Origin of the sequence: Methanosarcina sp. DH2, from assembly GCF_020804225.1 — an archaeon.
GTDB lineage: Archaea > Halobacteriota > Methanosarcinia > Methanosarcinales > Methanosarcinaceae > Methanosarcina.
In genome coordinates, this window is the sequence record NZ_WJBI01000002.1 from 450,013 (window position 1) to 507,683 (window position 57,671).

50 protein-coding genes and 1 pseudogene (1 of these 51 running past the window's edge) are annotated in these 57,671 nt (G+C 44.5%); 14 read left to right on the top strand and 37 right to left on the bottom strand.

Going from position 1 to position 57,671, the window contains the following annotated elements:
• The 3 genes and pseudogenes from FXV91_RS05885 to mtbA all read right to left on the bottom strand — a co-directional run.
• Nucleotides 1–632 (bottom strand): annotated as a pseudogene (locus FXV91_RS05885) (monomethylamine:corrinoid methyltransferase) (it extends 746 nt beyond the left edge of the window).
• A gap of 19 nt (nt 633–651) precedes the next feature.
• The gene (locus FXV91_RS05890) at nt 652–1,308 is read right to left on the bottom strand and encodes a methyltransferase cognate corrinoid protein (RefSeq protein ID WP_229389373.1); all 657 of its coding nucleotides are present in this window, start codon (nt 1,306–1,308) and stop codon (nt 652–654) included.
• A gap of 942 nt (nt 1,309–2,250) precedes the next feature.
• On the bottom strand, nt 2,251–3,270 hold the full coding sequence (gene mtbA, locus FXV91_RS05895) for a methylcobamide:CoM methyltransferase MtbA (RefSeq protein ID WP_229389375.1): 1,020 nt from the start codon (nt 3,268–3,270) through the stop codon (nt 2,251–2,253).
• Between the two features lie 679 nt (nt 3,271–3,949).
• Between mtbA and FXV91_RS05900 the strand changes: the two genes are divergently transcribed.
• Nucleotides 3,950–5,572 (top strand): methylamine methyltransferase corrinoid protein reductive activase, encoded by a 1,623-nt coding sequence (locus FXV91_RS05900; protein WP_229389378.1) that lies wholly within the window; start codon nt 3,950–3,952, stop codon nt 5,570–5,572.
• Nucleotides 5,573–5,938: 366 nt separating this feature from the next.
• Here FXV91_RS05900 and pylD read toward each other — a convergent pair whose 3' ends face one another.
• From pylD to FXV91_RS05925, 5 genes are all read right to left on the bottom strand, one after another.
• Nucleotides 5,939–6,718, bottom strand: a complete 780-nt coding sequence (gene pylD, locus FXV91_RS05905) for a 3-methylornithyl-N6-L-lysine dehydrogenase PylD (protein ID WP_229389381.1) — start codon at nt 6,716–6,718, stop codon at nt 5,939–5,941.
• A 57-nt stretch (nt 6,719–6,775) separates the two neighbouring features.
• Nucleotides 6,776–7,891 (bottom strand): 3-methylornithine--L-lysine ligase PylC, encoded by a 1,116-nt coding sequence (gene pylC, locus FXV91_RS05910; RefSeq protein WP_229389383.1) that lies wholly within the window; start codon nt 7,889–7,891, stop codon nt 6,776–6,778.
• On the bottom strand, nt 7,869–8,921 hold the full coding sequence (gene pylB / locus FXV91_RS05915; RefSeq protein ID WP_229389385.1) for a methylornithine synthase PylB: 1,053 nt from the start codon (nt 8,919–8,921) through the stop codon (nt 7,869–7,871). The genes pylC and pylB overlap by 23 nt, the downstream gene beginning before the upstream one ends.
• Nucleotides 8,922–9,209: 288 nt before the next feature.
• Complete coding sequence (gene pylS / locus FXV91_RS05920) at nt 9,210–10,604, bottom strand: pyrrolysine--tRNA(Pyl) ligase (RefSeq protein WP_229389387.1); 1,395 nt, start codon at nt 10,602–10,604, stop codon at nt 9,210–9,212.
• Nucleotides 10,605–11,186: 582 nt separating this feature from the next.
• Nucleotides 11,187–11,903: a hypothetical protein gene (locus tag FXV91_RS05925; RefSeq protein ID WP_229389389.1), complete on the bottom strand. Its 717-nt coding sequence runs from the start codon at nt 11,901–11,903 to the stop codon at nt 11,187–11,189.
• A gap of 155 nt (nt 11,904–12,058) precedes the next feature.
• On the opposite strand from FXV91_RS05925, the gene FXV91_RS05930 reads away from it, so the two are divergent.
• Nucleotides 12,059–12,520, top strand: coding sequence for a DUF134 domain-containing protein (locus FXV91_RS05930; protein ID WP_229389391.1), 462 nt, complete (start codon nt 12,059–12,061; stop codon nt 12,518–12,520).
• 149 nt (nt 12,521–12,669) lie between these two features.
• On the opposite strand, the gene FXV91_RS19710 is transcribed toward FXV91_RS05930, so the two are convergent.
• Nucleotides 12,670–12,792, bottom strand: a complete 123-nt coding sequence (locus tag FXV91_RS19710; protein ID WP_255679941.1) for a hypothetical protein — start codon at nt 12,790–12,792, stop codon at nt 12,670–12,672.
• A gap of 110 nt (nt 12,793–12,902) precedes the next feature.
• On the opposite strand from FXV91_RS19710, the gene FXV91_RS05935 reads away from it, so the two are divergent.
• From FXV91_RS05935 to FXV91_RS05945, 3 genes are all read left to right on the top strand, one after another.
• The gene (locus tag FXV91_RS05935; RefSeq protein ID WP_229389393.1) at nt 12,903–13,397 is read left to right on the top strand and encodes a DUF134 domain-containing protein; all 495 of its coding nucleotides are present in this window, start codon (nt 12,903–12,905) and stop codon (nt 13,395–13,397) included.
• Nucleotides 13,398–13,558: 161 nt separating this feature from the next.
• Nucleotides 13,559–13,969: a DUF5320 domain-containing protein gene (locus tag FXV91_RS05940; protein ID WP_229389395.1), complete on the top strand. Its 411-nt coding sequence runs from the start codon at nt 13,559–13,561 to the stop codon at nt 13,967–13,969.
• Nucleotides 13,970–14,257: 288 nt separating this feature from the next.
• Nucleotides 14,258–15,238, top strand: a complete 981-nt coding sequence (locus FXV91_RS05945; protein WP_229389397.1) for a radical SAM protein — start codon at nt 14,258–14,260, stop codon at nt 15,236–15,238.
• Nucleotides 15,239–15,500: 262 nt separating this feature from the next.
• On the opposite strand, the gene FXV91_RS05950 is transcribed toward FXV91_RS05945, so the two are convergent.
• Nucleotides 15,501–16,160 (bottom strand): TfuA-related McrA-glycine thioamidation protein, encoded by a 660-nt coding sequence (locus tag FXV91_RS05950; protein WP_229389399.1) that lies wholly within the window; start codon nt 16,158–16,160, stop codon nt 15,501–15,503.
• The gene (locus FXV91_RS05955) at nt 16,157–17,431 is read right to left on the bottom strand and encodes a YcaO-related McrA-glycine thioamidation protein (protein WP_229389401.1); all 1,275 of its coding nucleotides are present in this window, start codon (nt 17,429–17,431) and stop codon (nt 16,157–16,159) included. The genes FXV91_RS05950 and FXV91_RS05955 overlap by 4 nt, the downstream gene beginning before the upstream one ends.
• A 199-nt stretch (nt 17,432–17,630) precedes the next feature.
• Here FXV91_RS05955 and FXV91_RS05960 point away from each other — a divergent pair, with 199 nt between their 5' ends.
• Entirely contained in the window at nt 17,631–17,858 is a 228-nt protein-coding gene (locus tag FXV91_RS05960; protein WP_229389403.1) for a DUF2892 domain-containing protein, read from the top strand.
• A gap of 317 nt (nt 17,859–18,175) precedes the next feature.
• The gene (locus tag FXV91_RS05965) at nt 18,176–18,412 is read left to right on the top strand and encodes a hypothetical protein (RefSeq protein WP_229389405.1); all 237 of its coding nucleotides are present in this window, start codon (nt 18,176–18,178) and stop codon (nt 18,410–18,412) included.
• 407 nt (nt 18,413–18,819) lie between these two features.
• On the opposite strand, the gene FXV91_RS05970 is transcribed toward FXV91_RS05965, so the two are convergent.
• From FXV91_RS05970 to FXV91_RS05995, 6 genes are all read right to left on the bottom strand, one after another.
• Nucleotides 18,820–18,984, bottom strand: a complete 165-nt coding sequence (locus tag FXV91_RS05970; protein ID WP_229389407.1) for a hypothetical protein — start codon at nt 18,982–18,984, stop codon at nt 18,820–18,822.
• A 26-nt stretch (nt 18,985–19,010) separates the two neighbouring features.
• Nucleotides 19,011–19,178 (bottom strand): hypothetical protein, encoded by a 168-nt coding sequence (locus FXV91_RS05975; RefSeq protein ID WP_229389409.1) that lies wholly within the window; start codon nt 19,176–19,178, stop codon nt 19,011–19,013.
• Nucleotides 19,179–19,359: 181 nt separating this feature from the next.
• Nucleotides 19,360–20,280 carry a pirin family protein gene (locus FXV91_RS05980; RefSeq protein WP_229389411.1) on the bottom strand — a complete coding sequence of 307 codons (921 nt, stop codon included), beginning with the start codon at nt 20,278–20,280 and terminating at the stop codon, nt 19,360–19,362.
• Nucleotides 20,281–20,334: 54 nt separating this feature from the next.
• The gene (locus FXV91_RS05985; RefSeq protein WP_229389413.1) at nt 20,335–20,922 is read right to left on the bottom strand and encodes an isochorismatase family protein; all 588 of its coding nucleotides are present in this window, start codon (nt 20,920–20,922) and stop codon (nt 20,335–20,337) included.
• Nucleotides 20,906–21,214, bottom strand: a complete 309-nt coding sequence (locus FXV91_RS05990; protein WP_229389415.1) for a hypothetical protein — start codon at nt 21,212–21,214, stop codon at nt 20,906–20,908. The genes FXV91_RS05985 and FXV91_RS05990 overlap by 17 nt, the downstream gene beginning before the upstream one ends.
• 749 nt (nt 21,215–21,963) lie before the next feature.
• The gene (locus FXV91_RS05995) at nt 21,964–22,512 is read right to left on the bottom strand and encodes a hypothetical protein (RefSeq protein WP_229389418.1); all 549 of its coding nucleotides are present in this window, start codon (nt 22,510–22,512) and stop codon (nt 21,964–21,966) included.
• A 512-nt stretch (nt 22,513–23,024) separates the two neighbouring features.
• Here FXV91_RS05995 and FXV91_RS06000 point away from each other — a divergent pair.
• Both FXV91_RS06000 and FXV91_RS06005 read left to right on the top strand, forming a co-directional pair.
• Nucleotides 23,025–25,331, top strand: coding sequence for a heavy metal translocating P-type ATPase (locus FXV91_RS06000; protein ID WP_229389420.1), 2,307 nt, complete (start codon nt 23,025–23,027; stop codon nt 25,329–25,331).
• 309 nt (nt 25,332–25,640) lie between these two features.
• Nucleotides 25,641–26,186, top strand: coding sequence for a cytochrome c (locus tag FXV91_RS06005; protein ID WP_229389422.1), 546 nt, complete (start codon nt 25,641–25,643; stop codon nt 26,184–26,186).
• A gap of 150 nt (nt 26,187–26,336) precedes the next feature.
• On the opposite strand, the gene FXV91_RS06010 is transcribed toward FXV91_RS06005, so the two are convergent.
• From FXV91_RS06010 to FXV91_RS06050, 9 genes are all read right to left on the bottom strand, one after another.
• Complete coding sequence (locus FXV91_RS06010) at nt 26,337–26,555, bottom strand: PLDc N-terminal domain-containing protein (protein ID WP_229389424.1); 219 nt, start codon at nt 26,553–26,555, stop codon at nt 26,337–26,339.
• A 291-nt stretch (nt 26,556–26,846) separates the two neighbouring features.
• Nucleotides 26,847–27,299, bottom strand: a complete 453-nt coding sequence (locus tag FXV91_RS06015; RefSeq protein ID WP_229389426.1) for a hypothetical protein — start codon at nt 27,297–27,299, stop codon at nt 26,847–26,849.
• Nucleotides 27,300–27,404: 105 nt separating this feature from the next.
• On the bottom strand, nt 27,405–28,730 hold the full coding sequence (locus FXV91_RS06020; protein WP_229389769.1) for an MFS transporter: 1,326 nt from the start codon (nt 28,728–28,730) through the stop codon (nt 27,405–27,407).
• 876 nt (nt 28,731–29,606) lie between these two features.
• Nucleotides 29,607–31,085, bottom strand: coding sequence for a phenylalanine--tRNA ligase subunit alpha (locus tag FXV91_RS06025; RefSeq protein WP_229389428.1), 1,479 nt, complete (start codon nt 31,083–31,085; stop codon nt 29,607–29,609).
• A 120-nt stretch (nt 31,086–31,205) separates the two neighbouring features.
• Nucleotides 31,206–32,519, bottom strand: coding sequence for a tryptophan--tRNA ligase (locus FXV91_RS06030; RefSeq protein ID WP_229389430.1), 1,314 nt, complete (start codon nt 32,517–32,519; stop codon nt 31,206–31,208).
• Between the two features lie 288 nt (nt 32,520–32,807).
• Complete coding sequence (locus tag FXV91_RS06035; RefSeq protein ID WP_229389432.1) at nt 32,808–34,022, bottom strand: radical SAM protein; 1,215 nt, start codon at nt 34,020–34,022, stop codon at nt 32,808–32,810.
• 372 nt (nt 34,023–34,394) lie between these two features.
• Nucleotides 34,395–35,006: a translation initiation factor IF-2 subunit beta gene (locus FXV91_RS06040; protein ID WP_229389434.1), complete on the bottom strand. Its 612-nt coding sequence runs from the start codon at nt 35,004–35,006 to the stop codon at nt 34,395–34,397.
• 35 nt (nt 35,007–35,041) lie between these two features.
• The gene (locus tag FXV91_RS06045) at nt 35,042–35,563 is read right to left on the bottom strand and encodes a 50S ribosomal protein L16 (RefSeq protein ID WP_229389436.1); all 522 of its coding nucleotides are present in this window, start codon (nt 35,561–35,563) and stop codon (nt 35,042–35,044) included.
• Nucleotides 35,564–36,174: 611 nt separating this feature from the next.
• Nucleotides 36,175–37,296, bottom strand: coding sequence for a DUF1786 domain-containing protein (locus FXV91_RS06050; RefSeq protein ID WP_229389438.1), 1,122 nt, complete (start codon nt 37,294–37,296; stop codon nt 36,175–36,177).
• Between the two features lie 236 nt (nt 37,297–37,532).
• Here FXV91_RS06050 and FXV91_RS06055 point away from each other — a divergent pair, with 236 nt between their 5' ends.
• From FXV91_RS06055 to FXV91_RS06065, 3 genes are all read left to right on the top strand, one after another.
• On the top strand, nt 37,533–38,072 hold the full coding sequence (locus FXV91_RS06055; protein ID WP_229389440.1) for a molybdenum cofactor biosynthesis protein B: 540 nt from the start codon (nt 37,533–37,535) through the stop codon (nt 38,070–38,072).
• 569 nt (nt 38,073–38,641) lie between these two features.
• Complete coding sequence (locus FXV91_RS06060) at nt 38,642–41,845, top strand: DEAD/DEAH box helicase (protein WP_229389442.1); 3,204 nt, start codon at nt 38,642–38,644, stop codon at nt 41,843–41,845.
• A gap of 1 nt (nt 41,846) precedes the next feature.
• Entirely contained in the window at nt 41,847–42,782 is a 936-nt protein-coding gene (locus FXV91_RS06065; RefSeq protein ID WP_229389771.1) for an SWIM zinc finger family protein, read from the top strand.
• A gap of 240 nt (nt 42,783–43,022) precedes the next feature.
• Here FXV91_RS06065 and FXV91_RS06070 read toward each other — a convergent pair whose 3' ends face one another.
• From FXV91_RS06070 to FXV91_RS06085, 4 genes are all read right to left on the bottom strand, one after another.
• Nucleotides 43,023–43,286: a FeoA family protein gene (locus FXV91_RS06070; RefSeq protein WP_229389444.1), complete on the bottom strand. Its 264-nt coding sequence runs from the start codon at nt 43,284–43,286 to the stop codon at nt 43,023–43,025.
• Nucleotides 43,283–43,447, bottom strand: coding sequence for a hypothetical protein (locus FXV91_RS06075; RefSeq protein ID WP_229389446.1), 165 nt, complete (start codon nt 43,445–43,447; stop codon nt 43,283–43,285). The genes FXV91_RS06070 and FXV91_RS06075 overlap by 4 nt, the downstream gene beginning before the upstream one ends.
• Complete coding sequence (gene feoB, locus FXV91_RS06080; protein ID WP_229389448.1) at nt 43,444–45,573, bottom strand: ferrous iron transport protein B; 2,130 nt, start codon at nt 45,571–45,573, stop codon at nt 43,444–43,446. The genes FXV91_RS06075 and feoB overlap by 4 nt, the downstream gene beginning before the upstream one ends.
• A gap of 279 nt (nt 45,574–45,852) precedes the next feature.
• The gene (locus FXV91_RS06085) at nt 45,853–46,650 is read right to left on the bottom strand and encodes a winged helix-turn-helix domain-containing protein (RefSeq protein ID WP_229389450.1); all 798 of its coding nucleotides are present in this window, start codon (nt 46,648–46,650) and stop codon (nt 45,853–45,855) included.
• 387 nt (nt 46,651–47,037) lie between these two features.
• On the opposite strand from FXV91_RS06085, the gene FXV91_RS06090 reads away from it, so the two are divergent.
• Together FXV91_RS06090 and alaS are read left to right on the top strand one after the other, a co-directional pair.
• Nucleotides 47,038–47,298 carry a YhbY family RNA-binding protein gene (locus FXV91_RS06090; RefSeq protein WP_229389452.1) on the top strand — a complete coding sequence of 87 codons (261 nt, stop codon included), beginning with the start codon at nt 47,038–47,040 and terminating at the stop codon, nt 47,296–47,298.
• Nucleotides 47,299–48,027: 729 nt separating this feature from the next.
• Nucleotides 48,028–50,805 carry an alanine--tRNA ligase gene (gene alaS / locus FXV91_RS06095; RefSeq protein WP_229389454.1) on the top strand — a complete coding sequence of 926 codons (2,778 nt, stop codon included), beginning with the start codon at nt 48,028–48,030 and terminating at the stop codon, nt 50,803–50,805.
• A 246-nt stretch (nt 50,806–51,051) separates the two neighbouring features.
• Here the strand turns inward: alaS and FXV91_RS06100 are convergent, their stop codons facing one another.
• The 7 genes from FXV91_RS06100 to FXV91_RS06130 form a co-directional block, all read right to left on the bottom strand.
• On the bottom strand, nt 51,052–52,173 hold the full coding sequence (locus tag FXV91_RS06100; RefSeq protein WP_229389456.1) for a class I SAM-dependent methyltransferase: 1,122 nt from the start codon (nt 52,171–52,173) through the stop codon (nt 51,052–51,054).
• Nucleotides 52,174–52,450: 277 nt separating this feature from the next.
• Nucleotides 52,451–52,768, bottom strand: coding sequence for a hypothetical protein (locus tag FXV91_RS06105; RefSeq protein WP_229389458.1), 318 nt, complete (start codon nt 52,766–52,768; stop codon nt 52,451–52,453).
• A 274-nt stretch (nt 52,769–53,042) separates the two neighbouring features.
• The gene (locus FXV91_RS06110) at nt 53,043–53,192 is read right to left on the bottom strand and encodes a hypothetical protein (RefSeq protein ID WP_229389460.1); all 150 of its coding nucleotides are present in this window, start codon (nt 53,190–53,192) and stop codon (nt 53,043–53,045) included.
• A gap of 406 nt (nt 53,193–53,598) precedes the next feature.
• Nucleotides 53,599–53,904, bottom strand: a complete 306-nt coding sequence (locus FXV91_RS06115; RefSeq protein ID WP_229389462.1) for a DUF190 domain-containing protein — start codon at nt 53,902–53,904, stop codon at nt 53,599–53,601.
• A gap of 216 nt (nt 53,905–54,120) precedes the next feature.
• On the bottom strand, nt 54,121–55,248 hold the full coding sequence (locus tag FXV91_RS06120) for an isocitrate/isopropylmalate dehydrogenase family protein (RefSeq protein ID WP_229389464.1): 1,128 nt from the start codon (nt 55,246–55,248) through the stop codon (nt 54,121–54,123).
• A gap of 95 nt (nt 55,249–55,343) precedes the next feature.
• Nucleotides 55,344–55,832 (bottom strand): 3-isopropylmalate dehydratase small subunit, encoded by a 489-nt coding sequence (locus tag FXV91_RS06125; protein ID WP_229389466.1) that lies wholly within the window; start codon nt 55,830–55,832, stop codon nt 55,344–55,346.
• 211 nt (nt 55,833–56,043) lie between these two features.
• On the bottom strand, nt 56,044–57,387 hold the full coding sequence (locus tag FXV91_RS06130) for an ATP-binding protein (protein WP_229389468.1): 1,344 nt from the start codon (nt 57,385–57,387) through the stop codon (nt 56,044–56,046).
• Nucleotides 57,388–57,671: the final 284 nt, after the last annotated feature.

Here is a 57,671-nt window from a genome sequence, read left to right on the forward strand (position 1 = left end):
GAGCGGACAGGGAAGTCTCCGGGCCCTATATGCCCATTCCAGGGCGACCTGCCATTGCGCATGCCTGCTTTATAAGACGGGTTTCTGTCTTTGCTGCAAGGACTTCGTAAGGGCTTTTTGGAATTGGTGGTTTCCCGCGGACTGAAGTCATYACACCGTCTACTATTGTGTCTACTTCCTTTTCAAGGGCATAGCTCATGTGGACAGGCATGAAGACGTYTTCTGAAATAGGAGAACCTGTAGGGCCGCCCTGGACAATGGGTTTTTTCTTGTCGCCGACACTTCTCTTCTTTACATTTACTGCGTCCCTGCCGGTACCGAGGGTAAACTCTTTCTGGACATTGTTAATTGCGTCCCAGATTTCGTCTTCGGTGTACTTTACGATCCTGTGAGTGTCAGTACAGTAGATACCGGMTCTCAAGCAGCATCTCAAATCCTGCCTGGAAGAGCTTTTCCATCATGTCCTTGTCTGTAGGGACAAACTCTCCTTTGAAGTCAAGCCCGTACTTCTGCTTGAGCTCCATTGCCTTCATTGGGATCCTCATAAGGTCCCAGTCGTCCTGGGTGCACTTTTCTCCTACTTTTGCCCTGTCGTAGAAGTCATAGCAGTCAAATGATTTTCTAAACGTCATATACTTTTGCCTCCCAGGRTTATTTCATTACATCAAGTGCAACTTTTGCGGCTTCTGCAGCGTTTTCTGCGGTTGCATCCGCACCGATCTCATCGATCCACTTCTTGGATACCGGGGCTCCTCCGAACATGCAYTTTACGCTGTCCCTGAGGTTTTCTTCCCTGAGCCTGTCCATRAGGTCTTTCTGGCCRAGCATGGAGGTTGTCATAAGGGCTGAGCCAACAAGGATGATCTTTTGCCCTTTGCGTTTTGCAGCTTCATCTACAACGGTCTCGTTGAGGACGTCAGTTCCGAGATCAAGGATCTCAAATCCGTTTGCTCCGAGCATGGTTGAGACAAGACGGTGTCCGATGTCATGGATATCTCCTTCTGCAACAAAGGTGATTGCAAGCCCGGTTCCTTCGTCTCCTGCCACTTTGGTTCTCTCAAGTTCGGGAGTAAGGACCTTCATTGCAGCTTCCATGGTTTTTGCAGACATCATGATCTGAGGCAGAAAAACCTCGGCAGCTTCGAACTTGTCACCGATAATCTTCATCCCGGGGGAAAGTCCCTTTGTGATGATGTCAATAGGGGGAATTCCTGCATCCAGGGCTTCCTGGGCTAACTGTGCGCAACCTGCGACGTTTTGAGTCACGATCGCGTTTGTTAACTTTTCAAAAATCTCTTGGTTTGCCATTTTTTTTAAACCTCCATTTCCGTTGAAACTGGCTGTTCTGCCAGTATTAGTTGGGCAGTACAATGCTTACGGAGTTCCGATAGACAATGGATTTTGCAAAGGGTTATTGCTCAAGTATGCCCAAGCTCCGCTAGGTAAAAAAAGCGTTTGCATGGGGTTCTCACTATATTACAAGCCCTGCGCCTTATATTCAGCCATTAGGCGTAGGGAATGCCTTCGCAGTATTATCCTGATTGCCTATTACGGAAATTATTCACTATCATTTGCCATTTCTTACCCGATTTTTCAGGTTCTTTGTGAATAATTTCTTTTCTCCTGATTGCTACCTGGGAAGTTTGCTGGAGACTGCAAATTTGTTTATTTCCCAGTCGAATTAGCACTCATATCCCAAATTTCCCAACAGTATGCCTGCTGGAACTGCCTGGAATTGTCCTGAACATTCAGATACGAATTCCTAAAATAAAGATGGAAATTCTAGTATATAAACGAACACTATATTTCTTTATTATATATTATAATAGAAAATTTTAAGTGAGATTTTTTTCAGGCTATGCCTTTTGAAATTCAGGTTATTTCTCACTTTTTTTCTCCTGATTGTCTCAGCTCAAGGCAGTTGAACAAAAAGTATAAATATAATCTATCGGAAGTTTTTTGACTTGAGCTTAATATATGGAATCTCCGGCTTCGAAATGTGTTTACTAAATTTTCTCTTCTAATAGAAATCTTTAAATATTAGATATGCTGCTGCTCCTGCAGAACAAACCGGTTCTTCTGAAAAACCAGAGGCTAGCAGAATCGATATAATCAGAAGCCCTCTCTCAAGCTGGGCTGCGGTGAGATGTAAAGAAAACGATAAAAAAGAAACCGGCTTGGGTGCCGGCATTTTAATTTCTTATTATTATTCTGTTATTTTTTAGTCCGGTAATTTCGTCCGTACCTTGTTTAATATTTATAGTTTTTAGCACAGTCAACCATTTTCTGGAGATTGGCACTAGGTGTCATGCTCACAATTCCGCATCCGGGTGAAAGCAGTCCTACACCAGCGTCAAGTACTTTCTTTGAGGCTTCTGCAACATCCTCGGGGGTCCCATTCCAGAGTACAGCTACCGGATCAACATTTCCGATAATGATTGCGTTTTCCACATTACCTGTTGCGGTCTTGATATCCACTCTCTGGTCTACACTGATGCCGTTTACGCCGGTCTTGTCCATAATTGCAAGACCGTTGGTTGTGTTTCCACAGATGTGGAGGATCGTGCCGACATCGAGTTCCTTCATAGCATCAATGATCTTTTTCTGGTAGGGTAGAGCATACTTCTCGTAGAATTCTCCACCAATTAGCTCGTAGCTTGCTGTCGGGTCAATAATGGCTATCGTATCTGCCCCGTTTTCAACCATTGCTTTTGCATATGCTACGTTGAAATCCGAGCAGAAATCCAGAAGTGCAGGGACAATTTCCTCACCTGTGAAAAGGTTTCCAAACCAGGCATCTCCGTTGATATGCTGGGCAAGAGAGAAGGGACCGATCATAGACCCTATAACAGGGAGTTCTTTTCCATATTTGTCGGAAAGGATCTTGATAGCTTCAAGGATTAAGCCCACTCTGCCTTCATTCAAGCTGTATTCCTTAATCTTGTCCAGGTCTTCCAGGTTCTTTACGCTGTGTTTTATCACAGAAGGCTGCTGCTTCAGGTCGCCAGCCTTTATTCCGCAGCCAAAAAGTTCTGCTTCGGCTGTGATGTCGAAGGGAACTCTAACTGCTTCAAAGCCAATTACTGTGTGTCCTGCTTCTGCAAGTGTTGCCATTTTTTCTGCGTCTGCATGGGCGTCAGGCCAGTAGGCTCCGGAGGCTTCCATCTGTTCAATAGTTGCGGTCTGTGTGAAACATACAGCAGGCATTCTGTCTACTGGCTGTTTTCTCAGTGCACGGTATAATCGTTCTTTTGGTGTATATTCTGTCATCTATAATCCCTCTCTAAGTTCTATAGACAGCCCTAATTTCAAAAATCCATACTATAAATAAATATGTATTATTATTTCTTAATTAAAGATTTTATTATAAAAAACTATCAATTAATCTGGTGGAAACGGCTGAATCTCCTCTCAAAACAAGTAAATTTGTTTTATTCCTCATGCCCTGGGGAAACTTTAATGTATATAGAGGCTCGGGGATTTAATTAAGGTTAACTTCTCTAGAGTATAGTCCGGTTCAAAATTTCTTCCCCAATCTCAGACCGAGAGATGAACCACAGAAAACCTGAAAAATAAGGAAAAGCTACAATATCTTTTTAGTTAGTCTTCCTGAGCGCAGCGAAAAGGACAGCGTACTCCCGAGACGCAATCGGACGAGGCGCAATTTGGAAAGTAAAAGCTTTAATTTTATAAGTTAGTCTGCTTGAGCGAGCGAAGCGAGTGAAACGGACCTCGTGCTCCCGATGCGAAACTCGGGCAGCGAAACTCGGGCAGCGAAACTTGGAATGAGCAACTCGGGAGGAATAGTCTATATATTGTATAAGTTATAAATTATTATTCTCTTCCCTGCATCGAATTAGAAGAATCTACTCTTCATATCCCATTCTTTTCCGGGGCAGTCCATGGTGCCGGGACGCCTCGACAATGATACTCCCGGAGGATCTAAAAAATGTACGGAATAGCACTTGATCTGGGTACCAGCGGTTTTAGAGCCCAGCTTATTGACCTTGAAACAAACGAGACCTTGAAGACAGTTATAACCATGGGTCACCCCCTTCCAGGAGGGAACGTCATGGACCACCTGGATTTCGCAATCACTACAGGTGAGGACGTGGCTCACGGAGTAATTATCGAAACTATCAGGAGGATGTTCCTGAAATTCGATGCGGATCTTTCGAAAGTAGAAAGACTTGCTGTCTGCGGAAATCCTATCCAGCTTTCTCTTTTCCAGAATATCGAGATAAGAGACCTGGCATATGCCGGAGAAAACAAGCAGAAAATGCTCGGAGTCCAGAACGTAAAAAGAGATGCCCGTGTATTCCCAGCTTCAGAACTTTTCGGGGATAAAGATCTTCCGAACTGTGAAGTAATCGTGCCTCCCGCAATCAAACACGAGATAGGGGCTGACGCCCTTGCAATGATGCTCGAGACTGATTTTCTTATTCAGACAGAACCTGCACTCGTGACCGATTACGGGACAAATGCAGAAATGGCTCTCAAAGTAGGAGATAGGATTATAACGGCAAGCGCTGCCGCAGGTCCTGCAATTGAAGGGCAGGGCATAAGTTCAGGGATGCTTGCAAGCCCGGGGGCAATCTGTGATGTAAAACCTGAAGGCGAATACTGGAAAATTATAGTGCTCGATAAGGAAATGGAAAAACAGGATGCCTATCTCATCAACCCTGTAACAGGCGAAATGAAAGAATCCTATGGGTACGAAGCTGCAGGTATCACAGGGACAGGAGTTATCTCGGTTTTTGCACTTGCTCTGAAAAGCGGGCTCATTGAAAAGCCTCCAAAACTCCCCAATGGAAAACTGATTCTGGGCACTGGAATTGAAATTAATGAAAAAGATGTCGAAGAAGCCGGAAAAGCCATCGGAGCGATTCGGGCTGCTCACATGACCCTTATAGTAGAATCCGGGATTAAATACGAAGACCTTGAGTATGCCTATATGTCAGGAGCTTCCGGAGCCTATGTAGACGCTGAAGCTGCCCGCAGGCTCGGAGCCGCTCCTGGTTATGCAAAAAAAATAGTCCAGTTTGGAAACACTTCTCTTGCCCTTGCACGGGAACTTGTGCTGAACAGGTCGAGGCTGGATGATGTTATCGAGGTTGCAAAAAGAATTACCGCCGACCACCTCATGATGGCAACAAGCGATACTTTCAATAATTTCTACTTATGTGAACTCTCCTACTGGACCATGGGCATGCCCCTCGAAATGTATGACCAGATGCTTGAACTCTACGGTCTACCAAAACTCCCCAAAATACTTGAACATGTCGACATAGAAAAACGGGTCAGTAAGGATATCGAACAGGTAGGAGTCGGCGGGCTTGCCATCCTCAAAGAAATAGGTATAATCCTCGAAGTTCCTGTAGAGAAGTGTGTATACTGCCAGACCTGCGTAAATGAATGCCCTGAAGACGCCCTTGAAATCGTCGAAACCGACGGCATAAGGATCGCAAAATACGACAGCCAGAAATGCCTTGGCACGAGCTGCCGGCGCTGTGTCAGTGTTTGCCCCGAAAATGCCATCGACATTACAAAACTCAAAATAAAGGAAAAATAAGGCTCGTGGGATTTATTCTCCCACTATTTTTTTACTTGCTCTTCACTCAGCCCACCAGATCAATGCGCAATTCTGCGCTATAATTTAGAGCCTATCCGAAAAGTCAGTAATGCATGTTGAAAAGTCACAATAGGTCTATAATGTCAGAGTATCCGTTCCGGTTTTGCATATTGCATATTGTAAAAGTTATAGCAGGTAACCACTTTTCGGATAGGCTCTTAGTCCTCTTGAGCGTAGCGAAAAGGACGCGTACTCCCGAGGCGCAATTCGGGCGAGACGCAATTCAGGCAATACGTAATTCGGGAACTCAAATCAAAGCAGAATAAGATTCGTGAGGAAAGGTCTCCTCACTTTTTCTTTACTTTTTTACAGGACAGAATACAGCATGGATGCAGTCCCTATCCCGAGAGGTTCCATTACAAGTTCAACTCCATACTTCTTTTGAAGCTCCCTGGAAATTGCGCAGGGAATCCCAGGGGTAGAGATCACACAGTTTTCGGAAAGTACCGCTTCGGGAATTGTGTCCTCACAGGGTGTCGCCTCGAAAATAATGGAGAATTTTTTGGGATTGTCGGGGTCGAAAGGAATAATTCCAAGGCTGGAAACGCTTTTTTCGAGAAGATCTCTGTCTGCATCGTATCCGTAAACCCTGAAACCCTTGTGTACAAAATGTGCCGCTCCCGGGAATCCTACTTTTCCCAGTCCCACGGCAAGCACGTCCTTTGAATCGGCTTTCAGGTGCCTGGAGGCTATTTCAGCATATATTATACCTGTACAGGGCTGATTGTTGGCTATTTTTCCGTTTTTGAGGTTGTGTGCAAGGAAGGTATTGTCATCTGCCATAAGGATAATTTGCGCTCCATTCCTTACTGCTTCGTAATAACCACTTACGTCAGGCATATCCGTAACGAAGCTATCAAACCCGAAATACTCGGTAATTGCGTGCAAAGAAGCCGAAAAGTTCCCTATGATCCCGTTTCCCGAGGTCACAGGTACGATGCCTATCTTTTCACAGCATGGGGTTGTGCCGTAGAAGTCTTTACAGACTCCTTTTATATCAAGGCCTGTAACTCTCCGCACAGCAGAATCGGCTTCCTGAAGCTGTCTGTTAATATTTTCAAGGTCTTCTGGGGTTAAAAGTGCCATTTTTATCTTCCTTTTCTGTTTTTGAACACATTTTTATTCTAAAAAATTCTTACTGCTTTACAAAGTAGCTCCGAAACGTTCTTTCAGGATTGAAAGCCCTTTACTCTTTTTAGACTCGGCTTCTTCCCTATCCTTGCCCCAGAAAACCAGAGTAAATACAGGGTCCTCTCCTTTACACAGGAAAATCTCAATGCCGAGCTCCTCATAATACTTACCGTAATCACTCCCCATGGAAAGCACCTGTTCTCCCACAGGGATAAGAGCTCCGTTTTCCGCAAGCATGAGGTGTTCATAAATGCAGCATCTGTCTTCAGGAAGGGTTTTGATCTCTTCAATACCCTCTCCGAAGGCACAGAACAAAAGCTCTATGAGGTTAACCCCTGAAGAATGATAGACTACAGTTGGGGTCTGGCTCGGGAAACGGGCATCGATTTCTATTACTTTCAACCCCATGGGACCGGAGATTGCTTCCACATCCATAATTCCTTTTAAGGAAAGGTTTGCTGCAAGGGAATAGGATATCTCCCTGAAGGAGAAGTCGAGAGGGAGAGGGGTTACCATATGGCAGTCATAGGTTTCGTCAATGTGTACAAGAGTTTCCTTTACCACAGCAAAATGGCTTCCGTCTCCTATCACTTCAAGGGAAACCACTTCCCCTTCCACATATTCTTCGATAAGCATGCCAGGCTCAAGACCCCCAAGTTCCTTTTCGTCATAAATTATCCTGGTTCCCACACTGCTGCTTTCACAGGAGGGTTTTACAAAATAAGGTGGCTCAGATGGTTTATCCTGCGGGGTGGGGATTCTTATGGTCGCAAAGTATTCTTTTGATTTCTTCTTATCTCTGCTGATCCAATAAGCTTCAAAATCGAAGAGCACGGGGCAGGAAAATTTTTCCTTTATGGCACTCAGAAATTCAATGCACTCAAGATTTTCATTTACCGGGAGTACGGCATCAACCTTTTTTGAGATCTCCAGAAGTTTTTCCGGCTCTTTTATTACATCAAAACAGTGGAACTCGTCAACATAGTTTCTGATAAGTGCCTGTGGATTTTTGTCTATCGCAACTACTTTCATTCCGGCTTTCTTAGAGAGATACGCAGCTTCGAAGCCCTGGAGTTTCCCGCCTATAAGGCATATTGTTTTCAGGCTAGCACCCCAGGATTTTCTCAAACTCAGCCTGTGGTGCGGGTTCCATTCCCATGACCTTCAGCTTTTTGATAACGCTTGCAATATCTCTGTCCCGCTCTTCCATGCCGCGGTCGTAATTGGCAACTCCCTCTAATCGGGAATCGGGGGGCAGGATAGAGGTAACAATGTTTGCTCCGGCATTTAAGCGGTATACCATGCCATCGATACCTTCCAGGTCAAGGGAAGCCGGGATCAGGCATTTCGGGAACATAAGCCTGAGAATTGAAATAATCTTCAGTTCCGAAAGTTTTGAATTTTCCCTGAAACCCTCAAGTGGGGTCCCTTCTTGAGGCAGGAAGGTCATAACCCTGACCATATCAGGGTTATTTGATTTCATTCCCCTGATAGAAATAACAGTCGATTCTATATCGTTCCCGACGCCGGTAAGAATTCCGTCTTCTACACAGTATCCATGTTCCTTTGCAAAGAGGCGAGCATTAAACCGTTCTTCGAAGGACTGTCCGACTCTGAGATTTTTGTAAAGCTCAGGATCATAGGTTTCCTGGTAGAGGGCGAAAAAGTTTGCCCCTTTCTTCTTTGCTTTGAGAAGAGTGCTGTTGTCCATCACTCCCGGAGAAATCATAATTGGAAGCCCGAGTTCTTCCTTTACTGTACGGACAAGATCAACAAAGCGGTCCGGCTCTTCATAATAATACGGGTCTTCTCCCATTGTCAGGTCAATCATGTGAAAGCCTGCTCCTTTTAAGGCTTTACACATCTCTTTGATCTCTTCCCCGGTCAGGCGGTAGCGGTTGATTTCATTTTTACAGTTATAGTAACAAAAAGCACACTGGTTTTTACAGTAAGTGGAGAAATAGATAAAGCAGTTAAGAAACACCCTGTTGCCGAAATAATGGTCTCTGACCTTTCGAGCTAGATGGTATAGCTTTTCGAGCTCTTCTTCGGATTCAAGGGAAAGAAGAGCCCTCAGGTCATCATCAGACAATTCAAGGCCTTCAATGATTTTCTCTCCGAACCTGTCAAGTTCTTCGGTTGCCATTTTTTGGATCAAAATTTCACCCTCTCATGCTTGCAGCTTTTTCCTTTCTAACTTTTTACAGCTTTTTTACAGCTTTTCTCTCATATTTTTTCCATATTTTTCCAGTCCAGACCCTTCAGGACCAGTTTGCCATTTTCAAGCCCTGCTTTGCCATTTCAAGTCGTGTTGCCGGTCTTCTGCCATTTTAAGTTTTTATTGCTGTCTGTTGCCGTTTATTGATATTCTTCCATTATTGTCATCTGATATCTCTGCCCGGTACACTCCAGGCAGTTCACTGTATATCTTAAGGGAATTCCCGATTCAGAGATTAGTGGAAATCCCGTTGTAGTATGATTCGGATCTTGAAGCACGCTTAATGTTCTTGAAATCGTGCATAACCTTCAGCAGGCGTTCTAGCCCGAAACCTGCGCCTATCCAGGGCTTATTAATTCCCCAGTCCCGGTCCATGGGTACGGGCCCAACAACTGCTGAGGAAAGTTCCAGGTCACTGTGCATGACATCAAGAGTATCCCCGTAGACCATGCAGGAGTCCCCTACAATCTCGAAGTCGATCCCAAGGTAGTCCAGAAAATCTTTAATAATGGCTTCAAGGTTTTCCCGCGTGCAGCCTGATCCCATCTGGCAGAAGTTCAGCATGGTAAACTCTTCCAGGTGCTCTTTGCCATCAGATTCTTTCCGGTAACAGGGCCCAATCTCGAAGATTTTTATCGGGTCAGGTAGGGATCTATCAAGCTTTCGCAGGTAATTGTAAAGATTTGGGGCAAGCATGGGCCTTAAGCAGAAGTTTTTATCAACCCTGAAGATCTGCTTTGAAAGTTCCTTATCGTTGTCAATGCCCATCTTTTCGATATATTCAAGAGGAATTAGAATCGGGGACTTGATTTCCAGAAAACCCCTTTCCACAAAGAACTTTGTAATCTTGCGTTCAAGTTTCCCCAGGTAATTTTCCCTTTCTTCGGCATATATCTGCCGCAGGTCTTTTCTTCTCCGGGAGAGCAATTCGGACTCAAGTTCCCTGAAAGGTGTTCCGGAGTCCAGGGTAATCTCATCCGTCGGGCTTAACAGGCCTTCAAGTCTGTCGATCTGGCTCTTTGTAAGCGCAGGGATACTCACAGGAATACTCGCAGGAACGGGAGCAGTTGAAGATACAGTTGAGTCTGTCATTCCCTTTGCTGATGCGGAGGTTGCCGGAGCAGAGCCTGTTGTTGATGCGAAAGCCTGCGCTGACTCGGAAACATTTGATGATTCAGAAACCTGTGCTGATGTAGATACAGATCTGTCTATTGCTGCAGGTGCAGGTTGAGGTTCCGAAGGCAGAGCCTGTGCCGTTGCCATGTTTTCAAGCGATTTTGGGGCTCTTGCAACGGATTTTGGCATGGCCTTCCTGACTCTAGGAGCAGAAACTACCTTGACTTTCACGCTGGTCTGATCTTCGCTTGTCTTTGTGAGGAAGTTATTAATTTCATCATCCGAAACCCTGCAGTGCTTACAAGTCTTCCTGTATTTGTGGTGCCTGAGCGCCCTTGCGGTCCTGCTGCTCCTGGAATTATTTACAACAAGCCTGTCTCCGCATGCCATTTCGATATATATCTTCCTTCTTGAGACTTCATGGTGCTTGATTTTGTGAATTATTCCGGTCCTGGACATCCAGAGTCCGGTTGCAGATATCAGAGTGTCTAGTGGTTTTTTATCCATAGTGTTACCCCTCGGTGAACTAAAACCCGGATAATTTCCAAGAACAGTATTCAGAACCCCGGCTTACAGAACATAAGCGTGGAGCCAGCAATTGCTGACAGCTACCCGGAAAAGAGATTGAGATGATCCCAGGCAATAGAATAGTTTATAGACTCTGGAAAGTGTTTCCTGATTCTATAAAAAATCTCAGTGGAATGTTATGCAAGTGCCATTCCGGGATTCAGAAACGTGGCGGAAACCCCGGGAATCTAACCCGGCTGAACGGATTTAGAGTCCATTCGATCTACATGATCAGGTTTCCTCCTCGACAAAATAGAATAAAAATTTGATTTGTTGTTTTTTTCTCTATAGCAATCTTAATTGATAAGATAAAATAATATTCTTTAATATATATGTTTATTGGTGAAAAACTGCCTAAATCTGGGTTTTAATTTATATTTTTTGGGAAACAGCTTTCTGTAAGTAGATCCTGATAAAAGACTGAAAAGAGAAAAAGCCAATATAAAAACCGGATGAAAGAGAAGGATAAAAGTCTCAGGATAAAAAGAAAAATGGATAAAGAAATAAATCAAGTTTGCCTGTTCAGGACCGTTCATACATCCCGAGTGTGCTCAGAGACAGGGAAGTTGCGTTTATGTCTTCTTCTTTGTTTCCCCAGGCTCCACTTTTCCGGGCTTTTCCAAGGAGCCAATCGATTGAGTTCCCAATTTCCTTTTTGAAACCTGCAAGGAGAAGAGCCTGAATTGCCAGATTGCTTGTGGAAATATATTCCCAGCTTCCGTCCTGTCCTTTTTTTGAAAGAATCCATTCAGCCCTTTCCCGGATAAAAACCTCAAAATTCCTGCTTTCTGTCAGATTTTCCTGTTTTTTGAGGGCCGAGATAATGAGGGAAGTAGTACCAACCTGCTGCCAGGCAGGACCGTAGTTTTCGTATAGCCAGTTACATCCCTCTATATCGGCAACCTCCATATCAGCGAGAGCCGCAAGACTATAGGCAGTATCATAGACATCTTCGTTCCATGAGCCTTCTTTTTTCATGGAAAGCAGCCACTTTTCCGGTGCCCTGAATATAATTCCTTCAGCCGAAAGGGCTGAACAGGCTCTTGCCGTGTCTCTTACTGAGGAGTTCCAGCAGTCACCTTCTTTTTTACGGATTAGGCGGGTAATATAGGGGTTCGGGAGTCCCCATAAAGCATGAGCCGATACTGTACTTGCAAGTTCCTTTACGGACTGAATTTGCTGGGCAGAGAGCCATTCGAAGCCTTTTTTCACGATATCCAATTCCAAGATGCTTAACATTTAACGGTGCTTTTCAGGCTTCATGTATTAATACCTGACCTCACGAGTTTTTTATCCTGTCCCTGATCTACCTGTTCGGGAGAGATGGCCATAGTTACTTATATGTATACGTTTTTGCATAATGATGCATAATGGTGCGCCCAAGGAAAAGAAAAATGGTGAATTTTGAACATCATTTAAGGCATTTCAAGCCTGAAAATTTCGAAGAGGGTTCATTTGAGGAAATAGTCCTTACAGTTGACGAACTTGAAGCCATGAGGCTCAGTTTTCTGGAAAATTTATCCCAGATTGAGGCTGCAGTCTGTATGGATGTTCACCAATCTACTTTTCAGAGGACGCTTAAACGGGCACTTGAAAAAGTAACCGAAGCCTTTGTGTATGGAAAATCAGTGAAAATTGAAGGAGGAGATTACAGGATGCCAGGAGGAGATGGAAGTGGCCCGGGTGTGGGCAAAAGCCGGAAAGGAAGAGGGCAGTGCAGGAGCAGGGGAGGAACTGGCGGTCCGGAAGGGACATGCATATGCCCTGAATGCGGATACGAGGTGCCTCATAAGTCGGGAGTACCCTGCATTGAGGTGAAATGTGAAAAGTGCGGGGCTTCAATGGTCAGGAAGTGACCGCCAACACGGATAATTTCCAATAATAGTGTTCATACCCCCGGCTTACAGAACATAAGTGTAGGGCCAGCAATTTTTGACAGCTACCCGAAAAAGAGCTGGATAATCCCGAGCAATATAGGGTTCGGAAGCCCCCAGAAAGCGTGAGCCTATACTGTACTTGCAAGTTCCTTTACCGACTCAATTTTCTGGGCAGAGAGCCATTCGAAGCCATTTTTCACGATATCGAGTTCCGGCTTGTTTGACATTTCGCTGTGCTTTTCCGACCCCATCTCTTAAAACTTGACTGACACGTCTCCTTTCTTTCCCTATAAAGGCTACTTTAGGGCCAGAGCCTGCATTAGTGCGAAACTATATATATTTTGCATTATTATGCATAATTATGCGCCCTAGAAAAAGAAGGATGGTGAATTTCGAACATTCGGCAAGGCAGTTCAGGCCTTTCAGTCCTGAAGATGAAATTCCCGAAGAGGTCCTGCTGACAATTGATGAACTCGAGGCCATGAGGCTCAGCTTTCTGGAAAACCTTTCCCAGGGCGAGGCTGCAGTCCGTATGGAGGTCCACCAGTCCACCTTTCAGAGGGCTCTGAAAAAAGCACTTGAAAAATTAACCGAAGCGCTTGTCTATGGAAAAGCAATAAGGATTGAAGGAGGGGATTACAGGATGCCAAGAGGAGACGGAAAAGGTCCTGCAGGCCAGGATCCGGTTGGCGGCGGAAGAAGCCGCGGACAGGGCAGAGGCCGGGGCGGACGGTCCGGCGGACCTGAAGGAAACTGCGTATGTCCTGCCTGCGGGCATGAAACTCCTCATACTCCGGGAGTCACCTGCAGCCAGGTAAAGTGCGAGAAATGTGGAATCCTTATGGTCAGGAAATGAGTTAAAGAGTGGCTCGAAAAGAGAGTGGGAGGAAGGCATAACCAGTGCTCCTTTGATACTCCATTTCAATTTGTCTTATCAGGGTTGTTTAAAGATTTTTACCTGATCATTACGACTTAACAAAAAAATTCATGGTAAATTAAAAGATACAATGAAAGGAGTTGGAAACAATTTCACATGGAGACAGAACAGGCCCGATGGGCCAGGGACCAAAGACAGAACGGACTATGGGTTACTGCTCGGGCAGTTACAGCCCGGGTCATATGACCGGAGTTACTGCATGTGCAGGTCGGGGCGCTGGCCTTGGAGCCGGGCGCGGTATGGGCCGGGGTGCAGGCCGCGGAGCAGGTGTGGGTTTCCGGCGCAGGAGAACCCCCGGTTTCGGAAGAGGTGGAGGGTTTGCTACCCAGGGTGAGTACTCCGGATACTACTATCCCGCACCTGCTCAGACCAGGGCGAAATCGAATCTCGATTCTTTTGAGAACCGGATAAGGTCCCTGAAACAGGAACTTGAAACCCTTATGGAGAGCTTGAAGAGATATCGGCTCCAGGCAAGAGATGAAAAGGAATAAATTAATAAATAAATTCAAAAATGAGTTCATTAAAGAGATGATTCATTGCTAGGTTCCGAATTCATTCATAAACGAACATGAAATCTTCGAATAACAGGCACAAAATATGAAAATGCATGAAAGCATTTTCATGCGAAATTAGTTTTAATAAAATGAATTTCGGGCTGGAAAATGGAGGGATTTCCTGCTGGATTTCCCGCTAGATTTCCCGCTAGATTCCCGCTAAATTCTTACTAGATTTCCTAGTTTTTCGGGTCCTGATTTTTTTGTGAAAGGAAGAGTTAAAAAATGAAGTCAAGAATCGTATACGGGCCTATTCTTTCCAGAAGGCTCGGAAGGTCTCTCGGAGTCGATGTGATTAAAAACACCTGCTCGAAAAAGAACTGTAACTATGACTGTATCTACTGCCAGCTCGGGCATGTTGAGCTAAAACTCAGAAGTCCTGAAGATGTGAAAGAATTAGTTACCTCTAATGAAGTTTTAGAGAGTTTCCAGAAGTTCTATAAAGATATCGAGGGCCTGGACTATGTCACCTTTTCCGGAACGTGTGAACCTTCTCTGAACCTTTCTCTGGGGAAGATGATTCGGGGTGTCAGGAAAATAAGCGGGATTCCTATCTGTGTAATAACGAATTCTTCTCTTGTGGGAAGAGAGGATGTCCGGAAGAACCTGGCCCAGGCTGATCTGGTTGTTGCAACTCTGGTCTCAGGAAACGAAAATACCTGGAGAAGGATACACAGGCCTGCCCCCGGCGTAGACCTGCAGGAAATAATCGAGGGTTTGCGGGAACTTGCAAAAGCCGATTCCGGAAGAAGGCTTGCACTTGAGGTCATGTTTCTTGAGAGTGAAACCGGCGAGCCTCTGAACAGCACTGATGAAGAGGTCGAAAGCCTGATAAAAACAATCAGGTACATATGCCCTGACGAGATCGAAGTTCTGACAATCAGCCGCCCTCCTGCAGAAAAATGGGTGAAGCCGATCTCTGAGGAGAGGTTGAGAGAAATTGCGAAACGTTTCGTTTCGGAGTTCGGAGATGAAAAAGTAAGGCTTGTTTTAAAGGGAAAAAAGAAGAAGGTAATGGTTTTACACCGGGATCTGGATGAAGAGGTTTATGCACTTCTCCTTAGAAGGCCCTGTACCTTCGAACAGACCTGGCAGGGTCTGAGCATGAACCCTGAAAGCCTTCGTCCTGTCCTTGAAAAATTGCTCGGTGAAGGCAAAATAGATAAAATAGGATCCGAAACAGAGGAATATTACAGGGCAAATTAAGTTAAAGATTAAAATAAATAAGGGAGATAGCTTTCCCTAATGGAAAAACAGTTCTATGCAGTTGCAGAGGTAGTTGCGGCCGTTTTTCCCGTAGTCTTCGAAACAGGAATAATTTTCAAATTTCTCTAAACCAGGAATGTCTCATACTGCCGTTTTTCCGAAATAGACTCACAGAAGAAATCTGAAAAAAAGACTTGAAGAGCTAAAACTTGAAAAAACAGATTTGAAGAGCCGAAAAAGTTGATTGAGGAGGCTTTAAGCATCAGGCTTCTCCAACCAGCTTTTTTACGGTTTCAAGTACAAGCACTGCATCCTGCCTTTTTACGTCAATTTCGCTGTTAATGCAAAAATCAAAAAGTTTCTTTCTTTTTTCTTCCGGCATCAGACCTTTTTTTGCCCCTTCCTTTGTAAGCCCGAGATAGCTCCTGTCAGGGTAGTAAGTATTGATTGCAAGTTCCAGAAGGTCATCGTGTTCTTTTTCACTTACAAGTCCGGCAGCATTAGCGGCTTTAAGGGTTTCCCGCATATTTACCAGGGGCACGGAGATGGGCTCAAACGTATCAGGATTGGTGCTTACGGCTACCTCATCATCGGACTCGATAATGCCATCCCTGTACCATTCATAGACTTTCCCGACGCCTATCATGCCATGTGTGTCCAGTTCCGAAGCCCGAAGGGCTCCCATGCTGGCACCACCCACAACTTTCACTCCTGCACTAAGGGCAGACATTATCTCCCTGTGTCCTACTGCAGCCCGGTCAAAGAAAATCCCATCTATGATCCCCATGACCGTATACCCCTGCTGGATGAATTTTTCAAGCTGGAACCTGCGTACGGGAGGCTGGTAGTTTGCCATGAGGATTTTTTTTGCATCCTCATGGCTGATGCTATTTCCTGTGAATATGACTGCTCTTGCTTTCATCTTCTTTTCCACGGCTTATCGTTTATGTCCCTGGAAAACTCTCTCTTCTTCCCTGCGTTAATTCTCTTTCCTTTGCGGTCACGGTCGATCGTGAAAAGTTCAAAGCCCGGTATGATTACCCTGACTACAGGCACTGCGATTTCTTCTCTTGAGAGGTCCACGACAAGCACCCTTTCAGCAAGGTTCTTTAGATTTTCAAGTATCATGTCTATATTTTCTGCAGGGCTCTTTCTGGAGAGGTCCTGCACTTCGGAAAGGGAAATCTTTTCTCCTTCTTGGAACCAGAACCAGTTCAGACGCTTCATTCGGTCGTACCCTACGCTTCTGATAAAGCCTTCCCTATCCGTGTCTTCCCTTGCGCCCTGAATCTGGACAACCCTCGACTGCGCAGCTTCAGTTATTGCCCTTGCAACTGCGATCTCAGGTTTAGGGTGGGAACCTGCCCCCATAACCAGAAGAGCCGGATCTTTCAATTTTGCGTCATCAGTCGCCGCAATAACTGTGGGGACTCCGGTATCCGTGGGGACAAGCCAGACTTTCAGGTTTATTCCGGCATCTTTGAACTTCCGGGCAAGATCGTACAGGTATCCGTCTTCTTCGGTCAGCACGATCTCTTTTCCAAGGTCTCGGGTAAACTGGGCTATGCTGATTGCATCCCTTTCTATAACCTCAAGAAGCCCGTGCAGGATAGCTTCCTCAAGCACATTTCCTGAAGCCAACCCGTTGGTATTGCTCAGGAAAAACTTCTGACACTGCCCAGGGGCGTCATAGGGGTGGTAGACAGCATTTGCGCTCACGAATACTTCTTCTCCGCTCAGCAAATCGTGCGCTCCTACCCACTCAAGCAGAGAGCTTGGGTTGAAGGGCTGGGCCAGGAGCAGGGAACCGGGGTCAAGCACGCTGCAGTTTTCCCTGGCGTTTAAATATGACTCTACAAGGGCCGGAGCAGAAATGTCTCCCGCAATGTTTGCGTTCAGGCCGGGTCTTTCTGCCAGACAGCGCTCAAAACTTTCCATTATTGCCGAAATCCTGGCTCTCTGCTCGGTTGAACCTTTACCTGAGTAGATGCTGATCGCTCCAGGAGCGGCACTGGGGCGGATTGCCGAGAAGATCGGAATCCCGAGCCTGTCCAGGTTTGTGATATCTGCAATTCGGGTAACACCTATCTTTTTTATCTGATCTTTTGTATTTTCAAGGGTCGTGGCTTCATCATACACGCGCTGGGTGCCTTCGATGTATGAAAGAGACCTGTCAATTTTTATTTCGGGCATAGCTAGAAACCTTCTCATCTCTTGTTATATATTTTGTGATTTTTCGGGAATATACGGACCTTTTCTACAGGGGGTTCTCATAATTTCCCTGTTCAGGACTTTTTTGACAAGCGAAATATAAATAGAATACAAACAGAATAACGCTATATATTGAAGGGATCTATAGTATGTAAGAGGGTTTATAAGGGGTTTTTGTCCGATGAATATCAAACGATTATTTCTGGAACAAAACGTAGGAGGCTTTGACCTCGTTATCCGAACCATACTTGGAGTGGTTGCAACTCTTGCTCTTGCAATGAATCTTGTAAAGAGTTCTCCTTTAAAGTGGATCGTCGCGCTTATAGCTTTTACCGGACTCTATAGCTCGATCCTTAGACACTGCACTCCCTATACTATGCTTGGGATCAACACTGCAAAGAAAAAATGAAAATATGTATAGAAGACTATCCTGATTAACTATGTTTGAAGAAGTATCTGTTTTTCAGTTTCTTTTTTCAGACTCTTCTCCTAAAAACTAAGCCGTTAATTTCTAGTTTTTTTCTCTGGGTTCTACTTGATTTCTTCCTTTTTTAACAGTTGGACGATATTCTGTAACAGCCATTTATTTTGTAAATGCACGAAAAATATATTGGGAGAACCTGTCCTTTTAGTGCCACAAAATGACTAATTTTTGCCACTCTACTTTATATATAAGTTCTATATTTCTTTATACAATCTGAAATTAAATGTAAAGATGATGGGAAAATGAGCGAGATAAAAATCTGTGAAGTTAGGTGTCCAAACTGTAAAAAATGGTTCAGCTCAAAAATTGCTCAATTTGAAGATGCAGAAACATTTAAGCACGCTATAACGTACAAAAACGCAGAACCATGCCCGTATTGTAAGACAATGATTTCCCATGACAAAGAAATCATGAGATTCTTAGAAAAAGATAACACTGGTAAAGTTATCAAAGAAACCAGGTGCATATATAATTTCTAAGCTCTGCAAAAATCTCCTGAAATAACAAACCCCATAATAACGAATTACCATTAACTAGACCGAATGAACTGGTAAATCTTTACTTGTTTATTTTCGGCTTCTTACAGCTGATTTAATTGGTTTAATAGAAACCATCTTTCAGCAAATATTTTATCTTTTTTGATTCTACTGCAGTATCTGTACTAGACAAGTCCAGAAACGGCTTCGTATAAGAGGATATAAGTAAAAAAGGAATCTTGTGTAATAATTGCCGCATGCCTCTTACTCTGTCTGTGTTTACTTTGGTGCGACCATCTTTCCAGTGCCATACGCTGTCACAGTATCGAGCAGGTGACCCCAGATAGGCAGATGCTCTCGAATACCATTATATACGACCATCCTTTTACTTCATCTATGCGCCAATCTGCCTAAAGTTCTGCACCAACCGACCACCAGTTGCGCACCTTCACACCCGCCTGGGCAAGAGTATCTATGGTAGCTTCACGTTCAAAAATGCTTACAGGCCCACTCGCATCGATGACTGCGTGGAAATCAACCCCCTCAAGAACTGCATCTGATAATGGAAATTGCAAGCACGTTGAATCGCTGATTCCTGCAATTATGAGCTTTTTTCTTCCGTATTATTTACAGCCTCTCTAAATTCCGGCCAGCGCCATGCGTTAATAACACCGGGACGGCGGATTACCTTAACATCGGGGAATAGTGTACTCAATTCAGGATGAATAGTGCCGTTCGGTCCCCAGTCCACGCTCGTGGTGAGGATCACGGGAAGATCAAAGATCTTTGCTGTCTTGGCCAGATCTATGACATTATTCTTAAACTCTTCCGGAGTCATTCTCGTACAAGTTGCATGGGACCTACCTGGTGATCGATAAGCAGTAGCGCCGAATTTTCTGGAGTAAGAGCATCATGAGGCCCCCCATGCTCTTGATACTTGCTCATTTTATTTACCTCTCCTTTCTATGTTGCTTTATAAAAGTCCTGTTGTTCAGTTCATCAAAAGCGATACGCAACTCCTCTTGAGTGTTCATTACAATAGGACCATACCAGGCGACCGGTTCACCAATAGGCTTTCCAGATATTAGCAAGAACCTGACATGATCTCCTTCGGTTGAAACCATAACCTGATCACCATCATTGAAGAGAACAACGTCTCCGTTTTCCAGAAAAGGGTCTCGCTTCATATCAAAATAGTTGATACCTTGTATCTCGTAGGAAAACGGATCCTTTTCCTTGCAGAAGTATCCCTTTCCCTCAATGACGTAAGCCAGCACTGTGTGTCCACGTCTTGTAGGATGAGAGAATTCCGATCCAGCTGGAACAGTTACATCAAGATATTCTGGATCAGTGACTATATCTCTAACTGGTCCCTGTTCACTTCCGACGGTTCCGCAAATGACCCTTATCTTTGTGCCATTCTCCAGCGATACCATCGGGATCTGGTCATTTTTCACGTCCCTATATCGCGGGTCCATCATTTTGTGAGATTTAGGTAGGTTAGCCCATAGCTGAAATCCATACATCAAACCTTCCTGGTCTCCTTTGGGCATTTCCTGATGAATAATTCCATTTCCGGCGGTCATCCATTGCACATCACCTGATGAAATAATTCCTCTGTTTCCCATGCTGTCCCCATGTTCGACATCACCACGAAGAACATATGTGATTGTCTCTATGCCACGGTGAGGATGCCAGGGAAAACCTTTGATGTAGTGTTCCGGATTATCGGACCTAAAATCATCAAGGAGCAAAAAGGGGTCGAAAATAGGAACCTGGCTGAACCCAAATGCTCTTTTGAGGTGGACCCCTGCTCCTTCAATTGTGGGCTTGCTCTTCAGGACCTTTGCTATCTTTCTAGTTTCAATCATGATATTCTCCGTTGCTATGAAATTGTTATTTGATACTCTATTCTTCTTGGAAAATTATTGAAACCCGATCATTGCACCATATTTTGAATAAACCTCTTTTATCAGCTCGCCTGCCTTTGGATTATTCCAATCATGCATCCATTCCGAGACCAGCGATTCGGTCGTAATTGGGATGACTCCTGCCTGTAGCATTCTCTTGACTCCGTATTTATGCGCATATGGAGTCGAGTCCCCGGCAGCATCGATCAATCCGTAAACTTCATACCCTTCCTTTAAGGCGTGTAGAGCAGTATATGTAAAGCACATACTGATCCATAGTCCTGAAATGACCATTTTATTTCTACCCAGCTTCTTAACGGCATTCCGGGTTTTTTCATCTTCAAAAGCGTCAAAACTCGGAACTCCCCGTGCAAACACTTCCTGATTCGGGAACATTCCGCTAACTTCCTGAATAAACTCACCCATTGCTTTAGGGTTAATAGAAGACAAAACAACAGGGACGTCCAGGATATTCGCAGCTTTCGCCGCTCCTACAACTGCATTCATGATCAGGCTCTTATCCCCTGAACCGATGCTTTTAAACATTGAAGGCTGGTAGTCTACCAGAACCAGAAGACTACTTTTATTAACATACAGAGTCATGTAGAGAAATTCCAGTATCTGTAAGACGGTACATTCCATTTTCTAATTTCAAGAATTTATCGTTTAACAGAAGATCCATATGAAACTTAAAGAAGAAATCGTTTAATCCTGACTCTTCTTTTAACTGTTCTTCAGTCTTCCCAAAGACTCCAACTAGCCTGAGAAGTTTTCTTCTTGTAGGATTTATAGAAGCCTTTTCCATTGCCCAATGTCCCTGTTTGACATTTTCAGCTTCAGTCGGTTCCCCTTTTTTGTTAAAATAGGCATCAATTTCATCGATGTTTTCCTTCATATCAAAAATCCATCCTTTTGAGGGTTTAAACCGGATTTTTTTAAAGTTCTGAAATCTATGTATAGTTATATTGTTACTTCTATATTTTAATTATATGTTTTAATTCTTTTTTATGTTCTGGGCAAATTTCATTCGTTAACACTGATCTTTTAATTTCTATATTGATTAAAATCTCTTATGGTCTTTAAGCATAGAACAAGAATTCGCAGAGAAGAGGGTATGTACGAGACTGCGGGCGGGTTTATAGTGCACTTTTCAGTAGAGAATAGGTTAAACACCTGGCGAAAGGACATGAAAATTCCGAAGTCGAAGAATTTGAAGAAGGAGAGCTTCCGAAGAGGTTGTATATAGTAACTATACAAAATAAAGGTAGAGAGATTGTGGTTTTGGTTTAAACTGAGGAGTTTTACAAAGTCAAAAAAGCATGAGTAAAGATAAATCTGTGACTTTTAACCCTCACTATAACAACCTTAGTTATCTTCTTTTGTACAATTAGTTTCTGACTCCTTTATTCATTATTCTTTTAAGCTTTAAAATGATAACAAAATAATGTCAAAAAATTGGTCTCATAGTGATTTGTCTTCACCATAGCTTTAATTCTTGTCATGTTTTTCGGGAGCAGCGTAATATTTAATTTGGGTATAGTCGGTCAAATATCTCTAATTTATAACTTATATCGAATAATTAAGTTAAAAAAGCATATGTCGAAGGAAAATAAGAAATATAAGAATTGAAGGAAAAGTTGATTTTTATCCTTTGTAAGGCTTTGCAACTTTGATACTTTTGTTTTCTTTTTTCATCCATTCGGAAAATGTAAGATGGTATAAAACGGAAATCATGAAAACAGGAATGGCGACACAGATTACAAACGGTACAAAATGGCCACAAAAGAAAATAAGAGAGAGCAAAACCAGCAAAAATGAATTTACATAATAGTTTTCTTGTTGTCGGACTACTACATGCAATTTTCTATTGTGTATTTTAAGTTCGTCTTCCTCTCTAAACTGAATAGAACTTCCTATTTGTTTTAACTTGTATTCCTTTGGCACTATCAGCTGTGAAAATGGAACAATAAAGGCTATGCTAATGAAAAGTAAACATGCAAGAAGAGAATATATCGAAATAATTTGTACGTTGTTAAGTGCATGTATGTTGAGTTTGCCGTATACGTTAGATAATGTTAAAGTATATAGCCCAAATATTACAAATACAAATTTTATTAGTGAAAAAAATCGATCCAGATTCTTATTATATATTTCAAATAGTTCGCACTCAATTTCTTTTTGTTGACCCAACATTTTGCTGCCTCCTTAAAAATAAACGACAGTAACATATTTAAGTATTTTGAATAGACCTGTTATAACTTCAATTTGTGTTATCTCACCAGAACTTCTCCCATAGTTTTTGTTTGCGAATTCTTCGGAAGCAGCTTAATGTTTAACCTGCTTTTTTCCTGTATCAGGATCTGGATATGAACTGTTTGCTGATGATACTCTCATCTAGTTTTTCGATCTGCTCCTTCCTCGTACGCAAATGTTCCTAAAGTGGCTGTACCTGAGTTTTTAGATGTCGAACTTCATCCCTTCTCATTCCATTCTCTATAAATTCCATTCTCTACAATCTACACTATAGGCTACCTATTCATCTTTATGTGTTTTATTAAGTTGTGGTCCATTTCAATGAGTTTATCTGAGTGTGCTTAAAAGTCATACCTTTTTCCCGACTCAGGACATTTGATTCCCTTATTTTAAAATAATATTAAGGAACTATAATATCTTAAATAAAATTAAAATCAGGGGTATGAGGGATTATGCAGGCTGAGGATAAAGGGGCAAATACTGATAGCTCTAAAGTTCAGGTAAATGAGCCCTCTCTTCACGATAAAAAAGACAACTCTGGCAGGGAAATGTCCGGAAATTCCCATGAATCTCACAAAGAAGGTGGGAATGAGCCTGCAGAAAACGTGTTGCATGAAGGTCATCCGGAAGACCAGACGATGCTTACTGAAGAGAAAGCGACGGATCACGGGCAGCATGGAGAGATGAAACATAAGGGTTATGAACAGTATGAGGGAGTGAAAGATCAAGGCCATGAGCAACATGAAGGAATGGAGCATGAGGGCCATGGACCTTCCGGCGGGAAAGACCGCGGAAATCATCATACCCATATGCTTGAAGATTTCAAAAGAAGATTTATCGTTTCTCTCGTGTTAACTTTCCCAGTTTTGCTGCTCTCTCCTATGATCCAGGGTTTTTTTGGCTTTGAGTTTCTTGTCCCTGGTGCGGATTTCATCATCTTTTTGCTTTCCTCGGTCGTCTACTTCTACGGCGGCTATCCGTTTCTCAAAGGGATAAAACAGGAGCTTGCTGAAAAATCGCCTGGAATGATGACCCTTATAGCTATCGCTATAAGTGTAGCTTATTTTTACAGTTCTGCTGTGGTCTTCGGGCTCATGGGAGAAGTGTTTTTCTGGGAACTGGTAACCCTTATCGATATCATGCTGCTCGGGCACTGGCTTGAGATGCGCTCTGTAATGGGGGCTTCAAGGGCGCTTGAAGAGCTGGTTAAAATCATGCCTTCGGTTGCTCATCTGAGAAAAAACGGCGAAACTGTTGACGTGCCTGTTGACCAGTTGAAAATCGGGGACAGGGTTCTGGTCAAGCCTGGGGAAAAAGTACCTGTTGACGGGACTGTAATAGAGGGAACAAGCAACGTAAATGAATCGATGCTTACAGGGGAGTCAAAGCCTGTCACGAAAAATCCGGGAAATGAGGTTATAGGAGGCTCTATCAATGGAGAGGCGGCTTTTGTCGTGGAGGTCAAAAAAACAGGGAAGGACACCTACCTCAACCAGGTCGTCGAACTCGTCAGGACAGCGCAGGAAAGCAAATCAAAAACTCAGGACCTGGCAAATAGGGCTGCACTGTACCTCACGATCATAGCCCTGACTGTCGGGACCCTCACTTTTGTCTTCTGGACCCTTTTCGGGCAGGCACTTGTCTTTGCCCTTGAAAGAGCGGTTACCGTAATGGTCATCACCTGCCCGCATGCCCTTGGGCTTGCAATCCCTCTAGTGGTTGCGGTTTCAACTTCGATGGCAGCAAAGTCCGGACTCCTTATCAGGGACAGGCAGGCGTTTGAAAAAGCTCGCAGCCTGGAGGCTGTAATCTTTGATAAAACAGGTACTCTCACTGAAGGTCGGTTTGGGGTAACGGATGTGGTTTCTCTCGGAGGTGAAGGTGGAGAAACAAACGACAAAATAAATGACAAAAGGATTCTCAGTCTTGCAGTTTCCCTTGAAGCCAGTTCAGAACACCCGATTGCAAGAGGGATTCTTGACAGTGCAAGGGAAAAAGGGATAAATTCTGTAACGGTCGAAAAGTTCAGTTCCATTCCGGGGAAAGGAATCGAGGGCATAATTGAAGGAAAGAAATACTTCGTAGTAAGCCCCGGCTACCTTGAGGAAGCCGGAATCAGCCTGAAAGATGAGAAAATTGACGAAATTAAGGAGCAGGGAAAAACAGTTGTATTTCTGCTTGAAGGGGATAGGGTACTTGGAGCCCTTGCCCTTGCCGATATTGTCAGGAAGGAGTCAAGGGAAGCGATTTCAAAACTCAAAGGAATGGGCATAAAATGCCTGATGCTTACAGGGGACAACCGGTATGTTGCTGCCTGGGTATCCAGGGAGCTGGATCTTGACGACTACTTTGCAGAGGTCCTTCCCCACGAAAAGGCAGCAAAGGTCATAGAAGTCCAGAAGCAATATGTTACCGGCATGGTCGGGGACGGTGTCAATGATGCTCCTGCGCTTGCTCAGGCTGATGTGGGAATAGCTATCGGGGCAGGTACGGATGTTGCAATCGAAACCGCTGATATTGTGCTGGTCAAAAATGACCCGAGGGACGTGCTGTACATTATTGAGCTTTCCAGAAGGACATATTCCAAGATGTATCAGAACCTGCTCTGGGCAACCGGGTACAACGTTTTTGCAATTCCGCTTGCAGCAGGGGTGCTTTATGGATATGGCATTTTACTGAGTCCTGCCATAGGTGCAGTTCTCATGAGCCTGAGTACCGTAATCGTAGCGATAAATGCAAGAGCTTTAAAGATGGGGTGATTTAATGTTCGGAATATTTCGCAGCTTGAAAAAGATACTGGCTCTGGTAGCCTTAGTTTCTGCAGCAACCAGATTCATTTCAAAGCGCACAAGGGGAAAAAGAAGATAAAATCGATGTAGAAAGCCTGGCTTCTTGAATGATGAATCAGGTATGTTAACTTTATTGACTAATAGGATCAACAGGTCTGCTAATCGAATCAGATCTGATTTGAAGGGGGTTGAATTATCGCAGATGGGGAAAGCAAAAGAAGTCCATTTCTGAATATCCTGCTGGTTTTATTAATTGCAGGGATAGCTATCCTTATTTTTATGTTCGGGACAATGTGGGATTTTTCTCGTTCCGGAGACGGCTTCGGCCGGTCTGATACTTATCCGGAAAACAGGACTTCATATCCTGGTAGAGGTATGTATCCTGGAAGTGGAATGTACCCAGGTAGTGGAATGTATCCAGGCAGGATTTCTCCTTCCTATAACATAACTGATTTTGAGTCAAACGGGGAGTTAATCTATTATACAGGATTTAACGAAAGCGGTGAGATTATCGAGATCGAGTACGGCCCTCGCTGGCTGTACGTTCATGGAGGGAGCTGCGTTGACTGCCACCGGACTGACGGTAGAGGAGGCTATCCGATAATGATGGGTTATGAAACCCCTTCGGATATCAGGTATGAAAACCTTGTTTCTGAAGACCATGAAGAAGAGGAAGAACACCCTCCATACACGGAAGAGACCATCAAAAGGGCAATCCTGGTAGGCATTGATCCCGCAGGGGAGCCTCTTGACCTGACGATGCCCAGGTGGAAAATGACCGATGAAGATGTAGATGATGTTGTTGAATACCTTAAAACGTTATGAGAGGGAAATCCTCTCTCTTTCCTTTATATATTTGAATTCTCTATTCTTCAAATACGATCCTTCTATATTCCCTGAAAATTTCCAGATCTTTCTTGAGTCTTTTCAGGAATTCTCTTAGCCTTTTCAGGAGCTATCAGGGCTCTTTCCAGGTTACCGCCCGAGTTCTTTGACTCTTTTAGGCTGCCTGATAAGGTAATAAAGAAAAGCTCCTAAAATATATGTAAAAACAATAACTATGACCCAGATAAGGCGTGTATTCCCTTCGTCCGTCTCCTTTCGAAGGCAGTCAACAAGGGTCCAGGCCCAGAGAATAAAAGAAAGAAGAAAAATAAATCCGAATATAATGAGAATAAGGGAGTTACCGAACATTTTACTGTTTCCTTTTTTGGCTTTTTATTATCTGTGCTTTTTAGCCCTGCTTTTCTTTACCTTGATAATTTTCTTCCTTGATAACTTTCTTTACCTTGATAGTTTTCTTTACTTGACAACCTTCTTTACCTTGATAGTTTTCTTTACTTGATGCTTCTTTTTACTTGATGCTTCTTTTTACTTGATGTTTTTTCATTTTGAAGATGCATTCTGGAATTCTCTATTTTAACTGATGGTATTTTCAATATATAGCCCTAGTTACTTAAACAGTTTGGTTTTTCCGCCTGCCTTTCATTTCGTATTCTCTGAGCTGGAGTGAACTTCCATCCCACTTCTATGCAGTACGTCTCCGGTTTTATCTTGTATTGTTATATCAAGTTTGTATACGGATTCTTTTTTTCTCGGAAACTCAAGCAAAATCGGATCTTTAATTGATACATTTTCATATAACTTTCTGTCAAGATTTTCCAGCGTGTTTCCATTTTCCTGAAGGTGATAGCTCACGTAACAGTCGATTATAGCACCTGGATTTGCCGGACTGTAAATTAACTCAAAACTGTCTTCATAGCTGTGTAATTCGCTCACGAATGTATCCTGCGAACTTTCTTCCCAGACAACTGTCTGTTCCACTTCGCTACTTCTTTCCACGGGAAGGAAATAAGCGAGCCCCCCCACTATCACTACAACCCCTAATAATAGAATGATCGCTAAAATAGATATTAAAACTTTGAATACGTTATTCATGCTAATTCCTCCGGATATTAAACCTTACCTTTTCCTGATTGTTAAATAAGTGCCTGAATGTTTATTTCTTATAAACAGTTGAGCCAGAAGATTAAGATGCCGGACTCAGTATTTTAGCTCTTTCTCAAATTTCCTGAGCCTGAAATTGAGCAAAAATACGATATAAATTACCATACCTGCAAGCAAAAAGGCTCTTCCTGCAAACAGTTCATATAAAAGCCCGCCCAGGATCAGCCCGGTTATACTTGCAAGCCCTCCGAAGCTGCTAGCAAACCCCTGTACGGTTCCCTGGTAGTTCTTCCCTGCAATTTTTGATAACAGGGAGAGAAATGAAGGCCACATAAGCCCGTCACCCAGTGCGAAAAACCCTGTTGCAAGATAGGTCAGAAAGAGGTCTCCCGGGATAAGCAGCAGAAAATTTGTGCCGAGCATCAGGCTTCCGAATATTATAAGTGAGGCATCCGAATATCTTTTTGAAAGCCCCGGGAGTATAGAGCCCTGTACAATTATCAGAAGTGCGCTCAGGACAGTAAAGTAGACACCCATTTCCATGATGTCCCAGTCAAGAGCTGCAATCGCATGCAGTGGAAAGGCGGTGTAGAAAATATTGAAGCCGAGAAAGATGAGGAAGTAAAGGCCGAGCATATAAGGGACATCAGGAAGCTTTAAAATCTCCCTGAAGGAAGGCTTCCCTGTTTCCTGCGCAGCCCTGCATTCCTTTATCTCGTAACCAAATACTTTTCTCACATCTTCAATATTGGCAGGTCCCTCAAGAGAACACTCTTTCTTTTCGGGGATATAATACACAATAAGTGCTGTCCCTATAAGTGAAATCACTACTGCCCCAAGGACAGGAGCCGCTTCTCCATATTCTGTTACGCTCAAAAGCCCGGCAAGGGCAGGGCCAACTATGAACCCGAGGTTTGAGGAAATCGACATTTTCCCAAAATTTCGGTTTCTGTCTTTTTCTTCAGTAATGTCTGCCAGGTAAGCATTGGCTACGGACACGTTCCCTCCGGTCAGCCCGTCAAGAGCCCGGGCAAAGAAGAGCACTGCAAGGGGCAGGGTAAAGGCAAAAGCTCCCAGGACTTCGGAATCGACCTCAAAGAGAGTAGAGACCGGAAGAAAGAGGGCTGCAAAAAAGATGATCCATGAGAGCAGGGTCCCTAGCTGGCTTAAGAGCAGGATCTTTTTACGCCCGTAAATGTCAGACCACCTGCCGAGAATAGGGGCGCCTATGAGCTGGAAAGCAGGGTACATAGAACTTGCAAGCCCGTAAATGAAAGCATTTCCTCCAAGCCTGTTCACGAGAAATACAAGGAAGGGGAGAACTATGCTGAACCCGAGCGTACCTATGAAATTGACAGTAAGGAGAGGGAGAAGGGAGATTCTCTCCCCTGTCGGAGGGTCGGGACTATTTTTCTGCATCATATTCTCCTGACCTGCTCCAGTATTTTCCGGTTTATCTCCTGAAGCTTTTTTCGTCGACTCTTCAGAAATCTTTCCACCTCTCTTTTTCAAGTAAGATTTCAGGTTCATCAAATAAAGGCCGCGTTTCAGACAACAATTTCCAGATAACAATTCTCAGGTAACGTTTATTCCTGAGACAATTTATCTTTTAATCTTGAGAATTTTAGCCCAGCCCCGTTTTCCGCATTTGGGGCACTTCAGGTACTTTTTATTTAGGCAATTGGGGCCAAGGAAGTTCTCTAGAGTTGAAACCTCAAAGAACTCTCCGCATGCCGGGCAACGGTAAGCGAAATTTTTAGCGTGCCAGATAACAAGCAGCAGAATTCCTATGATTATTACCAGTAGCCAGAGATAACAGTAGTCAGGAAGCAGAAATACAGAGGAAAGAGCCGTTATTGCAATAAATAGGAGAAGTATGAGAGATGTCCTGTACCAGTCCCTTTTAGTAGTTTCTCCATATTTTTTGCGTTCATGATTGGTCTTCTCTTTTGTGTTCGTTCTTTTCGGTTTTAAATTTTCGTGTGAGAAATAAGGTTCTGGAGCTGCTTAACATTTGTTTCTCGGTGAAGTTTCCAGGGGCAGCCTTGAAGGCGCTTTTCAGTCCTATTTTTTTCCCCAAACTTGTGCGCAGCATGGCCTATCGGCTTCGGGGAAATTAGCGAGTAATCTTCAACCTCACTGGTAAAATCGAGTGTCAAAAATCGAGTATCAAAATACCAACCTCTTATCGTGAAAGAAAAATATGAAAAAAGAAATTGCCTGTGGGCTGGAGCAGGCAGTTTTTACAGCCCATGAGTCACTTAAGTTTTTAGATGCTGCATACTTCGCATTAAGTTTTCAGATCTTGCAAACCTCGCTCCTCCTGAGCCAGTCAATATCAGACTGATAGAGGAGTCTCAGGTCTTTAAGTCCGAGTTTCAGCATGGCAAGCCGGCTTACCCCGAGCCCCCAGGCAAGGACGGGTTCTTTGATCCCGAAAGGTTCTGTGACTTCTTTTCTGAAGACACCTGCACCTCCGAGTTCAACCCAACCGAGGCCGTCCACATAAACCTCAGGTTCCACGCTAGGTTCTGTATAGGGGAAATATCCGGGGCGAAAGCGGACTTCTTCGAATCCCATCCTGTAGTAGAACTCTGCAAGCAGCCCGAGGAGGTCTGCAAAAGACATATCTTTACCCATGACCACGCCTTCAAGCTGTTCGAACTCGGGGGTATGGGTCGGGTCAATTGTTTCCCTGCGGTAAGCCCTGTCAATACAGAAGGCTTTTGCAGGAGGTTCGGGATGGTCTGCGAGATACTTTATGGTTACTGAAGTGGTATGGGTCCTGAGCACATTACGCCCGGCAAGTTCTCTGTTCCATATCCCTCCCCAGCCGCAGGAGTCAATGTCCCCTCCACTCTCGTGCATCGCTGCTACCTTATCTGAATATTCAGCTGGGATCTGGCAGGTGCTGCCGAGGTGGAATGTATCCTGCATATCTCTTGCAGGGTGGTCCTGGGGCTGGAAGAGGGCGTCAAAGTTCCAGAAAGAGCTCTGGATTATGCCGCCTTTGATCTCTGTAAAGCCCATCTCCAGGAAGATCTGGCGCATCTGTTCGATCAGGCGCCTGTAAGGGTGAATTTTGGTCCCGTAAAGAGGTTTCGGAGTGATGTCGAGTCGGTAGGGCCTGAATTTTTTTCCTTTCCATGCACCGCTCTTCAGCAAGTCGGATGTGATCTGAGCAATTTCTTCTTCAAGGACAATACCCTGTGCTGCAAGAGCACTTCCTGCACCTGTTATTGAAACCGTCCTGAACTTCTCTTCGTGTTTTACAACAAGTTTGCGCTTTAGCAGGTCCTTTACAGTTCTTTCGTCAGCTGCAAGCTCTTCGAGAGTCTTTGCCTTGCCTGCAAAAGATGCGAGGGCTTCTTCATCTTTGCCAGCAGGGGGTTCTCCCGAAGGCACCATCAATCCGTTTTCAACCTTTGCCCATCCTTTTTTTACTAGCCAGCCGGTTGCAATTCCCACGGTTTGAGGAGAAAAACGACTCCTCAGTTCTTCAAGGGAGGTCGGGTCTTTCAGGGCATCAATTATCTGGCGCTCCGGAAGCCCGGTTTTCGTATATTCTTCTCCTTCCTTCGTAAGTGAGTAGCGTTCGAGCACTTTTTCGGAAACGGAAGCAAGCTCTTTTTCCTGGAGCATGAAGGCTGCCTGCATTGCCGCATCCACCTGCAGTCCTGATTCCTCTTCCAGTTTATTGGGGGCTGCCGACCCGAATTCCTCAAGGGCGAGCAAGACCTTTTTCTCGTTAATTGTAAGGTTTTCCTGAGCACTCATACTGTGACCACGTCCTGATCTTCCTGAAATGATTAAGAAATTGATTCTTTATAAGAATTTGATAAGTTTATGGCTAATTTAGTTTGAATAATTTAATTTGAACAGCTTAATTTGAACAATTCAGTTTTTGTAGATAATTCTGTACTCATCAAGCTGTTCCCGCGCAAGTTCCCGCTTTTCCTGATGATCTTTAAGGAATTCATGCATTTTTTCGGCTGCAAGCTGTTTGCATGAGCCGCACATCCTTGTGCCTGAGACACATTCTTGCCTTATCTCCAGCAATTCTCTATCATCATCAAGCAGGTGGAAAAGCATCAGCTCGAAGACAGAACACTCTTCAGGCTTTCCGCCAAGCTTCTTCTGCTCTTCGAGGGTTACACAGCCTCCGGTCTTTGCCCTTTTTACCTTCTTTGCCCCTTCTTTCGGGTCGTCCGTAAGGGCAATCTGACTCTCAGGGATGCTGCTGGACATTTTCCCGCCCTGCAGCCCGCTCATGAAACGGTGGTATGTGGATGCAGGAGGAATGAAAGCGTAGCCTCCTAACTCGACTGCAACCTCCCTGACAATCTTTTCAAGCCCTGCAAGATCGGGATATTCGAGCACGTCAATATGTTCTTCGTAGAGTTTTACTTTTCCGGGAATTCGTTTCTTGAGCTCCTGCAAAGCTTCTTTTTGGGCGGTTTTTCCCCGGACACTCAGGTATTTCCTTCCTGTCTTTACATCTTCTCGCTCTTCTACCTTGAACATGTTCATTTTGCCTGCAAGCCCCCTTGTAAGGCGGAGGTGAGGGTCTTGGTCCGGACCTACGGGAACCACAACAGGCTTCGGTCCACTGAATTCTTCGAGCTGGGGCTGGAGGATATCTGCAGCCTGGGTTGCCACGCTGAGCATATGGGAGAGGCTTGTTTCTCCTGAAAAGCCGTAAATGGCGCTCAGTTCTGAGAAATTGACTTTAGCGCCGAGTTCAAATGCAAGGTCTTTAACGCTCCCGCAACCTGACTGGAAGTAAATGAGGCCTTCGGGTTTGAAACCAAGGGCAATCAGGCTTAATATGTATTCTTCTACCCCGATTTCCCTGCACTTCTGCCAGGAAAAACCGCGCACCGAAAAAGCTTCCCTGTCCGCGATCCCTACAAAGGCTGAAGCTCCCATTTCCTGGTGCCAGACTATCTGGTCCATGACCATCTTATGCCCGAGGTGGACCCTCCCGGAAGGCATAAAACCGTCCATAACTGAAAAAGGGGCACCTGTCCGCATAGCCTCTGCAATCTGTTCGTAGTCGCGGTGCCCGAAGATGACTTTTCTCCGCATGTACTTATGCGGGGAAGGGATTTCCGGAAGTACATTTTCAAAAGGAGAAATCCCGAATTCTTCGAATAACTTGGAATAGTCAGTGATATCGCTTGAACTCCACGGGTCAAGTTTAGTATTCATAAAGTCCCTCATGGGCTGCCTTTTCCCGAAAGCGCTGAAGGCAGCTTTTTTTTGCTACATAAATAAGGGTAAAGTAATTAAGAGTGTAAACTCCGTTCCGGCTAAATTGCTCTTTAAAAATACCTGCTCATATGTAAATGTTTATCTTCTGGCAGCCCCGGATACTGTCATCCACCTATTATCCACCTATTATCCACCTATTATCCCTTATTAACTGCCTGTTTTCGTCCCTTTACTATCCTCATCCGGCTACCAGTGGATTTAGAGTAATTCTGTAATAAGATCCGGTTATTTCTCGCAAATCTCTTCAAACGGATAGGGTAGTTTTGCCTCTTCAGGGATTTTATCGACTAATTCCATAAACTCGGGATCATGCATGGGGCTCAAACTCTTCTGCCGCTGGAAATACGGATAGCTCCTGATCCTATGCCAGATTTCTTTTAAGGGTATTTCTTTTACATTCCCGAACCTGAAAGGAGGATAAGGGCTTGGTTTTACATCTCCATCTGCAGTTACATGCATCCAGCGCCTGCCTGCCATTGCACCCAGCATCTGTCCTTCGAAATAGGTGTTTGAAAACATTCGGGGACCTTCCGGGTCCGAGTTTATCCTGTGATACATTTCAAGAATTGTCCTCCGGTCCCTGTCAGTAATTACAGGTTCGCCTCTTTTTTTTGGCATTGATTCCCATACCGAAAATTCATGTACTCCAAGTTCCGATGCAAGCGCGTAGAGGGCAGGAAGTTCCTTCATGTTTGAGAAAGAGGCATGCGTTGTCATTACAACCAGGAGTCCGGCTTCAAGAGCCATTTTTATGGTTGAGATTGCTCGCTCGTAAGCTCCTTCGGATTTTCGGATAGCGTCATGTTTTTTGGGATCAGTTGAATAAACGCCGACCATGAGGGAGTGAAGTCCGGCTTCTTTCAGGCGGAGAGCAGTTTCTTTTGAGAAGTCCGTGCCCCAGGTGGAACAATTAACTATAGCGCGTTTTTTGTCCACATACTCAACAAGCTCAAAAATTTCTTCGCGCAGGAGAGGGTCATTCTCAGTAAAACTAATTATTAATGTGCCAAGTTCCAGGGCTTCATCTATTATTCTTTTAATTGTATACGTATCCAGTTCGTCAGCATCTGTTCCCGGCGGGTACCTTGAACTGTTCTGGCGTGTAAGCTCAATGGAAACGGTTTCAGGAACATATTTTCCCAGAGCTATCTGGACTTCTGCAAAAATGAGGCGCTTGAAAACAGGACTCGGGATGGGAGGCAGCCAGGCTGAAGGAATAACCCTGTCCTCCTGTGCAAGAGCCGGTTTTTCCTCCTGCAGGCGTGAGTTAATCTTTTTCAGGATAGGGCTGCAGACTGCTTTAAGTGTTCCACTTGCCGTAAGTTTCAAGGTTTCTTCTTTATGTCGCTGAAGGTTCACAGACAGCCCTGGAATAGAGAGAAGTTCTATATCTATGTCTCTCGCAGAAAAGTCCGGCACATTCTTTTTTTCGGGAGTCATTTTTTCTCACAGGTAATTTTCTTACGGGTTCTTGATTTGACTGGTAAATATTTAAAACCGTCTCTGGTTTAAACAACTCGTTTAAACAAGCTCGCTAAAGCGCTCCTTTTCTTTCCAGAAGCTAAGTAGAAGTATTTTTATTCGAGAAATTCACTCTAAACCAGCCTCAACAAGCCGTAAACTCTTTAAAAAATAGACAATATCCGAATATAAAATAAATAATATCCGAATATAATGCTGAACATGAATACTCTGTTTAATCTGAGATATCAGTTTGAGAATGTCAGTCTTGAAAATGGGGCTTAAGTTGTCCGGGCACGAGAACTGATATTAGTAGTCGGCCTGGACTGCCTCTTGAAATATTAAAAAAGCTTAAACCGCCCTTTCTGAGAAGGCAAGGTTTCCGCTGATTTTCTTTATCTTTACTTTGACCACATCGCCTTTTGAGGCTCCGGGCACGAAGACAGTATACTTATCTATTTTTGCTATCCCGTCACCTTTGGACCCAACGGCATCTATCCGGAGTTCGTAGGTTCCGCCTTCTTCAATGGCATCCCTGACAACCACATTGCTTACTTTTCTCTTTTTGACAGGTCTGTGAGCCCCGCAAGCAGAACATTTCAGGACAAGGACCCTATCCGTCCTTACAAGCTGGGTGTCCGGGCGTTCGCATTCCGAACACATAACGTATTCGTCCACATAGGCCTGAATGTTGTCAGCGATCTGAGCTCTCGTAAACCTTCCCTGGAAGACTGCACGTGTGCCTTCTATCTTCCCTGCAGTTCCCAGTTCCCTGGTGAGATATTTCATCAGGTGGTCAGGATCCCGGTTAAGGATATCTGCAATATTTCCGAAGTTATCCAGAATTGTGGTTTTGCCTTCGGAAAATATTCTCGGCTCAGGGATTACGAATCGAGCGTCCGTAGTCTCGGTGTCAGGCATCTTTGCCATTGCACGGTTCAAAAGCTCTTCGTAATCGTACATTATTATACTCCCTTTGATTTTAACAGTTTAACTGGTTACTGTACCAGTTCTGCCCCTTGATCAACAACGATCCTGCAAGGGGTAGGCAGCTTCTGTCCTGCATGCCAGAGAGCTTTCTTTGCAGCCTGGAAGTTCTGCTTTTCAACAGCTACTGTAAAGATCTTCTGCATTGCTTCTACTCTTGCTGCAGTACCTACGTTCTTCCCAAAAGCCCTGCGCATCCCACTGGATACACGGTCAGCACCAGCGCCTGTTGCCTGTTTGTTTTCCCTGAGTACTTCGTGTGGGTAGACACGGAGCTTCATGTAAAAGCCCATCTTTCCGGCATCTGTACTCAGGTGCCTGTTTGCTGTAATACGGGCTGCTTCAAGAGCAACATGTCTTATCTGACATTTTTCTTCAACAATCAGGGAAACTTTAATCGGGAAAGTGGTATTTGCTTTGTCTCCCATGTCATAATGAATAACCTGACTTCCGGGAACACCGCCCATGTATTTCTTTCTGGTAAATGAGCGCTGCCTCACGTTTCTGTACATACTTCCTGGCTTTCGTACCATTAGTTTGATTCTCCTGAAAGATAATGATTTTAATAGAAATTTGTTGTAACGGATTTGTTTCCGCATATAAATGTTTGCATCACGTTCGCAAAATATCGTTTAGCAAACCGTTGGATATGGAGATATGTGCATATAGAGATACCTGCCTGTATTTACATTTATCTGTAAACCGGCCCTTGCGGGTTCTGGCAGAGAATATCTGCATCCCCGGGTTCTCCGATAGGGAATCTCATATCTGAAGTTTTACAGTCCCTAATATTTTATATATCCCGGGCTTAGGAGCTTCTAAGGCTAATCCCCATCATTTTAATGGCGGGATACAGCCGTCACCTCTCCTATAATTTGATTACAGATAACGTTTTTCTACTTACAAATCTATACTTTATTGTTAAGTTTTGTTCTGGGAGCTGTAAACGCTACAGAAGCCGCTTAACTTTGCTCTGAAACTCCAAGTATAGGGTTCTTTGAAGTAGTTTCAAAGGTAAAACTTGAAACGATGGAAGCGAGACACGAATAAATAGTTGCTCTAGGGCAGTATAGCGTTGGTTGAAATACCATAGATGCCTACGAATTTATTCGTGGGAGCTGTCACGTGACTTACTCCCTACTACTTAGTTATTTATAAGTTTTATTGATGGCTCCGGGTATTTTTCAAAGAATCCTGCAAGAAGCCCGAAGCAACCTGAAAGCATCATACTTCCGAAGGGTGCGGCAAAATGCATCTTTTTTGAAATTTCCTGCCTGAGCTCTGAACCTGAAAGCTTTTCAAGCATCTCCCTTTTCGGGCCTGTAACCATTATAGATCTAACTTGCTCAAAGCCCGGAGCTTCCTTTATATATGCGCCATGCCCTCCGTCTGTAAAAACTTCATCGAAGCCAAGTGTCCCCTCTGCAAGCCTGATAATATAGTCCTGAAGTTTTTCCGGGTTCATGCTGGAGCTGTGGTGCTCAAAAATAGCTGTGATCCTGTTTTCGTTTACAAGCGCCCCAAGAGTATGCCCATTTCCTATATTGATCACGATGGCAGGCTGGACGGCTGCAGAATCGGTAAGGGCTCCGAATATGGCTGCAGGTCCCGTATCCATGAGTACTGCTCTCGTCTTAAGTACTGTCGTTGATTTAAGAAGTGAATCTGCCTGGGCTTTCATGCGGGTAAACGCCTGCGGGACTTCTTCTGGTCGGAAAACAAAATTTTCGAGCTTTCCCCCTTTCTCGATAAGTTCCTTTAGAAGTTCAAACCTGTATACCCGGTTGCTCTTATCCGGAGCGTTTCCATGGTCCTGGACTGCCACTGCATAATTTTCCGGCATCCTTACTTCAAAATTTGAAAGTGCGCATGAAACGGCGCAGGGGTCAAAGTCCTTCATAACAACTTCCAGTGCTTCCCCAGAACCTGCAAGTTTCTTTGCCTCCTTATTTGAGACAATTCGGACCCCGAAAGCCTTCACTTTCTCAAGGTTGTCATGAATGGTCAGAGCAGCTTCTTCAGTAGCATATGCAGGGAACCCTGCTTTCAGGTGAGTGCGGACAGCCCATGCAGAAGGACCCCCTCCCATTATGGTCCCGGTAAGCACAAGTGCCTTTCCTGCCTTTGTCACTCTCCGCACTCTTTCCGCAGTAACTTGTGTTGGAGCAGGCATGACCATTATCAGGCTGTTTTCAACCTCTTTTTCAGAATCAAAGAGCAGGATGTCCTGCGTACCTGTCCCTATATCCGCTGCAAGTATGTGCATACCCGAGCATTGGGCTGATAAGTTATTAAAATATGGGCAGGCAAGTAACATTACAGGATACAGGGTGACAGGTAGAATAGTCATAATGTGAAAACCGTAATGTGAAAACCGTAATGTGAAAATCATAATGTGAATATCATAATATGAAAACTGTAATGTGAAAATCACAATGTAGCAACTGAACAGGATACCCAGAACAGGAGAATAATTTGAATATATTGGAGAGTGCTGTTTTCATGAAAGAATCCATACCAGAAATTCACAAAAAAGACGCCAGAAAATCTTATTCTTTTGCCATAATTACGATTTCAACCTCAAGGTACGAAAAGTACGGAAATCCGTTTTTTCCTGAAGAAGCGGAAGACCTTTCAGGAAAAGCCATAAAAGACCTTCTTGAGATTGCAGGCAATAGCGTTTCTTTTTACAGGCTTGTGTCTGATGAAAAATATTCAATTCTTGATTCCCTTTTTGCCGCTCTTGGCAGCTCTGCGGATATTGTCGTAACAAGCGGAGGCACAGGGCTTGCTCCAAAAGACCTTACTATCGAGTCCGTAGCCCCTCTTTTTGAGAAAGAAATCCCTGGTTTCGGGGAACTTTTCAGGTACAAAAGCCTTGAAGAAATAGGAACATCGGTAATCCTTACCCGAGCATCAGCAGGTGTAATAAAAGGAAAGGCAGTGTTCTGTCTCCCGGGGTCGCCAAATGCCGTAAAACTGGCCCTTTCAAAAATTATCATTCCCGAAGCCGGGCACATTGTCAGGCATGTGAGGGAATAAACCTGATAAGTTTTGGTAGATGGGCTTCTTAATGAGATAAGTAAGCTTGAAGAAGAGCACAGAATTGCGACTTTGAACTTCTCCCTGAAGAGTCCAGAGAAACCTTTCACAGGGAAAGCGGATTAAGAGCCTATCCGAAAAGTCAGTAATGCATGTTGAAAAGTCACAATAGGTCTATAATGTCAGAGTATCCGTTCCGGTTTTGCATATTGCATATTGTAAAAGTTATAGCAGGTAACCACTTTTCGGATAGGCTCTAAGTATACTTGGAGTGCACGGAGCAATATTGTGGAACTTTAAAAATCGTTTCTCTTCTTTTTCTTCACTTATCTCTGAAGGGACCTATTATAATTATTTTATTGCCATTTAGTGGGATATTTTTGTCCCAACGTCTTTTTCCACATCTTATTTTTTCGGTATTGTGCACGTTTTGGTTTCTTGTATGCAGGCAAGCTTAAAAATCTAAGTTCTAAGTCAATATTTCCGATCTCAATTGTAGAATCGACGGAGTTTTGAAACGGCTTGCCCCAAATCATTTTTTAATATATCTTCTCTCTTTATACAAATATATGATAATCCTGCATGCAGGAAGAGTCGGAAAACAGTTCTTCTTATGGGGTGAAAGCCCGGCCGAAAGTGAAACTCCGGTTGTTCGGCGTGGGAGAAAACCTAAAACCCCGATTGTAAAACCTTATCCTTATGATTCGGGATTTGGAAACCTGTCTTCTGCCCTTGAGGTACTGCTGGGAAGTACTGGCTGGAAAGAGACGGAGAAAATTAACGTCTGGATTCCTACAACAGGTGGGGATCCGGTCCCTTCCAGCTCTCTTGTTGCTGAAATTCCGGATTCGAAAGCAGAACCTGCACTGGCTCCCTGGACTGTTCACGCATATCCCCTGGAAGCTGAAGAAGCTATTGTTCTCCTCTGTGCCTGTATGGGAAAAAGGGTTCTGGCTCCCGGCATAATCCCGGGGAACGACCTTATCTGGTGGGCAGAAGCCCTGAAATTTGCAGGCTCGCTGGTAGCAGGACAAAAATACCTGCCTGGCATCCGGGGGGAGGAAGGAGAATACAGGGCTTTCTGGGAACCCGTATTTTCCGGAGAAGATGCAGGAGAGCTGGCAAAGCTGGTAAATCAAATGCCCCCTGCTGCAAGGGCTCTTACTCCTGAAGCTTCTTCCATGCTGCCGGAAATGCCTGCGGCTCTGGTGGCAAGGCAGTTTATCGAAGATTCTCTTGACTGGATAGTCCGGTCCGAGATCGGAGAAAAAAAGCTTGCAAAAGAGATCCGCAAAAGAAAATCCTTTGATAGCGTCCACGATGCCTGGGTTTCTGCTCTGAAAAGCCCTGACGGGCTGATCTATGGAGACGAAAAAGAGCTTCTGCAGCTTGCGGCCCGAACCCGTGAATGGCAGCGCCCCCTAACTATCCTTACTACTTCCCCTTTCAGGTTCTGTTTCCGTCTGGAAGAACCGGCTGCGGAAGAAGAAACCGAAGAAAATGAAGATGGGAGAGGAGATACTAAAAAAGGCAGGGAAGGGATAGCTGATATCGAAGTTCCCGAAGGACACTGGTATGTCCGCTACCTGCTTCAGTCCTACGAAGACCCGAGCCTTCTGATCCCTGTAAAAGAAGCCTGGAAGCCAAAGAAGGGCAGCCCGTTGAAAAGATATGATGTGAAAAACATTCGCCAATTTCTGTTATCTTCCCTTGGGCAGGCTTCCAGTATCAGTTCAGGAATTGCTTCCAGTCTTGAATCTCCCGACCCATCCGGATATTCCCTTGATACGAAAGAGGCTTACCGCTTCCTTACTGAAAGTGCAGTGAATCTAAGCCAGGCCGGTTTCGGGTTGCTTCTCCCTGGCTGGTGGACCCGTAAAGGTACAAAAACCCACTTAAAAGCCCAGGCAAAAGTTAAGGGCAAGAAGTTACAGGCCGGAAGCGGGCTTACCCTCGAAAAGGTTGTCAGCTTTGACTGGGAAATCGCCCTGGGGGACAGGGTACTAACAATCAAAGAACTGCAGGCTCTTGCAAAGCTCAAGGCCCCGCTTGTGAAAGTCCGCGGGCAGTGGGTCGAGGTAAACGGTTCGGAAATCCGGGCTGCTCTTGAGTTCTGGCAGAAGAACCCTCACGGGGAAGCAAGTCTGCGCGAAATTATAAAGCTAGCTGTGGGCGCTTCCGAAAAAGCCGATGGTGTGGACGTTGAAGGGCTCAATGCGATCGGCTGGATTGGAGAATTAATCAGCCGCTTAAAGGACAAAGCCGGATTTGAAGAGCTTCCGGCTCCCGAGGGTTTTTCAGGAACCCTTCGGCCCTACCAGTTCCGAGGTTACTCCTGGCTGGCTTTCTTGAGGCAGTGGGGCATAGGAGCCTGCCTTGCAGATGACATGGGGCTTGGTAAAACCGTCCAGACTCTTGCTCTTATCCAGCATGACCTGGAACAGGTTGAAGAACAGGTTGAAGAACAGGTTGATAGACATAAAGCCCCAAAACCGGTTCTTCTTGTCTGCCCGACCTCTGTTATCAACAACTGGAAAAAAGAGGCTGCTCGCTTTACCCCGGAACTTTCGGTAATGGTCCACCACGGGACCAGCCGGAAAAAGGAAGAGGAATTTAGAATGGAAGCCATGAACCATGCTATTGTTATCTCAAGCTATGGGCTTCTGCAGCGGGACGTTAAGTTTTTAAAAGGGGTTCCCTGGGCCGGAGCAGTACTTGATGAAGCCCAGAACATCAAAAACCCGGAAACGAAACAGGCAAAGGCGGCCAGGGCTCTGGAAGCCGATTATCGCATAGCTCTAACAGGGACTCCGGTTGAAAACAATGTGGGCGACCTCTGGTCCATTATGGAGTTTTTAAACCCCGGTTTCCTTGGCAGCCAGGCTGGTTTCAAGCGGAATTTCTTTATTCCCATTCAGGCCGAAAGGGATCCGGAAGCTGCAAGGAGGCTGAAAGAAATTACGGGTCCTTTCATCCTGCGCCGCCTGAAGACCGATACTTCAATTATCTCCGACCTTCCGGAAAAAATGGAGATGAAGACCTATTGTACTCTGACAAAAGAACAGGCTTCTCTCTATGCTGCAGTCCTCGAAGATATCGAAGGGGCGATGGAAGACTCTGAAGAAGGCATCCAGAGAAAAGGTATAATCCTATCTGCCCTTTCCAGGCTCAAGCAGGTCTGCAATCACCCGGCACAGTTTTTGAAGGACAACTCCGGCATTCCTGGAAGATCAGGAAAACTCGCAAGGCTTACCGAAATGCTGGATGTGATTCTGGAAAACAAAGAAAAAGTTCTTGTTTTCACCCAGTTTGCGGAGATGGGCAAAATGTTAAAAGAGCACCTGCAGGCAAGCTTTGGCTGTGAAGTCCTTTTCCTTCACGGTGGGGTTCCCAGAAAGCAGCGGGACAGAATGCTTGAACGTTTCCAGGAGGGAAAAGAGTACCTCCCTATCTTTGTCCTTTCCCTCAAAGCCGGAGGAACGGGGCTTAATCTTACGGGGGCAAACCATGTTTTCCACTTTGACCGCTGGTGGAACCCGGCTGTAGAAAACCAGGCAACCGACAGGGCATTCCGTATAGGCCAGACAAGAAATGTTGAGGTGCATAAGTTCATCTGTGCAGGCACGCTTGAAGAAAAAATAGATGAGATTATCGAACGCAAAGTGCAGGTTGCAGAGAATGTTGTCGGAACAGGTGAAGATTGGCTGACAGAACTTTCCGATGAGGAATTGAAGGACATTCTCGCCCTTCGAGAAGAAGCGGTAGGTGAATAAAATGGCAGCTTACTGGGACGGCTATGGTAATTATGAGCCCACAAAGCCAATTGAGGTCAAAGGGGGCATCAAGGCAAAATCCAAACGTGGAAGCTTTGCTCAGAGCTGGTGGGCAAAACGCTGGATCAAAACTCTTGAAAGCTTTAATATGGGGGCCAGGTTGAGCCGCGGAAAAAGCTATGCCCGTAAAGGCCAGGTAACCTCCATTAAAATAGAGGCCGGGCTCGTGAGGTCCAAAGTCCAGGGTTCAAACCCCACACCTTACTCGGTAACGATCAAAGTCCGGACCCTAACAGGTTCCGAATGGGAACTCCTTGCAGAAATAATTGCCCTGAAACCTATCTTTGCGGCAAAGCTTCTCGCAGGCGAGATGCCGGAAGATATTGACTCTGCATTCAGGGAAATAGGACTCTCCCTCTTTCCTGAAACACTCGATGACCTTGAAACCGACTGCTCCTGCCCTGACTGGTCAAACCCATGTAAGCACATTGCAGCTGTTTACTACCTGCTCGGGGAAGAATTTGACAGGGACCCCTTCCTTATCTTTAAGCTAAGAGGTGTGGACATGGACGATTTTATGTCCATTCTTGGAAAGGGCTTTGTTCCGGAAACTGTGGGTCAGGTAGCGGAAGCCGGGGTCCTTACAGGGCCTGATGATAAAACCGGAACTGCACTCGAGGCTGAAATCTCTCCTGTTTCTCCTGAGCCTCTGCCCATTGGCCCGGAAGTTTTCTGGGGCAGGCTCCCTGAAAGCCCTGGAGAAGAAAAAAGCCCTTCCCTTGAGGCTCACATTCCTCAGGCTCCAGCTGCCCTTCCAAAAAGGCTTGGAAAATTCCCCTTCTGGTGCGGCGAAGAAGATTTGCTTGAAGTGCTGGAGGAAATCTACAAAAAAGCTTCACCTGCAGGGATGATGATTTTCCTTGGAGAACGTAAATAAATGCTTTTGCATATTTTTCTTCAAAGTAAGCAAAATTTTACGCTCTCAAGCAAAATTAACGTTCTATATACAATTATGGTCCATCTACAATCAGGTACGGAATCTGTTAATATTAAATGACTACTGAAATCATACATCCTGCGCTCTACAACGACCCTCTTACCGGGCTTCTTCTTGCATGGAAGTGTCAGGCAGGCTACTCTTCTGTGCCGTATTTTTTGTCTTTTATTTGGCGGCAAATCAGTAGCTAACATAGATATGGTTTGCAACTTCCCTGTCCACGGCATACCGGGTCTGGTCTACCTCAAAGAGATAGGAGGGGGAGCGCCTGAGCAGTGTGACAGGCATACCGGGCAGGATACCCATTGCTATCAGTTTCTGTAAAATCCCTGCATTTTTTGTTTCCAGACTGGAGATTTTTCCGGTTTTTCGGGGTTCCATTGACGAAAGTGTGGTAGTTTTCAAGGTGGTATTCAGAGAGATATGTGAATTTTCTGCTATCATTTAAAGAGGCTCCTTATTAGCTGTATTATCTTTGCTTCTTTTACAAGTTCGTACCCGCAGGAAGGGCAGCACTGTTTGCTGCAGTTGTGCAGTTTTCCGCAGCCGGTACATTTCGATTCATTTGCTTTTTCAAATTCGCTTCCGCAGAGAGGGCAGTTCACAGGCTCACCCCCAGCGCTGTCAGGAGGGTGTTTACGATAAAACCTACGAGGAAGGCAGAGGGGAAGATGAATCCTGAGATCGCAAGGGCCATTTTAAATCCTCTCTCTTTTATGGTCATCATGAACTGGGCAATACAGGGCATAAAGAGGGTCAGAGTGACTGCCGCAACTACAAGCTGCACGCCTGTAAGCAACCCGGCATCATGCATTCCGTAAAGCCCTGCTGCCCCGAAATCTCTCCTGAAAAAGCCGAAGAGAAAAATATCGGCAGCATCAGAAGGAAGCCCGATCCAGACGGTCGGGTATTCCATTGTTTTCAGGGCAATGGCAAAAAGCCCTGTCAGCCTGCCTATCCAGATCAGTACGCTTGCCAGCACAAAGAGAGGCAGGACTTCCAGGAAGTACCAGTGCATTCTTGAGTAGGTCTTCACGGCTATGTTTGAAAGCCGCGGAATTCTAAGAGGAGGCATCTCGAGAATGAATGTCGGGGCCTCTCCTGGCAGGATTTTCGCAGCCAGGTATCCTATGAAGACAAACTCAAGCACTATCACACCTGCCCAGATAAGCAGTCCATTCGGGTTTCCAGATAGGATGGAAAGAATAATGCCAAGTTGTGCCGAGCAGGGGATGGCAAGAGCCAGCAGGATGGTTGAAATAAGCCTTTCCCTTCTTGTTTCAAGGGTCCGCGTGACCATGGTAGCCATTGTGGAACAGCCAAAGCCGAGTACCATTGGAATTACCGCCCTTCCGCTGAGCCCTATTTTTTTGAACATACTGTCCAGGAGCAGGCCCAGCCTGGGGAGATATCCTGTATCCTCGATAATTGAGAACACAAGGAAGAAAGCTCCCACTATCGGCAAAATAAGAGCAATCGCATAGGTTACTGCCTGCGTAAATATTCCGTACTCCCCTACAAAAAGGTCCTGCAGGGCAGGGTAGGGCACAAGGGATGTGAACCATGCGGTCACCAGGGGGTTTATGTGCTCTCCGAATACCGTATTCTCCAGGAAGTCAACAAGAATGCCTGCTGCAAAAACGCCTACGAAGCGGTAAAGTCCTAAATAGAGTACAAGAAGCAGCACCGGGATACCAAACAAAGGATGAGTCAGCACGCTGTCGATGTTTTCTGCGAGCAGGACCTTTTTCCGGGCCTTTTCCCTCTTTTCGGTTTTTTCTTTTTGCCCGGTCTCTCTTTCCTTAGTTTCTTTATCCGTATCCTGTACTTCCATTACCTGTTCCACTATTCTGTTTACAATTTCCTGCCTCTTGAGGGTGAACAGGTAGGAAAGAGGGATTCCAGCCTTTTCCGAAGCCGTTTCTGCAAGTCTCTGAAACTCCTCAAAGCTGTTTCTTCTGCTTTCATTTTTCTCATTTTTGTCCCTGTATTCCTCTTCAGGACTGCATACAACATCAAGAGCTGTCCTATCTCCCTGAAGAAGCAGGAGGGAAAGGGATCTTTTTGATATTCCGGTTTCCTCTGCAGTTTTCAGCAGGCCTTCTGCTTCCGAGATGTATGGCTCTATTTCCTGCCCGTAATCAGTTTCCTGCGAAATTCTCTCGTATTTCTTATGAGTGAATTCCATAATTGAAGTTTTGAGTTCTTCAATTCCTTTTCCTTCACTTGAAACCGTGCCTACTACCGGGATTCCGAGGGCTTTGCTGAGCCCCTGTATATCAATTTCTATTCCTCTTTCCTCAGCTTCGTCCATCATATTCAGGACAAGGATAAGGGGAGTCCCGGCTTCAAGGAGCTGGAGTGTGAAAGAGAGCATGCGCCTGAGATTTCTTGCATCCACTACATGCAGGCAGACAAAGGCTTTCTCTTCAAAAAGCAGACGCTGCGAGACTCTTTCTTCTTCGCTTACAGGGAGAAGGGAATACATTCCGGGTGTATCAATAAATTCATATTCCCTCTCTCCTATCCTGCCTTTTCCCCGGCTGATCTCAACTGAGGTTCCTGGATAATTGGAAACTATAGTATAACTTCCGGAAAGGGCATTAAAAAGGCTGCTTTTTCCCACATTAGGGCTTCCTACAAGTACTATTTTAGGCAGCCCTTTACCTGGCATGCACTCCTTTTTTCCACGGCAACACTCCTTTTCAGGACAGATAAGTGGCAGTTTCATCTTTAACTCTCATTTTTAGGCAGACCTAAATTTCTATTTTAGCCATATTTAGGTACACCTAATATTTAAAGTTAATGAAGATCCTCTTTACTTTTTATATAATCGCCTTGATTAAAAACAGAGTCGTTAAAAATGCTTCATTTAAGAATATCTTCTTTAAAAAGTCCTTATTTAAAAAGGCTAAAAACCAGGATTATCTAAAAAAGGATTTCTAAAAAAGGAGTAGCTAAAAATAGCTTTTAGCCTGAGATTATGTTTTCACAGTTATTTCTCAAACTCCTATTTTTCTTTAATTTTTATTTCTCTGCTCATGTCTCTGAAGTATTCGAACAGGTCTTTTCCCCATCCGATTGCCCCGGGTTCGAAGCTAATTATATACTGGCGGTCAAACCTTCCACTTTCATTAAACAACCCCAGAAGCATTATTTTATCAGAAGACACAACGACTGCAGGGATATCCGCTTCTTTTTTGTCCAGAATAAAGAGACTCGCGTTCTTCATTCTGAGAAATTCTTTCCCTTCTTTTTTGAAATCCTCTGCAAGCCGTAAGTATACGGATTCGCTCAGGACAAGGGAGATCTCAATATCTCTTCTGGCAAGCTCCAGGAAAAAGGCAGGGAATTGCGGGTGAAAATAAGAGAAAAACATGAGGATATGGTTCGAGTTAGAAGTATGCTTCACGAATTCCGGGTTAAGATCAAAAGTATGGCTCAGGTCCGGTTCTATCAGGCGATAATTTCCAAGCTCGCTGATCCGTTTCATAAGATGAAGGGGAATAGGTGTGAGCCTTCTGTCTGCCCAGAATTCCTCATTTTTCTCAAAAACCTCCAGGGTCTCAAGAAGAGGCTGCATTTTTTCTATTACAATTTCTCCTATCAGGCTGAGGCGATACACGCCGTCTTCGTGGATTACAAGGTTCTGTTCCTTCAGCTTCTTTATCTGGGGAAGGAGAGCGGTTCTTGGAACTTGAAGCCTGTCAAGAATCTCCTGGGTATTCTTTGGTCCTTCCTTCAATAGCAGGAGAAAAGCTTTTCTCTTTTCTGAAAACAGGATCAAATCAAGCAAGTTTGGGTTCATTTACTCTCGCCGCCCGGAAGTGAAAGAAGGGTTTATTTTCCGGTTTTGGTTCTCTATAGAGTTAATGAATATCAAGCCGATAATAAAGATGTCGAAATTATTTGAATCCCTGCTCAGGTCCTTTCCATCAGCACGAAAAGCCTGTAGTACGGTGAATATGAAGTAACTGATAAAGAAACCGGGAACTGGATGTAACCTTAAATTGGGCTCACCGGGAAACTTTGATATAGATGCTGGTGAGAATGGGTGAAATCATACTCAAGGGTAAACTAGCTTCAAGGTAGAAGGAATTATTTCATCGATGTTGTGCATTTCTAATCACATTGATGATGTGAGCTTTTTATAATTAGCAGGCGAGTTTTATCATTAACAATGTGAGGAAGGGTAATGGAGAAAGAAAAACTATACCAGCTGAAATCCGATGCAAACAAGATAAGTCCTATTCTTAATATTGGAAAGAATGGGGTCACTGAAACTCTGATCGAAGAACTGAATAAAAAATTGAAAGCTAACAGGCTTGTAAAGGTCAGGGTACTTAAGAGCGCAGAAGAAGGAAAAGATCTGAAAACTATTGCAGATGAGATTGCCGATGCTACAAGATCCACACTGATTGACGTACGTGGCAGGACAGTTGTGCTGTATAGATAATAATTTCAGGGAGAAGCGGCTAATTAGCAGTACTCGATTAAAGGTACTCAATTAAAGGTACTCGATTAAAGGTACTCGATTAAAGGTACTCRATTAAAGGTACTCRATTAAAGGTACTCGATTAAAGGTACTCGATTAAAGGTACTCGATTAAAGGTACTTGATTAGCGCTGTTCAAGTTGGAACCTTAATAGTATTGTAGTAAGTATTATAATGTAAGTATCATAATTGAAAATGTCTGAGTAATCGAAATACTCCACATTTAACCTTCTCCCTGAAGTATCGTTTTTTCGAGTTATTTTACAGGCGAGAAGTTTATCTTCATAGGTAAAAAACACATTCTTATCTTTTATAATGAAGAACAAAGTTTTTCTGTAGAAGTGCCTCTAATAGTTAAGGTTCGTAAGTGTGGGCCCATTTAAATATAAATTATTATATAACATTATTATATATTTCCCCAGTATTATGTAAGTTACTTATATGTTACTTATGTTGAAAAAATTAGCTGTAAAAGTTTAAAAGTTTATTCGTACACAAGCCCACAGGATCTCACTATTTGAGATTGATCCCATACCGCTGTACATAAAAATTAACGGATAAACGATTTAGATCGTCATAAGCACTAAAGTGCCTGAAACCCCCCTGAGACGGTTGAGCTGGGTTACTTCTGCTTTCCTTTTATTTTGAGATGCAGCGGGGCAGACCGCACCCACCATCCGGAGAGATTATTATGCTTGAAGATGAGTATCAACTTGACTTTTTCAAAAACAACGGTTTCGTCCGGAAACAGTGCCACAAATGCGGCAAATTCTTCTGGACGCGTGACCCTGAAAGAAATACATGCGGAGATGCGCCCTGTGATCCTTATTCCTTCATAGGAAGCCCTGTCTTTTCCAGGGAATTTGATATCTCAGAGATGCGCGAATATTACCTTTCCTTCTTTGAAGCAAGAGGACACACAAGGATTGCTCGCTATCCTGTGGTCGCCCGCTGGAGGGATGATATTTACCTCACCATAGCTTCAATTGCAGACTTCCAGCCTTTCGTAACTTCAGGACAGGTACCTCCTCCCGCAAATCCCCTGACAATTTCGCAGCCCTGCATCAGGTTAAATGACCTTGACTCCGTGGGCAGGAGCGGGCGCCACCTGACAAACTTTGAGATGATGGCGCATCATGCTTTCAACAAAAGGGACAATGAAATTTACTGGAAAGAACATACCCTTGAACTCTGCGACGAGCTCCTGACATCTCTCAAGGTCGACCCCTTTGCCGTGACCTACAAAGAAGAGCCCTGGGCAGGCGGAGGCAACGCCGGGCCCTGTGTGGAGGTTATCGTTCATGGGCTCGAACTTGCTACCCTTGTTTTCATGGACCTGAAGACCGACAAAAAAGGAGATATCCTGATTAAAGGAGAGACCTACTCGAAGATGGACAATTACATCGTGGACACCGGGTATGGTCTCGAGCGTTTTGTCTGGGCTTCCAAAGGTTCTCCCACCATCTATGATGCGCTTTTCCCCGGCATAGTAAACGAGCTCATGGGGGTTGCAGGGCTTGAACATGAACTGAATAACTCCGAGTATGCAAACATTCTGGCGCAGAATGCCCGTCTTGCAGGGTTTATGGATGTCAGTGAAAAAGCAAACCTTATGGAACTCAGGAAAAAGGTTGCCTCAAGCATCGGAATGACAGTAGACAAACTCTCGGCTATTATGGAACCCGTAGAGAAGGTCTATGCAATCACCGACCACACCCGATGCCTGACCTTCATGCTCGGAGACGGAATTATCCCTTCCAATGTTAAAGCAGGATACCTGGCACGCCTTGTACTGAGAAGGACGCTGCGCATGATGAAAGACCTTGATATCAGGATCCCGCTCTCCGAAATCGTGGATATGCACATAAAGAATATGCCAGAGTATCCTGAGTTTAAGAATAACCTCCCTGTCATTCAGGAAATTCTGGAATCCGAGGAGGAAAAGTTCAACGCTACCATGGAGAGGGGGCGCAGGATCATCCAGAAATCGGCATCCCATTTCAAGAAGACCGGAGAAAAAGTTCCTCTGTCCCAGTTAACCGAACTCTACGACTCACACGGCATACCGCCAGAGATGGCAAAAGAAGTTGCAGCCGAGATTGGGGTAGAAGTAGAGTTCCCTGACAATTTCTATTCCATCATTGGTGAACTGCACAACAAGGCTGAAGAAAAGGAAGAACAGGTAATTCCTTTTGCAGAAAGGCTCAAACACCTTCCTAAGACCAAACGCCGCTTCTATGACGAGCCCACCCGTCTGGAATTCGAGGCGGTTGTCCTTGATGTGTTTGATAATCATGTAGTAATGGATAACACGTTCTTCTATGCGGAAGGCGGAGGGCAGCCTGCAGATATCGGAACCATCACTGCCGGAGATGCCGTGTACAGAGTTGTGGATGTTCAGGTATATGAGGGTGTAATCGTACATACAGTTGATATTCCAGGCAGGGAACTTGAGATCACCAAAGGCGATATTATCACCGGTAAGGTCGATGAAAAGCGCAGGATGGCTCTTGCAAGGCACCACACAGCAACTCATATTGTTAATGATGCCGCCCGAAAGGTTCTAGGCAAACATATCTGGCAGGCCGGTGCCCAGAAGTTTGAGGACCACTCCAGGCTTGACCTTTCTCATTATAGACACATCTCTCCTCAGGAAATCAGGCAAATCGAGCTTCTTGCCAATCGCATGGTTATGGAAAACAAACGTGTGGTTACGGAATGGATGCCGAGGACTGAAGCTGAGCAGGTATATGGTTTCGGGCTCTATCAGGGTGGAGTGCCTCCTGGAGAAAAGATCAGGATTGTAAAGGTCGGAGATGATGTAGAAGCTTGCGGTGGGACCCACTGCCTGAGTACTGGTATCATCGGTCCTATCAAAATCCTGAAGGCAGAAAGGATTCAGGACGGTGTGGAGAGGATCGAGTTTGCAGCCGGAGCTGCAGCAGTGCGTGCCATGCAAAAAATGGAATCGCTTCTTGTTGATTCAGCAAAGACCCTGAGTGTACCTCCGGAACACCTCCCGGTAAGTGTAGAACGTTTCTTCGGGGAATGGAAAGACCTCAAGAAAGAAAACGAAAGGCTTAAAGAAGAACTTGCCCGGTCCAGGGTTTACAGAATGCTCGGGGATGCTTCTGAGGTTGCAGGTCTCAGGGTTGTTGCCGAACCTGTTCCCGGAGCAGACTCTCTTGAGCTTCAGAAGATGGCTACGGAACTCCTGAAACACGAAAATGTAATCGCTCTTCTTGCAAGCGATGTTGAAGGTGTCAAGCTTGTAGCTTCTGCCGGAGAAAAAGCCCTGAAATGTGGAATTAATGCCGGTAACCTTGTCCGCGAGATGTCAAAGATTGTCGGCGGAGGCGGAGGCGGGAAGCCTGCTCTTGCAATGGGCGGCGGAACTGACCCCACAAGGATTCAGGATGCTCTTGCCAGAGGGCTTGAGCTTGTGAAAGATACCTGCAAAGAAGCTTAAAAAATCAAACAGATCAATCAGATCAATCAGGTTGAGCGGCTCAATAAAATTAGCAAATCAATCCAGCCGAATGGTCCGATTAAAACAGATAGTCAAAGTAGATTGAGCCAATCAAAATATATTGAGCCAATCAAAATGGATTGAGCCCAAAACCAAAAACTGTCACCGGGTTTTAAAGCCCGGTTCTTTTATCTTTTTTTACCTTCATTTGCCTTCATTTGTCTTCTTTATCATTCTTTATCTTTTTCAGACCTTAAAAAGCACTTCACAGAGAATCGCAACGTCATCTTTCACAAAAAGGTGTACGGTTTTTTTCCCTTCAAGACCTTTTTCTACTTCATTTCGAACTTCCCAATAGTCCTCAGGCTTTACGCCTGCCCGAAGTACGACACTTCCTACATTCCTGTCCTTCAGGAACTTATTGATCTCTCGGGGCTCAAAGGGGCTGACCTTCAGGACCAGGTAATGGTGTTTGATCATTGATTGCTTGATCAGGGCATCGGATGTCAGTAAAAGCCTCTTTTTATCAACCCTGAAAAGTTCAAAAGCCCCCATAATAGGTCCTGCCATCTGCATCATAGATTCAATAAGCTCAGGCAACAGCCCTGCTGCAACTACCGATGGTTCGGGTTCATAGGCGCAGAGTTTCATCCTTTCCGTTTCCCTTATCTGCGGGAGCGGCATATTTTTTGAGACCAGTCCTTCGCCTGCAGGAAGAGCCACAGCGAGCCGGTCATATTGTTTTAACCCGCCGAAGTAAAGAGTCAGGCGGTTGAGCTGCCCCTCCAGGGAAATATACTCTTTTTCGCAATCAAAAGGAATCCTTTCCGGAGGCATCTGGGGAGGAGCTTCGAAGGCAAAATTTTTTGTCTTTTCCCCATAAGCCGAAAGCACATTCGGAATTCCCGGCTCAAGGCTTGAAACATGTCTCTCATCCTCTTCGGCAGGGCGGAAAGGGTCTGAAAAAACCACATCTGCTGCCGGGATCTGCTCGATAACTTTCGGGTCAAGGGCGTCTCCGCAGATGAATTTTACATTGTCAAGCCCGTACATTGCGCAGTTCTGTTTTGCATACTCGATTTTTTTAGGATCGATTTCCACTGCATACACGAACTCGCACTGCTGTGCAAAAAAAACGGTTTGTCCTCCTATCCCGCAGCTAATATCAGCAAGAATCCTGCATCTCAGGCGCTGCGCTCTGTAGCGGGCAATAGGTTCAGGCGTTGCAAAGCGCACGCTTTCCTTATCCCCGTGCAGGGGCTTTTCAAATTGTTTTCTCCGTGCCACGTCGATCAGAGGAGTAGTAGGAATTTTATGGGATTTAAAGGCAACTGAAAAGCGAGAGGTGTATTCCTTCCCAAATCGCATACAATATTTTAGTGGAGATTACTTGTAAATCCAACATGTCTGTTTTCACATATGTTTTCAATTGATCATGGGTGTATAAATAAATAAATAAATAAATAAATAGATAACTAATAATAATACTAATACTAATAATACTAATAATAATACTAATAATACTAATAATAATAATAATAATAATAATAATAATAATACTAATAATACTAATAATAATAATAGTAATAATAATAATAATAATAATAATAATAATAAAAATTAAAAAAGTGAAAATAGCTCAGAATTAGCAAATACTGGATTCCGTTTTCCATTTCTCCATCTGTTCTTCACGCCATTTTTCGATCGCTCTCCAGATAGGCAGAGGATCAATACCGTGGGTTTTGATGTATTCATCCCGCATGTACTCATTCATATTTCCATCTACAAAGCGTAATGTAGCCTGATCCGCCATAAGCCTCGCTCCTGTTGGTATCGCCGCAGGATTTACGCAGACATCCGCACAGTAGCGCCATTCTTCTCCGCCGCCTTCTGACTCTATCCTGAAAGGTTTTCCACAGTTCGGACAGACCCCAATCATTCTCTGATCCTCTTTATTGTCCATGTTTTCCCCCGTATGGCTGGAAAAAATTCCAGCCCTTCTAAATATTCGTATAATATTATATATTCTGTTGCATATATCTCTTTTGTCTACAGTTCCTGTTCCTATTCCGAATTATTTCGCTCGCGAATAACGTATCCATGGAATCGATACTCTGAACCTCCAGGACAGCCTCTCTCATAACTGGAGCAGGGAATTAAATGGATAAAAGGAATTATCCTTCAGGGAATCATATCTCTGATATCTACATAGAATGGGCTGAAAGTTGGCGACTTCCTTAGAAAGATTTAGCAAATACATTCCATGTTTCGATTTGTGGTTTCACGGTCAGGCCTATCCAGCCAGCGATTTTTCCATCCTCTTCTGCCACAAGCACATCCCAGTTATCGTACATTTCATAACGGGGAATAATATTCGTTTTATCCACGCCTATTGCACATTTTTCATCACCTTGCGGACAGAGCCTTTCTATTTCAGCATGCTTTGATTATCGATATCATTAAAAGGTCTGATTGAAATCATAATGTTCACACTTCCCCTGAATATTCGTCCTGCCCCATCCCACTAATTACCTTTTTATAATTATTAATTGTGATGTTCACCTACTTTTGTTTTCAACTTTTGCCGCTCAGCTACCCATGAATTTCTACACTGTTTCAACCCTCTTTTTAGTGGGTCTTGCTTGCGAATAAAATGAATTAGAAAAATTGAGGGTATCCAGCAGAGTTTCAATTCTTGTTCTATTGGAAGTTACTCCTTGACTGAACCGTGATGGAAAAAAGAGGGAATAATTGTGTTTCAATCTTTTCGGCCTTAAAATCTGCATTCTCAGTTCAAAGAATCTCCACTGCCTGCATAGTCATAAGCTCTTTTCCTACAATTTCTCGCAGTTTCGGAACAAGAGCCCGGACTTTTTCTTCATCGTCAACTGCCTCCACAACCACTGGAAGTTCATTGCTCCACTCCAGGATTTTTAAGGTGTGAATCCTTCCATCCGTTCCGTAACCTTCAATTCCTCTGAGCAGAGTTGCGCCGCTAATGCCGGAATCGCGCAAAAGTTCGAGGACTGCTTCGTGGACAGATTTGCCGTGGTAGGTTGAGTTTTGTTTCAGGTATATGCGGAGAAGTGCGGAAGACATGTTTAAACCTTAATTTTTAATCGTGCTTTAAACTTGAAGGTGAGTGTGAGTCTTTTGAAAAAACTAATTTTATTTTTTATTTTCCGATACAGGATATAAATTTGATCAAAAATGATTCTGAATCTCAAAAATAGTTCTGAATTCTCAAAAAAGAGCCGGAAAATTCCGGCAATTCTACGTTAATTCGAAAAGAAAATGTAATGGGGGAGATTTGAATTATTCTCCCTTTATTATCCTTGCAATATCATTCCCTACATCGGAAGTGCTGCTTCTGCCGCCCATGTCATAGGTTTTGACTTTACTGTCCAGGATATTTCTCTGGATTGCATTGACTATGTTGTCTGCAGCTTCCTTTTCTCCGAGCTGTTCTATGAGCATTGAGCCTGCCCAGATTGTGGCAATCGGGTTGACTTTGTTGAGTCCCTTGTATTTCGGGGCTGAACCGTGGATTGGCTCAAACATGCTTGTGCCGTTCGGATTGATGTTTCCGCCCGGGGCAAGGCCGAGGCCGCCCTGGATCATGGCGCCGAGGTCGGTGATAATGTCTCCGAACATGTTCGGGGTTACGACCACATCGAACCATTCAGGGTTTTTCACAAACCACATTGTAATGGCGTCAACGAAGTTGAAGTCCGTGGTAACGCCAGGGTGCTTTTCAGCAACCGCGCTGAACTCTTCTCTCCATAAGCCGTAGATATCCGAAAGAACGTTTGCCTTATCAACAGATGAGACATGTTTTTTCTGGTTTTCGGCAAGGTCAAAGGCGTACTCGATAACCCTCTTTGTACCTTCTTTGGAGATGAGGCCGATCTGGTACCCTATTTCTTCGCTGTCGGTCTCGATGTCAAGGCCGAATTTTGCAGAGTAGAGTGTCCTTTTGACTTCAAGGAGGTCTTTACTCTCTCCTTTTTTTGCCCTGCCGCCGATTCCTACGTAAAAGTCCTCGGTGTTTTCCCTGACAACGACAAAGTCGATGTCTTTTGAGGTCTTATCCTTGATTGGGGTCCAGACTCCTTCCAGGAGTTTTATCGGGCGCAGGTTGACGTACTGGTCAAAATAAAAGCGCGCAGTTAATAAGATTCCCTTTTCAAGAATCCCGGGGGCAATCCTCGGGTCTCCGATGGAGCCAAGGTAAATGGCAGGGTAGCCGGATAATTCCTTTAAGGTCTCTTCCGAAATCAGTTCTCCCGTTTCCAGGTAATGGTCTGCTCCATGCGGATATTCAATCCATTCTACATCAAAACCGAATCTCTCGCCCGCGGCATCTATTACTTTTTTACCTTCGGCGATGATTTCTGGGCCTATCCCATCTCCGGGGAGGACCGGAATCTTATACTGCGTCATGTTTGTACTCCTTTCAAATTTACAGGCAAAACTGCCTTTTTACTGCGAGATGTCAAACGTGGATCAGGTCTGTCTCTGGACAGATTTCCTGTTTCTCAGCGCTCAGAGACCATTTTCCGGGCATACTCTATAAGCCCTCCCTTATCCACTATCTCGCGGACAAAATCCGGAAGGGGGGTTGCCTGATAGGTCTCTCCTTTTGTTTTGTTTTGAATGACCCCTGTTGAAAGGTCTACTTCAAGTTCGTCTCCGTCATCGATCCTGTCCGTATCAGGGCATTCAAGGACCGGGACTCCGATGTTGATTGCATTCCTGAAAAAGATCCTTGCAAAAGATTTTGCGATCACACAGGATACCTTTGACCCTTTAAGGGCAAGGGGTGCATGTTCGCGCGAGGATCCGCACCCGAAATTGCTTCCTGCGACCACGATATCATTTTCATGAACATTTTTTGCAAAATCAGGGCGTACACCTTCAAATGTATACTTAGCAAGCTCTTCCGGGGTATTGAAAATCAGGTACCTTCCGGAAATTACTGCATCCGTATCCACGTCATCTCCGAATTTCCAGGCTCTTCCTTTCATAAAATCACCAGTAATTTGCTGTAATTAGTGCTGTTGATATAAATGCTGTTGATAAAATGCTCACAGCCTGTAACTCAGCTAAACTTACAGGGTTGAAGTATCACAGGTAATATTTAAAATTATTTTCTGACAGGTTATAGAACAGGTTAACAATTTCTGCATTTTTGTGAATTCTTTTACCCGAAAAACTTTGGTAAACAAATGCTCTGCCTTAAGTTAATTGATCCGGGTTTTGAGCTGCTGTCTCTTCTTTTTCCTCTCTGCACGGCTCAAGGGCACTTGGCTCTCCTCCTCCGTGCCAGCTTCTCCTTGGGCGGATACGTACCATATGGACAGACTCTGAATGGTCATCTACTATCAATGCAGCTCCCCTTTCACTCCCCATTTTCTTCAGGTATGCCCTGAGGCTCTCCTGCATGTAAAGGGGTCTGGAGGTTTCAAGGGCAAGGATATCATCACTTGAAGTGAGGCGGTGGCAGATAAGAAGGTCGCTCTGCGAGACAACATCAGGGTGAAGGCTTGCTGGTCTCTGGGTTGCCAGTACAAGAGAGAGTCCGGGCTGTCTGCCCTGCCTGAGGCAGCGATTAATAAGCACTTCCGAAGCAAGGCTTTCTCTCCCCGCGGGAACGAAGATATGGGCTTCATCTATGAAAAGCCAGACCATCGGAAACTCTTCTCCCTCTGTCTTTTCTCCCATCTGCTTTTTTTCATAAGCTCTTCTTGCTTCAAGCCTCTCTGCATAAAGCCTGCCCGAAAGAATTGATACTGCCGCAGCGCAGACGTTTTCATTTTCAAGGGAGCTTACATCAAGGACTGTTGTCCTGCCCCCTGATATTAGTTCTGACAGAAGGGTCCCTTCCTTTGAAAACAGGCCCCATGACTTCACAGCTCTGAAATAGTTTTCAGCAGCCCCTTTTGATGCTGAATCCGAACGCGTATCCAGGAATATCTCACTGATAATATCCTCAAAAGAATAAGTTTCGCCTTTCTCCCGGAGGGATTCAACAGTCCTTACAAGCAGAATCCCGAGAGGAGAAACTTCTTCAATCTTGAGGGTCCTGCACCACTGGCTTCCGGAGAGCTCCCGAATTGAAATTGAAAAAGGCTTTACCTCTATGTTTCGCTTTTTATAAGCCTCAACCTTTCCTGATGGCACGAAGATCTCAGTTTCGAGCCCAGTGGGCACAATACTCCAGCTTTTCAGTCTCCCCGTTTCGGAAGTATTTGGATAAATCATTGTCCAGAATATTCCCATAGTATCGATGATAAGGGATGCAAGTTTTCCCCTGATCGCAGGAGGGAGAAGGGCTAGTTCTTCCAGCATGCACCCCATGGTATAGGATTTCCCGTATCCTCTTTTCCCACAGATCAAAACAGCATGAGGTTTAAGCGCATCCAGATAAACGGCAGCTCCCCTCGAATGGTCAAGCGCCATATAATTTCCAAGAAACAGGAGCCCTTCTCCATCATTTTCTTCATTACCAAGCACGCGCAATGACCCGCCGAATTTTCCCTCAAAAGCGGGCCTGAACTCTTTATTTTCACCTTTAGGCATCTTTAATAGTATCGGACTGGCAACTACTTAAAATAATTTGTTTAGAGTAGGTGAAATAAAAATCTTGATTTTTAAGTTTTCAGACTTGATTTTAGTTCTTAGTATTTTTTAATCTCGTTTTAAATGCTGCTTTGAGTTTCCGCCTCATTATATTTTTGACTATGGTTTTACTATTTATTTGATTGCCGGTCTTCTTTTTGATGCTCCTCTTTTTTCTAAAATACTCAGATCGAAACGAAAAATCCGATGTATGTTTTTTCTGAATAGAAATATTTATTTATTCG

What these genes read in the sequence shown, in the direction of transcription:
- FXV91_RS06065 (WP_229389771.1), top strand. Translation starts at nt 41,847, where the DNA reads ATGGCAGCTTACTGGGACGGCTATGGTAATTATGAGCCCACAAAGCCA.
- FXV91_RS06025 (WP_229389428.1), bottom strand. Translation starts at nt 31,085, where the DNA reads ATGAGTGCTCAGGAAAACCTTACAATTAACGAGAAAAAGGTCTTGCTC.
- FXV91_RS05935 (WP_229389393.1), top strand. Translation starts at nt 12,903, where the DNA reads ATGCGCCCTAGAAAAAGAAGGATGGTGAATTTCGAACATTCGGCAAGG.
- FXV91_RS06000 (WP_229389420.1), top strand. Translation starts at nt 23,025, where the DNA reads ATGCAGGCTGAGGATAAAGGGGCAAATACTGATAGCTCTAAAGTTCAG.
- FXV91_RS06130 (WP_229389468.1), bottom strand. Translation starts at nt 57,387, where the DNA reads ATGCCTAAAGGTGAAAATAAAGAGTTCAGGCCCGCTTTTGAGGGAAAA.
- FXV91_RS06125 (WP_229389466.1), bottom strand. Translation starts at nt 55,832, where the DNA reads ATGAAAGGAAGAGCCTGGAAATTCGGAGATGACGTGGATACGGATGCA.
- FXV91_RS06070 (WP_229389444.1), bottom strand. Translation starts at nt 43,286, where the DNA reads ATGATAGCAGAAAATTCACATATCTCTCTGAATACCACCTTGAAAACT.
- FXV91_RS06045 (WP_229389436.1), bottom strand. Translation starts at nt 35,563, where the DNA reads ATGGTACGAAAGCCAGGAAGTATGTACAGAAACGTGAGGCAGCGCTCA.
- FXV91_RS05945 (WP_229389397.1), top strand. Translation starts at nt 14,258, where the DNA reads ATGAAGTCAAGAATCGTATACGGGCCTATTCTTTCCAGAAGGCTCGGA.
- FXV91_RS06020 (WP_229389769.1), bottom strand. Translation starts at nt 28,730, where the DNA reads ATGATGCAGAAAAATAGTCCCGACCCTCCGACAGGGGAGAGAATCTCC.
- FXV91_RS06090 (WP_229389452.1), top strand. Translation starts at nt 47,038, where the DNA reads ATGGAGAAAGAAAAACTATACCAGCTGAAATCCGATGCAAACAAGATA.
- FXV91_RS05995 (WP_229389418.1), bottom strand. Translation starts at nt 22,512, where the DNA reads ATGTTGGGTCAACAAAAAGAAATTGAGTGCGAACTATTTGAAATATAT.
- FXV91_RS06120 (WP_229389464.1), bottom strand. Translation starts at nt 55,248, where the DNA reads ATGACGCAGTATAAGATTCCGGTCCTCCCCGGAGATGGGATAGGCCCA.
- FXV91_RS06005 (WP_229389422.1), top strand. Translation starts at nt 25,641, where the DNA reads ATGTTCGGGACAATGTGGGATTTTTCTCGTTCCGGAGACGGCTTCGGC.
- FXV91_RS05960 (WP_229389403.1), top strand. Translation starts at nt 17,631, where the DNA reads ATGAATATCAAACGATTATTTCTGGAACAAAACGTAGGAGGCTTTGAC.
- FXV91_RS06040 (WP_229389434.1), bottom strand. Translation starts at nt 35,006, where the DNA reads ATGTACGATTACGAAGAGCTTTTGAACCGTGCAATGGCAAAGATGCCT.
- FXV91_RS05955 (WP_229389401.1), bottom strand. Translation starts at nt 17,431, where the DNA reads ATGCCCGAAATAAAAATTGACAGGTCTCTTTCATACATCGAAGGCACC.
- FXV91_RS06030 (WP_229389430.1), bottom strand. Translation starts at nt 32,519, where the DNA reads ATGAATACTAAACTTGACCCGTGGAGTTCAAGCGATATCACTGACTAT.
- FXV91_RS05925 (WP_229389389.1), bottom strand. Translation starts at nt 11,903, where the DNA reads ATGTTAAGCATCTTGGAATTGGATATCGTGAAAAAAGGCTTCGAATGG.
- FXV91_RS06115 (WP_229389462.1), bottom strand. Translation starts at nt 53,904, where the DNA reads ATGTCTTCCGCACTTCTCCGCATATACCTGAAACAAAACTCAACCTAC.
- FXV91_RS06060 (WP_229389442.1), top strand. Translation starts at nt 38,642, where the DNA reads ATGATAATCCTGCATGCAGGAAGAGTCGGAAAACAGTTCTTCTTATGG.
- FXV91_RS05965 (WP_229389405.1), top strand. Translation starts at nt 18,176, where the DNA reads ATGAGCGAGATAAAAATCTGTGAAGTTAGGTGTCCAAACTGTAAAAAA.
- FXV91_RS06015 (WP_229389426.1), bottom strand. Translation starts at nt 27,299, where the DNA reads ATGAATAACGTATTCAAAGTTTTAATATCTATTTTAGCGATCATTCTA.
- FXV91_RS05900 (WP_229389378.1), top strand. Translation starts at nt 3,950, where the DNA reads ATGTACGGAATAGCACTTGATCTGGGTACCAGCGGTTTTAGAGCCCAG.
- FXV91_RS06050 (WP_229389438.1), bottom strand. Translation starts at nt 37,296, where the DNA reads ATGCACATACTTGCAGCGGATATAGGGACAGGTACGCAGGACATCCTG.
- FXV91_RS19710 (WP_255679941.1), bottom strand. Translation starts at nt 12,792, where the DNA reads ATGGGGTCGGAAAAGCACAGCGAAATGTCAAACAAGCCGGAACTCGAT.
- FXV91_RS05990 (WP_229389415.1), bottom strand. Translation starts at nt 21,214, where the DNA reads ATGAAGGAAAACATCGATGAAATTGATGCCTATTTTAACAAAAAAGGG.
- FXV91_RS05980 (WP_229389411.1), bottom strand. Translation starts at nt 20,280, where the DNA reads ATGATTGAAACTAGAAAGATAGCAAAGGTCCTGAAGAGCAAGCCCACA.
- mtbA (WP_229389375.1), bottom strand. Translation starts at nt 3,270, where the DNA reads ATGACAGAATATACACCAAAAGAACGATTATACCGTGCACTGAGAAAA.
- FXV91_RS06055 (WP_229389440.1), top strand. Translation starts at nt 37,533, where the DNA reads ATGAAAGAATCCATACCAGAAATTCACAAAAAAGACGCCAGAAAATCT.
- FXV91_RS06035 (WP_229389432.1), bottom strand. Translation starts at nt 34,022, where the DNA reads ATGACTCCCGAAAAAAAGAATGTGCCGGACTTTTCTGCGAGAGACATA.
- FXV91_RS06010 (WP_229389424.1), bottom strand. Translation starts at nt 26,555, where the DNA reads ATGTTCGGTAACTCCCTTATTCTCATTATATTCGGATTTATTTTTCTT.
- FXV91_RS05930 (WP_229389391.1), top strand. Translation starts at nt 12,059, where the DNA reads ATGGTGAATTTTGAACATCATTTAAGGCATTTCAAGCCTGAAAATTTC.
- feoB (WP_229389448.1), bottom strand. Translation starts at nt 45,573, where the DNA reads ATGAAACTGCCACTTATCTGTCCTGAAAAGGAGTGTTGCCGTGGAAAA.
- FXV91_RS05950 (WP_229389399.1), bottom strand. Translation starts at nt 16,160, where the DNA reads ATGAAAGCAAGAGCAGTCATATTCACAGGAAATAGCATCAGCCATGAG.
- FXV91_RS05985 (WP_229389413.1), bottom strand. Translation starts at nt 20,922, where the DNA reads ATGACTCTGTATGTTAATAAAAGTAGTCTTCTGGTTCTGGTAGACTAC.
- FXV91_RS06100 (WP_229389456.1), bottom strand. Translation starts at nt 52,173, where the DNA reads ATGCGATTTGGGAAGGAATACACCTCTCGCTTTTCAGTTGCCTTTAAA.
- pylS (WP_229389387.1), bottom strand. Translation starts at nt 10,604, where the DNA reads ATGGATAAAAAACCACTAGACACTCTGATATCTGCAACCGGACTCTGG.
- alaS (WP_229389454.1), top strand. Translation starts at nt 48,028, where the DNA reads ATGCTTGAAGATGAGTATCAACTTGACTTTTTCAAAAACAACGGTTTC.
- FXV91_RS06105 (WP_229389458.1), bottom strand. Translation starts at nt 52,768, where the DNA reads ATGGACAATAAAGAGGATCAGAGAATGATTGGGGTCTGTCCGAACTGT.
- pylD (WP_229389381.1), bottom strand. Translation starts at nt 6,718, where the DNA reads ATGGCACTTTTAACCCCAGAAGACCTTGAAAATATTAACAGACAGCTT.
- FXV91_RS06085 (WP_229389450.1), bottom strand. Translation starts at nt 46,650, where the DNA reads ATGAACCCAAACTTGCTTGATTTGATCCTGTTTTCAGAAAAGAGAAAA.